Here is a 49648-nt window from a genome sequence, read left to right as displayed (position 1 = left end):
AGGCCCGCGACTGCAACGACGTTCGGCGTCACCAGGACGATGCCGATCCCGAACAGGAGCATCGCACCGTAGATGGGATTGCGGATCCGGCCGAACGTGCCGGTGTGCACCAGCGTGGTGGTCTCCGTGGTGTCAACCCCGATCCGCCAGGAATCACCCATCTACGGTGCGATGCTCCTGTTCGGGATCGGCATCGTCCTGGTGACGCCGAACGTCGTTGCAGTCGCGGGCCTCATCCTGCTCGTCGCCACGATCGAGCTGCAGGTCCGCCGCGTCGAGGAACCATACCTGCTGCGGACCCACGGCGACACCTACCGCGCCTACGCCGCCAGTGTCGGGCGATTCGTCCCCGGGGTCGGCCTCATTCGTTAGCGTAGCGCGGGCCCGCACCGCATCTGATTGTCGGTGTGAGGCGGACAAGTCGGCATCTCTCATCTGCTTCTGACCTGCGGTTGGCAGTGGTTGGCAGCGTGTGGCGTCGATCTGGCAGCGGTTTCCGAGCAGCCTCGGTGACGACTGTTGTCAGCATCGAGGAGGAACACGATGTCCACCACCGCCACCACCATTGACCGCACAGGAACTCGCGACGGGTTGCTCCGTTTTGCCATGCGTGCCGACGCCGTCATCAGCGGATTGGTCGGCCTGGCCGGTATCCCGCTGGCCGGCCGGCTCGCCGACCTATCGGGCACGACGAAGGCATTCGAGTACGGCATGGCCGCGTTCTTGATCGCCTACGGCGTGGCCGTGCTGGGGCTGGCCGCCTTGCCGTCGGTACGCCGCGCCGGCATGGGCGTCATCGTTGCCAACCTGCTTTACACCGCGGCCGCCATAGTCCTCGTGCTCGCGCATGTCTTTCCATTGACCGCGGCCGGCGTCGTGTTGAACCTGGCGGCCGGCGCCTACACGCTGATCTTTGCGGAGCTGCAGTACCAGGGCTGGCGTCGCGCAAGGGCGTGAGCCGGGCCTAGTCTTCGGGCACCTCGCGCTCGATCTCGTCGAGCCAGATGCGCGCCGACATGTCCGACGGGGCGCGCCAATCGCCGCGCGGCGAGAGCGCGCCCCCGTGCGACACCTTGGGGCCGTTGGGCAGGGCCGAGCGTTTGAACTGGCTGAAGGAGTAGAACCGCTGCACGAACACTCCCAGCCAGTGCCGGATCTCCTTGAGCGAGTACGACGGTCGCTTGTCTTCGGGGAAACCCGGTGGCCAGTTGCCCTGCTCGGGGTCGCTCCACGCGTGCCACGCCAGGAAGGCGATCTTCGACGGCCGGAACCCGAAGCGCAGCACATGGAAGAGTGAAAAGTCCTGCAGGGCAAAAGGTCCGACCTTGGCCTCGCTGCTCTGCAGCTCTTCCTCCTCACCGCTCGGGACGAGCTCCGGCGTGATCTCGGTGTCCAGCACCGACTGCAGCACGTCGCACACATCCGATTCGAACTGGCCCGACGAAATGACCCAGCGGATCAGGTGCTGGATCAGCGTCTTGGGGACACCGCCGTTGACGTTGTAGTGCGACATCTGGTCGCCGACGCCGTATGTCGACCAGCCGAGGCCCAGCTCGGAGAGGTCACCGGTGCCCAGCACGATCCCGCCGCGCTGATTGGCAAGCCGGAACAGGTAATCGGTGCGCAGGCCGGCCTGGACGTTCTCGAACGTGACGTCGTAGACCTTCTCGCCCCGCGCGAACGGGTGGTCCATCTCCTTGAGCATGAGCCGTGCGGTCTCGGTGATGTCGATCTCCGAAAAGGTGACGCCCAGCGCGCGGCACAGCTCGATCGCGTTGCGCTTGGTACGATCTCCCGTCGCGAAGCCCGGCAGCGTGAACGCCAGGATGTCGCTGCGCGGCCGTTCCTCGCGGTCCATCGCGCGGGCGGCGACGATCAGCGCGTGCGTCGAATCCAGCCCGCCGGAAATCCCGATGACCACCTTGGGGTAGTCCAGCGCCCGCAGCCGCTGCTCGAGACCGGAGACCTGAATGTTGTAGGCCTCGTAGCAATCCTGTTCCAGCCGTTGCGGATCGGCCGGCACGAACGGGAAGCGCTCGATCTCGCGGCGCAGCCCGATGTCGCCGGCGGGCGGGTCGAGCCGGAACTCGATGCGCCGGAACGACTCTGCCGTCGTCCGGTGGTGGCGCCGGTTGTCGTCGAAGGTGCCCATCCGCAGCCGTTCCGCGCGAAGCAGCTCGAGGTCGACGTCGGCGACGCTGCGCCGCTCTCCCTTCGGGAAGCGCTCGGACGTGGCGAGCAGCACGCCGTTCTCCCAGACCATGGTCTGGCCGTCCCAAGCCAAGTCGGTCGTCGACTCGCCCTCCCCGGCGGCGGCGTAGACGTAGGCGGCCAGGCACCGCGACGACGCCGAGCGCGCCAGCAGGCAACGGTCCTCGGCGCGCCCGATCGTGATCGGGCTGCCGGACAGGTTGGCCAGCACCGTCGCCCCCGCCAGTGCCGCCTCCGCGCTGGGCGGGATCGGCACGAACATGTCCTCACAGATCTCGACGTGCAGCACGAAGCCCGGCAGGTCGGACGCGGCGAACAGCAGATCCGCACCGAAGGGGGCCTCGATATCGCCGATGCGGATGGTGCCGCGCTCGTCATCGCCGGGCGCGAGCTGGCGGCGCTCGTAGAACTCCCGGTACGTGGGCAGGTAGGACTTAGGCACGACGCCCAGCACCACGCCCCGGTGGATCACCACCGCGGTGTTGTAGATGCGATGCCGGTAGCGCAGCGGGGCGCCCACGACCAACACCGGCAACAGGTCGGCCGACGCCGCGACGACGTCGGCGACGGCGCCTTCGACGTCGTCGAGCAGCAGGTCTTGCAGGACGATGTCCTCGATGGAGTACCCGGACAGCGTCAGCTCCGGGAAGACCGCCACCGCGACGCCGTCGTCGTGGCATTGGCCCGCCAACCGCAGCACCGACTCGGCGTTGGCCGCCGGATCGCCGATCGCGGTGTGGTGTGTGCAGGCGGCGACGCGGACAAAACCCTGGTGGTAGGCGTTGTAAAAGTCCATGACCCTCCCATTGTCGCCCGACGGGCGTCAACTCGTCCCCGCCGGGTATCCCCAACGGCATGAGCGATACCGCTGTCGTAGTCGTCGACATGATGAACACGTATCAGCATCCCGATGCTGAGGATCTGATACCCAATGTCGAGAAAATCATGGACCCGCTCGCCGACCTGATCCACCGCGCGCGGAACGCCGACGGCGTCGACTTGGTCTACGTCAACGACAACTACGGCGACTTCGCCGCCCAGTTCTCCGACATCGTCGGCTCCGCGCTCGATGGCGCCCGGCCCGATCTGGTCAAGCCGATCGTGCCGGGCGAGGACTGCCGGGTGATGACGAAGGTCCGTCACAGCGCCTTCTATGCGACGGCGCTCGCCTATCTGCTCGGGCGCCTGGAGACCAAGCGGTTGATCCTCACCGGTCAGGTCACCGAGCAATGCATCCTGTACACCGCGCTCGACGCCTACGTGCGCCACTTCCCCGTCGTGATCCCGACCGACGCCGTTGCCCACATCGACGCCGATCTGGGCAAGGCGGCGCTGAAGATGATGCAGCAGAACATGTCCGCCGAGCTCACCACGGCCGCCGACTGCCTCGAGACGTCCTGAATTGCCCGTACCCTCGAACGGGTGACCTCCAGCCGCGCGGAATCGCCCGAACTCGTCGCGCTGCTCGCCGGCCGGCGGGTCGCGGTCCTGACCGGCGCCGGCATCTCCACCGACTCCGGCATTCCCGACTATCGCGGCCCCGATTCGCCGCCGAGCAACCCGATGACCATCCGCCAGTTCACCTCGGATCCGGTGTTCCGGCAGCGGTACTGGGCGCGCAACCACGTCGGGTGGCGGCACATGGACGACACCGCGCCCAACGCCGGGCACCGGGCGCTGGCCGCGCTGGAGCGCGCCTCGGTGGTGACCGGAGTGATCACCCAGAACGTCGACCTTTTGCACACCAAGGCCGGCAGCCGAAACGTCGTCAACCTGCACGGCACCTACGCGCGGGTGGTCTGCCTGAGCTGCCGGTACGGCATGAGCCGGGCCGCGCTCGCCGAAGAGCTCGAGGCGCTCAACCCGGGATTTATCGAGCGCGCGGAGGCCGTCGGCGGGCTGGCGGTGGCCCCCGACGCCGACGCCGTCGTCGCCGACACCGCATCGTTCCGCTACCTCGACTGCCCGCGCTGCGGCGGCATGCTCAAGCCCGACATCGTCTACTTCGGCGAGAGCGTCCCCAAAGACGTTGTGGCAAAGGCGTATTCGCTGATCGCCGAGGCGGACGCGCTGCTGGTCGCCGGCTCGTCGCTGACGGTGTTCTCCGGCTACCGGTTCGTGCGGCACGCCGCGGCGCTCGGCCTCCCGATCGCGATCGTCAATCGGGGACGCACCCGCGGCGACGACCTGGCCACCGTGAAGGTCGACGGCGGCTGCTCGGAGCTGCTGACGTTGCTAGTGGACGAGTTGTCGCCGACGGCAGCGCGTTAGAACGTGCACGGCATGCTGCGGATGCCGTGGATGAAATTGCCCGGCACGTAGGTCGGCTCGCCCGCCTGAATGTGCGGCAACTGGCGCAGCAACTCGCCGAAGATGGCGCGCAGTTGCGCGCGAGCCACGTTGGCGCCCAGGCAGAAGTGCAACCCGCCCCCGCCGAAGCCCACGTGCGGGTTGGGGTTGCGGCTCAAGTCGAAACGGTCCGGATCGTCGAACGCATCGGCGTCCCAGTTACCCGACGGATAAAACATCACCACCTTCTCGCCCGTCCGGATGCTCTGGCCGCCCAGCTCGACATCCGTTGCCGCCGTGCGGCGGAAGGTCATGACGGGCGTGGCCCACCGGACGAATTCCTCGACCGCCGTGCCGATCCTGTTGTCGAAGTCCTCGCGCAGCCAGGCCCGCTGCTCGGGGAAGTCGGTGAGCGCCTTCATCGCGTGGCTGGTGGTCTGCCGGGTGGTGTCGTTGCCGGCCACGGCGAGCAACACGAAGAACGCGGACACGTCGGCGTCGGAGAGCCGGTCGCCGTCCACCTCGGCATTCACCAGGCCGCTGAACAGGTCCTCGCCCGGGCGCTCGCGCCGCTCGGCTGCCAGGGCGCCGGCGACCTGGTGGAGGTACATCTGGTTTTCGACCAGCACCTCGAGCGGGTTGCGGCCGGCGAGGTAGACCGGGTCGGCCCAGGACACCAGCGCGTCGGCCGCATGCGCCACGCGCTCGCGCTCGGATTCCGGGATCCCCACCATGTCCGATAGCGTTCGGATGGGCAGTTGCTTGGCGCAGTGTTCCACGAAATCGGCGCCACTGCCGGCGGCGCGTAGCTCTTCGACGATGGCCTTGGCGTTCGACTTGATCGAGTCCTCGATGCGGCGGACCTGCCTCGGGGTGAAGGCGGCGCTGACGAGCTTGCGCAGCTTGGTGTGTCGCGGTGGGTCCATCGCCAGGAAGGATTGCGATGCCTCGAGCAGCTCCACGGGGACGTTCTCGAAGATCACCCCGCGCCCGGACAGGAACACCTCGTTGTTGCGGCTGATCGCGACGATGTCCGCCCGCCTTGTGACCGCCCAATAGCCGGGGTCATCGGGGTCGGACATCAGGGAACCCTCGACCGGAGCGTGCCAGCTCACCGGGCGCTCGGCCCGCAGAACGGCGAACGAGCGCTCCCGCTCCGCCGCGGTCGTGGACCAGAACGCGCGCGACGACAGATCGATCGGGTCGTACGCTCGCCTGCTGGAAATCCCGGTCGCCACCGTCATCGTCGTCCTCCCTCGGTTATGACCCCAGTCACACACTCGGACCGACAATATGCCTAGACTTAGTGTCTAGTCAATGCGTCGAACGCTGGGCTATGCTGGGCGAATGCCGTCGGTCACCCGAAGGGCGCAGGCCAATCGCGAACAGGGTCGTCAGCAGCGACGCGAGCAGATGGAACGCCGGTTGCTGGACGCCACCGAGCGGCTGATGCGCGACGGCGCCAGTTTCACCGAGCTCAGCGTGGACCGGCTGTCGAGCGAGGCCGGCATCTCGCGCGCCAGCTTCTACATCTACTTCGAGGACAAGGGCCATTTGTTGCGCCGGCTGGCCGGCCAGGTTTTCGCCGACCTCGCCAACAGCGCGGACCGCTGGTGGAGCATGGCGTGGCGGCACGACCCCGACGACGTCCGCGCCGCCATGGCCGGAATCATCGGAAATTACCGGCGCCACCAACCGGTGCTCGTCGCGCTGAACGAAATGGCCGGCTACGACGCGGTGGTCGGGGCGACCTACCGAAACCTGCTGACCGCCATCACCGGGCGCGTGACCCGCGTCATCGAGGACGGGCAGGCCGACGGCTCCATCCGCCCCGAGCTGTCCCCGACCGCGACGGCCAGCGCGCTGACCTGGATGGTCGAGCGCGCCTGCCAGCAGAACCTGCCGACCGCCCCGGGAACCTACGATGCCGAACTGGCCGAGTCCCTGGCTCAAATCATCTGGGGCGCACTGTATCTCGAGCCCATACCGCCGAGCTGATCGGTCAGCGGCTCCCCACCGGCTTCAAGACCGGGCGCAGGGCGTGCAGCACGTCCGGATCCTCGATGGTGGCGGGCATCTCGTCGTCGTGACCGTGCGCAATCCGGTGCATCGCCTTGCGCAGGATTTTGCCGGAACGCGTCTTCGGCAACGCCGAGACGATGTCGACCCGCTTCAGGCACGCCACCGCGCCGATCTCGTCACGGACCAACGCAACCAACTCGTCTTCGAGTCCGTCCCGCGCCGACCCGGCCTGCAGGACGACGAATCCGCGCGGGACCTGACCCTTGATGTCGTCGGCGACGCCGATGACCGCGGCTTCGGCCACGGCGGGATGGGACGCCAGCACGGCTTCCAAGGCGCCGGTGGACAGCCGGTGGCCGGCCACGTTGATGACGTCGTCGATGCGGCCCATGACGAACAGGTAGCCGTCCTCGTCGACGTATCCGCCGTCGCCGGTCAGGTAGTAGCCGGGATGCTCGCACAGGTATGACGATTCGTAGCGCGCGTCGTCCTCCCAGAGCGTCGGGAACGTTCCGGGCGGCAGGGGCAGGCTCAGGCAGATCGCGCCCTCCTCTCCGGGTGCGCAGCCGCTGCCGTCCGGCTGCAGGATCGCGACCCGGTAGCCCGGCATCGGCACGCCCGGCGAACCAATCTTGATCGGAAGTTCCTCCACGCCAACCGGATTGGCCGCGATGGCCCAACCCGTCTCGGTCTGCCACCAGTGGTCGATGACGCGAACGCCGAGTTTCCGCGACGCCCACAGGTACGTGTCGGGGTCGAGCCGCTCGCCGGCCAGGAACAGCGACTGCAAGCCGGCACGGTCGTATTCGCGCAGCCAGGCGCCATCGGGGTCGTCCCGGCGGATCGCGCGAATGGCGGTCGGCGCGGTGAAGAGGGCCTTCACGTTGTGCTCGGTTATCACCCGCCAGAAGGCGCCGGGGTCCGGGGTTCCCACCGGTTTGCCCTCGTAGAGCACGGTGGTGGCCCCGGCGAGGAGTGGGCCGTAGACGATGTAGGAGTGCCCGACCACCCAGCCGATGTCCGAGGCGGCCCAGAAGACGTCGCCGGGGCCGATGTCGTAGATGTGCCGCATGCTCCACAGCAGCGCCACCGCATGGCCGCCGTTGTCGCGCATCACGCCCTTGGGTCGTCCCGTGGTGCCCGAGGTGTGCAGGACGTATAGCGGGTCCGTCGCGGCGACGGCGACGGCCGGCGCCGGTTCGGCCCGGCCGATCAAGGTCTCCCAGTCCTGGTCACGCCCGGCGACCAGGCCGCACCGCAATTGCTCGCGCTGCACGATGACGCAGTGCCGCGGCGGATGCGCGCTGGCGTCGATCGCCGCGTCGAGCATCGGTTTGTATTCGACCAGCCGGGTCGGTTCGATGCCGCACGACGCCGAAACGATCACGCTGGGACGGGCGTTGTCGATCCGGGCGGCCAGTTCGTGTGCGGAAAACCCGCCGAAGACGACGGCATGCACGGCGCCGATTCGGGCACACGCCAGCATGGCGACGACCGCTTCGGGAATCATCGGCATGTAGATGACCACGCGGTCGCCCTTACCCACCCCCAAGTCACGCAGGACGCCGGCGAAACGCGCTGTGCGATCCAGCAATTCGGAATACGAGAAGGTGCGTTTCGTCGACGTCACGGGTGAGTCGTAGATCAGCGCGGGCGCGCCGCCGCGGCCGGCATCGACGTGCCGGTCGAGCGCGTTGGCGCAGGTGTTGAGTTCGGCGTCGGGAAACCAGCGGTAGAACGGCGGGCGGTCGTCGTCCAGGATTCGCCGCGGCGACCGGATCCATGTCACGGCCGACGCGGCACCGGCCCAGAATGCCGTCGGGTCATCGAGGCTGGACTGGTGGAGTTCGCGATAACCGTTCATTTGTTTCCTCTGCGGACGAAGGTGACCGATGCCAGATGATAGGGCCGGATCCCGCGGGGCGATAGGGCCATCGGGCACCCTCGCCGAGGCTCCTGTGACCAGACCAACATAGTTAGCGTCCTAACTATTAGCGTACGATGTGAACATGGCCGCGCCGACCGCTCCGGAGATCGACCCCCTCGCCCTCGAGCAGCAGGTCTGTTTCGCGCTGAGCATCACCAACCGCGCCGTCCTGGCGGTCTACCGGCCGCTGTTGGAGCCGTTGGGGCTGACGCATCCGCAGTATCTGGTGATGCTGACGCTCTGGGATCGCCAGAGGGCCGGGCAACAGAAACCGCTGTCGGTCAAGGAGATTGCCGCCACGTTGCAGTTGGATTCGGCGACGCTGTCGCCGATGCTCAAGCGCTTGGAGGCGCTCGGCCTGATCACCCGCACCCGAAACGCCGTCGACGAGCGCACCACCGACGTCAAACTCACCGACAGCGGCACCGCTTTGCGCCGGCGGGCATGCAAGATCCCGCCCGCCGTCGTCGCGCGGCTGGGCGTCGACATGGACGAACTTCGGCATCTGCATCAGGTGCTGACGCGCATCAACTCGGCCGCCTTGGCGGCCGGCGCACTACAGACCTAAACAACGCAGGAGCAACCATGACTACCACCAAGCCCAACCTTTGGCAGTACATCGGCTATTCGTACGGGCGATGCCTACCGGATTCGATGCGCAGCTGGGTCGCGAACGATCTGGCGGGCAAGGGAGCCGTGCGCCGGCACATGATCCGGTGGGCGATACCGCCGCTGTTCGTGCTCGCACCGTTCTGGCTGCTGCCCGCTTCGCTGTACGTACACACGGAGATGACGGTGCCGCTCTACATCTGGGCGGTGCTGATATCGCTTGCGCTGAACAAGGTTTGGCGGCGCCACCGGCTGGCGCAGCATGGCCTCGACCCGAACCTGGTCGACGTGATCAAGCGCGAGAAAGAGTCGAAGATGCACGAGGACTACGCCCGGCGTTATGGGCCGCGTCCCGAATCGGCCGCGTGGCAGGACAACAGCAGCCCGTTCAGTTAGCCGGCTACACCGCGACCAGGTCGTCGGCGTGCACCGCCGGCCGGCGCAGCTCCGCGGGCAGGTCGGTGGTCGACCGGCCAATCATGGTGGCCAGCTCGGTCGCGTCGTAGGCGACCACTCCCCGTGCCACCATGGTCGCGTCCGGCCCGCGCAGTTCGACGACGTCGCCGGCATAGAACCGGCCGGAGATGGTCGTGATGCCGGCGGCCAGCAGCGAGCGGCGTTGCCGCACCACCGCGCGCACCGCGCCCTCGTCCAGCGTCAGCGAACCGGCGGCCTCGGCGGCGTAACGCACCCAGAACCGGCGGGCCGACATCCGGACCGGGCGCGGCGCGAACACCGTTCCACTCGAGGCGTCGCTGAGCGCCGTCGCGGCGTCGGTCGCCGCGGCCAGCAGCACCGGGACGCCGGCGTCGGCGGCCAGCAGCGCCGACGACATCTTCGACGCCATGCCGCCGGTGCCCAGGTCGCTGCCCGGGCCGGCGACCACGCCGTCCAGGTCCGCGGCGCCGGACACTTCGGGGATAAACCTGGCGCCCTTGGTTTTCCGCGGATCGGAGTCGTAGAGGCCGTCGATGTCGGAGAGCAGCACCAGCGCCTCGGCGCCCACCAGGTGGGCCACCAGCGCCGAGAGCCGGTCGTTGTCGCCGAACCGGATCTCGTTGGTGGCCACCGTGTCGTTTTCGTTGACGATCGCCACCGCGTGCAGGGCGCGCAGCCGGTCCAGGGTGCGCTGGGCGTTGGTGTGTGAGGCCCGCACCGAAATGTCGTGCGCCGTCAGCAGCACCTGCCCGACCGTGCGGCCGTAGCGGGCGAACGCCGCGCTCCACGAGTTGACCAACGCCACCTGGCCGACGCTGGCGGCGGCCTGCTTGGTCGCCAAATCCTTTGGGCGACGCGATAATCCGAGCGGTTCGATGCCGGCGGCGATGGCACCGGACGACACGATGACGACGTCGGTGCCGGCCTTCATGCGCGCCTCGATGGCGTCGGCCAGTCCGGCCAGCCGGCCGGCGTCGAACACCCCGGACGGTGTGGTCAGCGCGTTGGTGCCGACCTTGACCACCAGGCTGCGCGCGGTTCGGATGGTTTCGCGGTGCCTACTCAATTGCGCCGCTCCTCCTCATCGCTTCGCTCTGCATCGTCGCTGCGCGCTATTCTTCGTCACCGTGTTGGCGGCGCTGACGACGGGCGGCCTTGCGCTCGGCGGCCCCGATTCGTTCGCTGCGATCCAGCCGCGCGTCGGTGCCGCGGCCGGACAGCGCAACGTGTTCTCCCGCAGGGGTTTGCGGCTCCCAGTCGAACGTCATCTCGCCGATGGTCACGGCGCAGCCGGGTTTCGCGCCGAGCTTCAGCAGTTCCTCCTCGACACCGAGGCGCGCCAGGCGATCCGCGAGGTAACCCACCGCTTCGTCGTTGTCGAAGTTGGTCTGGCCGACCCACCGCTCGGGCCGGGCGCCGGTGACGACGAACCCGCCCTCGCCGTCCGACTCGACGGTGAAACCGCTGTCGTCGACGGGCAGCGGTCGGATCACCGGGCGGCGTGGCACGATCTGGGGCCGCGCGGCGTTGTACTCCGAGATCATCTGCCAGAGCCCGAAGACCAAGGGCTGCAGTCCATCACGGGTGATCGTGGAAACCAGATACACCGGCCAGCCGCGCGCGGCGATCTCGTCGCGGACGAATTCGGCAAGTTCACGGGCCTCGGGCACGTCGATCTTGTTGAGCACCACCGCCCGCGGCCGTTCGGCCAGATCGCCCAGCACCGCGTCTCCCTGCAGGGTCGGGGTGTAGGCGGCGAGTTCGGTCTCCAGCGCGTCGATGTCGGAGATCGGGTCGCGGCCGGGGTCCGCGGTGGCGCAGTCGACGACATGCACCAGCACGGCGCATCGCTCGATGTGGCGCAGGAATTCCAGGCCCAGGCCGCGCCCCTCCGACGCCCCCGGGATCAGCCCCGGCACGTCGGCGACCGTGAAGGTGTGCTCACCCGCCGACACGACGCCGAGGTTGGGAACCAGCGTGGTGAACGGGTAGTCGGCGATCTTCGGCTTGGCCGCCGAAATCGCGGACACCAGCGAGGATTTCCCGGCCGAGGGAAACCCGATCAGGCCGACGTCGGCGACGGTCTTGAGCTCCAGCGTCAGGTCGCGGGCCTGGCCCGGCTCGCCGAGCAGCGCGAAGCCCGGGGCCTTGCGGGCGCGCGATGCGAGCGCGGCGTTGCCAAGGCCGCCGCGGCCACCGGCGGCCGCCTCGAAGCGGGTGCCGGCCCCCACCAAATCGGCGAGCAGGCGGCCGTTTTCGTCCAGGACGACGGTGCCGTCGGGGACTTTTACCTCCAGGTCCGCGCCGGCGGCACCGTCGCGGTTGTTGCCCATCCCCTGCTTGCCCGAGGGCGCGGTGACGTGCGGGTGAAAGTGGAAGTCCAGCAGGGTGTGCACCTGCGGGTCGACGACCAACACGATGCTGCCGCCGCGGCCGCCGTTACCGCCGTCGGGGCCGCCGAGCGGCTTGAATTTCTCGCGGTGGACCGACGCGCAGCCGTTACCGCCGGAACCCGCGCGCGCGTGGATGACGACGCGATCGACAAACCGGGGCATCGAGGGTCCTCTCAACTACCGCGGGCGCCGATGCGGGCCGGTGCCCGCGGCCGGACGCAGCGCCCGGGCCGGGCCCGGGCAAAACGCTAGTCGGTGGTTTGCCCGGCCGCGACGATGCTGACGGTCTTGCGGCCGCGCTTGGTCCCGAACTCGACCGCACCGGATTCCTTGGCGAACAGGGTGTCGTCGCCGCCCCGCCCGACGTTGACGCCGGGGTGGAACTTGGTGCCGCGCTGGCGGACGATGATCTCGCCGGCCTTCACGACCTGGCCGCCGAACCGCTTCACGCCCAGCCGCTGCGCGGCGGAGTCGCGGCCGTTGCGCGAGCTGGAAGCGCCCTTCTTGTGTGCCATGTGGTCCTCGCTACTTGATCCCGGTGACCTTCAGGACCGTCAGCTGCTGACGGTGACCCTGACGCTTGTGGTAGCCGGTCTTGTTCTTGAACTTGTGGATGCGGATCTTGGGGCCCTTGGTGTGCTCGAGCACCTCGCCGGTCACCGCGACCTTGGCCAGCGCGGCGGCGTCGCTGGTGACCTTGGCGCCGTCGACGACCAGGGCGACCGGCAGCGTCACGTTGGCGCCCGGTTCGGAGTCCAGCTTCTCGACCTTGACGACGTCTCCGACGGCGACTTTGTACTGCTTGCCGCCGGTCTTGACGATTGCGTACGTCGCCATCGTTGCTCCTGCCTCTTTCCTTCGCGCGCGTGCCACCGCTCGTTCGTGGTGGGTCTGGGGTGCGGGTCCGCGCCGGTCACCCGGGAGTACCGCCCGTCGCCGACCAAAGTCTTAGCGGTCTGGCCTGACGACAACTGTCCAAGGGTACGTGACCAGCGGCTACAGGGTCAAACCGGCTCGCTTGACCGCTCGGGTCACGCAGGTCAGTCCACGTGGATCGGCGGTCCGGCCGGCCGGCCCGCCGCGCGACGACGGCGCGGGCGGCCGAAGCCCGCTCCCGCGTCACCGGCCGCGCTGGTGTCCTCGTCGTCGTCGAGGTCGTCGTCGTCCTCGTCCTCGTCGTCTTCGTCGTCATCGTCGTCCACGTCGAGGTCCTCGTCATCGAGGTCGTCATCATCGTCGTCGAGGTCGTCCTCGTCCTCGTCCTCGTCGCTGTCGCTCTCGCCAAAGTCCTGGCCGTTGTCCTCGAAGTCGTCCCGGTCGGCGTCCGCCGCGGCGGCGTCGGGCGGCACTTCGGCCTCGCCGTCGACCTGGGCGATGGCTTCCTCGGCCGTCTCCTCGGGCTCCCCGTCAGCCTGGGACACCGCCTCCGACGTCCCGGACGTGCCGGCCGCCATCGCCTTGAACATCGGGTGTTCCCCGGGCGTGTGGGCCGGCAGCACCTTGGCCACGGTGGGCTCCTCGGCGCCCTTCTTCTTCGACCGCCTGCCCCGGCGGCCACCGGATTCGGATTTCCGGCCGTTGGACGGGGCCGAATCCACCGGATCGCTGTGCAGCAGCAGGCCGCGGCCGCCGCAGTTCGGGCACGTCGACGAGAACGCCTCGATCAACCCGGTGCCCAGCCGCTTGCGGGTCAGTTGGACCAGGCCCAGCGATGTCACCTCGGAGACCTGATGGCGGGTGCGGTCACGGGCCAGCGACTCGGTCAGCCGGCGCAACACCAGGTCGCGGTTGGACTCGAGCACCATGTCGATGAAGTCGATGACCACGATGCCGCCGATGTCGCGCAGCCGCAGCTGGCGCACGATCTCCTCGGCCGCCTCCAGGTTGTTCTTGGTGACCGTCTGCTCGAGGTTGCCGCCGGATCCGGTGAACTTGCCGGTGTTGACGTCGATCACCGTCATCGCCTCGGTGCGATCGATCACCAGCGTGCCGCCCGACGGCAGCCACACCTTGCGGTCCATCGCCTTGGCGAGCTGTTCGTCGATGCGGTGCACCGCGAACACGTCCGGCCCGGTCGAGTCGTCCGGTCCGGTGGCGGGTTCGTACTTGGTGAGTTTCGAAACTAGTTCTGGCGCAACGGCGTTCACGTACTCGTTGATCGTGTTCCAGGCCTCGTCGCCGGAGACGATCAGGCCGGCGAAGTCCTCGTTGAACAGGTCGCGGATGACCTTGACCAACACGTCGGGCTCTTCGTAGAGCGACACCGCGGCGCCGGCGGCCTTTTGTTTGGTTTCGGCGGCCTTCGCCTCGATCTGCTCCCAGCGTTCCTGCAGGCGGGTGACGTCCTTGCGGATGTCCTCCTCTTTGACTCCCTCGGACGCGGTGCGGATGATCACCCCGGCGTCGGACGGCACCACCTCGCGCAGGATCTCCTTGAGCCGCTGGCGTTCGGTGTCGGGCAGCTTGCGGCTGATCCCGGTCGACGATGCGCCCGGCACGTAAACCAGGTAGCGGCCGGCCAGCGAGACCTGCGTGGTCAACCGGGCGCCCTTGTGGCCGACCGGGTCCTTGCTGACCTGCACGACGACGTAGTCGCCGGGTTTGAGGGCCTGTTCGATCTTGCGGTCCGACCCGCCCAGTCCCGCGGCCTCCCAGTTGACCTCCCCGGCGTAGAGCACGCCGTTGCGGCCGCGGCCGATGTCGACGAAGGCCGCCTCCATCGAGGGCAGCACGTTCTGCACGATCCCGAGGTAGATGTTGCCCACCAGCGAGGCGGAGGCGGCGGAGGTCACGAAGTGCTCGACGACGATGCCGTCTTCCAGCACCGCGATCTGCGTGTAGCGCGCGCCGGGGTGCGGTGGCTCGGTGCGGACCCGGTCGCGCACGACCATCATCCGCTCGACGGCCTCGCGGCGCGCCAGGAACTCGGCCTCGGTCAGCACCGGCGGGCGGCGCCGCCCGGCGTCGCGCCCGTCGCGGCGGCGTTGCCGCTTGGCCTCCAGCCGGGTGGAGCCGTCGATGCCCTTGATTTCGGCGTTTGAGCTGCCGCTCTCGTCGCCGTTCTTGCCGCTGCGCGGCGGGCGCTCGTGCACCACGGTGTTGGGCGGATCGTCCGGCGACGGGCCCTCGTCGCCGTCGTCTCCGGCGCCCGACTTGCGCCGTCGCCGCCGGCGGCGGCGCCGGCTGGCGGCCTCGGAGGATCCGTTCTCGTCGTCGGCGGCGTCGGAGTCGTCCTCGTCGGTGTCGTCGGAGTCAGCGTCCTCATCGATGTCTTGGCCGTCGGCGACACCCTGTTCGCCGCGGCCGCGGCCCCGGCCCCGGCGGCCACGCCGCCGCCGCCGGTTGGCGGGCCGGTCGGCCTGTTCGTCGTCGTCGCCGTCGGAATCGTCCGAGTCGGCCGAATCGTCGTCGGTGTCGCGCTCGCCGCCGATCTCGACCGGCTGCGGCGCGACGAACAACGGCATGTAATCCCTTCCCGCACTTGAGGCGTCGAGCAGCAAGGGTTGTTGTGCGGCGGCCGCGCTGCTGAAGCCCGGGATGTTCGGCAGGGGTTGGGCGAAGAGCAATTCGCGCACCTTGATCGCGTCCTCGCGGTCCACGCCGGAGTGCACGTTGCGGTCCCGACCGTCGATCGCGGTGAGCGCCGCCAGCACCTCTTTGTTGGTGCTTCCCAGCGCCCGTGCCAGCTGGTGGACCCTCAGGCGGTCGGGCAGGTCCTCATCGTGGGCCGGCTCTCGTGACGAGTCTGTGGGTGGTGCACTGTCTACCACGTATTCTCCTTTAGCCCCCGGGCGCGTCGTTCGACGCGGCCACGCGAGGGCTTCGCTATAGGCCCGGGTCGCTTCTCCCAGGCTTGTGATGGTCTCGCCCCGAGCGGCTCAGGTAGAACTCACTCGGCGCCGTACTGAATGTAGGCCTGACATGCGGCGCAACATCGCGGGGACGCGATGGTCGCGCTTGTCTAAGTCTTCATTCGGGTGTCCGAAGCCGGTCCGGCGACGTTCACCCGCTGTCAGTATCCCACATCACTTCCAGTGCCCACCCGCGCCCGATCCGCGCGCGTCAGCAAACGCCGGCGGGGTCTCGGTGTGGCCCGGATCGCCCTGGCGCTAAATTCCGGGAAACCAGAGCGCGATCTCGCGCTTGGCGGAATCCTCCGAATCGGACCCGTGCACCAGGTTGAACTGCGTCTCCAGCCCGAGATCACCCCGGATGGTGCCGGGCGTGGCCTTGTCCACCGGGTCGGTACCACCCGCGACCTGCCGAAACGCTGCGATCGCGCGCGGCCCCTCCACGATCGCCGCCACCACCGGCCCCGAGGTGATGAATTCCAGCAACGATCCGAAGAAGGCCTTGCCCTCGTGTTCCGCGTAGTGCTGGCCGGCGAGCTCTTCGCTGACGTGCCGGAGCTCCAGCGCCGCGATGGTGAGGCCTTTCCGCTCGATGCGGCCGATGATCTCGCCGATCAGATGCCGCTCGACGGCGTCCGGCTTGATCAGTACCAGGGTCCGTTCGGTCACGGCGGACAGCGTACAGAACCGATCCGCAACTAGCTTGGCGGCGACTGACGCCGCCGCACCTCGGCCCGGAAGTACGCGATCAGGGCCCACAACCCGGTGAACAGCACGCCGATGAATCCGACCCCCGGATAGATGGCGAAACCGGCGAGCAGCACCACCTGCACGGCCAGGTTCACCCAGATCGCCCACGGCCTGCGCTGCAGCCCGGCCAGCAGGATCAACACGACGGCCAGGCCGATCAGATAGACCAGCGACGCGGCGTTCAGGCCGCCGCCGACGGCGCCCACCACCGGAATGGCCAGCAGCACCACGATCGCCTCCAGGACCAGCGTTGCGGCCATCACGCCGCCGAAGCTCTTCCAGGGGTCGGGCCTCTGGTCTGTCATTGCGGGTCTCTACCGAACAGGGTCCGCGCGGCCCCAGCGGTGACCACCGAGCCGGTGACGACGATCCCGGTGCCCGAAAACGATTCCGCCTCATCGATTTCCGTGGCCGCCTCGTCGACCAGGGCGGTCGCGACCTCGACGGCGTCGCGCAGGTTTTCCGCGGTCGCCACGCGATCGGGCCCGAACCGCTCACGGGCGGCCAGCGCCAGCGACTCGACGTCCAGCGCGCGCGGCGAGCCGTTCTGGGTCACGACGACCGAATCGAACGCGGGCTCGAGTGCGGCGAGGATGCCGTCCACGTCCTTGTCGGCCATGATGCTCAGCACGCCGACCAGGAACCGGAAGTCGAACTCGCCGGCCAGCGTCTGCGCCAGCGCCGTCGCCCCGGCCGGGTTGTGGGCGGCGTCGATGAACACCGTCGGCGCGCTGCGCAGGCGTTCCAGCCGGCCGGGGCTGGTGACGGCGGCGAAACCGGCCCGGACCGCCTCGACGTCGAGCTGCCGCTGCGCGCCCGCCCCGAAGAAGGCCTCGACCGCCGCGAGCGCCACCACCGCGTTGTGGGCCTGGTGTTCGCCGTGCAGCGGCAGGTAGACGTCCGAGTAAACCCCGCCCAGGCCCTGCAGCTGCAGCACCTGCCCGCCGATCGCGACCTGGCGGCCCAACACCGCGAACTCCGAGTCCTCCCGGGCGACCGCGGCGTCGGCGCGCACGGCCTGGGCCAGCAGCACCTCCATGGCCTCCGGCGCCTGTCGCGCGATGACGGCGACGGTGTCCGGGGCGCCCTCGGGCGCCTGGTGGATGATGCCGGCCTTCTCACCGGCGATCCCGGCGAGGTCGCCGCCGAGGTATTCCACGTGGTCGATGCCGACGGGGGTGATGACCGCGACCGGCGCGTTGATCACGTTGGTGGCGTCCCAGCGGCCGCCCATGCCCACCTCGACCACCGCCACGTCGACGGGCGCGTCGGCGAACGCGGCGAACGCCATCGCGGTGAGGACCTCGAACTTGCTCATCGCCGGGCCACCGTCAGCTTGTGACTGCGCGTCGACCATCTGCACGAACGGCTCGATCTCGCGGTAGGTCGCCACGTATTGGGCCGGGCTGATCGGCTGCCCGTCGATCGCGATGCGCTCGACCGCCGATTGCAGGTGGGGGCTGGTGGTCCGGCCGGTGCGCCGGCCCAGGGCGGTCACCAGGGCGTCGACCATGCGCGCCACCGAGGTCTTGCCGTTGGTACCCGCGACGTGGATGGACGGATACCCGAGCTGCGGCGACCCCAGCAGGTCCATCAGGGCGCTGATCCGGGTCAGGCTGGGCTCGATGCGGGTCTCCGGCCAGCGTTGGTCCAGCAGGTGCTCGACCTGCAACAGGGACGCGATCTCATCCGGTGTGGGAGCCGCGCTGGTGGCCCGCTCGGGCGGCTCCAAAGTCATTGCAGCGCGGCCAGCCTGGCGTTGATCCGGTCGGTTTCCTCCTGGGCGACGCGCTGGCGGTCGCGGATCTTGGCGACGACCTGGTCGGGCGCCTTGGCCAGGAAGTCGGCGTTGCCCAGTTTGGCGGCCGTGGACGCCAGCTCCTTTTGCGCCGCGGCCAGATCCTTTTCCAGGCGCCGGCGCTCGGCGGCGACGTCGATGGTGCCCGACGTGTCGAGTTCGACGACGACGGTGCCGCCGGACAGGCGCACCTCCACCGACGCGGACGGCTGAAAGTTCCGCTCCGGCGCGGTGAGCCACGCCAGCGATGTCACCGCCGCCACCTGGCCGCTCAGGTCGGAGGCTTCCACGCCGGCCAGCCGGGCGGGCACCTTCTGCCGATCGGCCAGCCCCTGGTCGCTGCGGAACCGCCGGACCTCGGTGACGAGCCGCTGCATGTCGGCGATCCGTTGCGCGGCAACGGGATCCAGGGCAATGCCCGACGTCTTGGGCCACTCGGCGATCACCAGCGACTCCTGGTCGGTGAGGGCCTGCCAGAGTGCCTCGGTGAGGAACGGGATGACCGGATGCAGTAACCGCAGCAACGTGTCGAGCACCGCGGCCAGCACGGCGGTGGTGTGGGCGCGGCCCTCGGCGAGCTGCGTCTTGGCCAGTTCGACGTACCAGTCGCAGAATTCGTCCCACGCGAAGTGGTACAGCGATTCGCAGGCGCGGCTGAACTCGTAGCCGTCGAAGGCCGAATCCACTTCTGCGCGAACCTCTTCCAGGCGCCCGAGGATCCATCGATCGGCATCGGTCAGGTCGTCATGGGCCGGTAGCTCCGCGAGCGCGGCGCCGTTCAGCAGCGCGTAGCGGGTGGCGTTGAACAGCTTCGTGCCGAAGTTGCGCGAGGCGCGGACGGCATCCTCGCTGACGGACAGGTCGCCGCCGGGGTTGGCGCCGCGGGCCAGCGTGAACCGCAGGGCGTCCGCCCCGAACGCCTCCATCCAGTCCAGTGGGTCGATGACGTTGCCCTTGGACTTGCTCATCTTGCGGCCGAACTCGTCGCGGATCAGCCCGTGCAGGAAAATATCGGTGAACGGCACCTGCGGGCCGCGGCGGCCGCCGAGCGTGATGGCGTCGTCACCGCCGACGAAGGTGCCGAACATCATCATCCGCGCGACCCAGAAGAACAGGATGTCGTAGCCGGTCACCAAAACGCTTGTCGGATAGAACTTTTCCAGCTCGGGAGTCTCCGCCGGCCAACCCAGCGTGGAGAACGGCCACAACGCGGAGGAGAACCAGGTATCCAGCACGTCGGGGTCCTGTTCCCAGCCCTCCGGCGGCGCCTCGTCGGGACCGACGCACACCTGCTCGCCGTCGGGCCCGTACCAGATCGGGATGCGGTGGCCCCACCACAGCTGCCGCGAGATGCACCAGTCGTGCATGTCGTCGACCCAGGCGAACCAGCGTGGCTCCAGGCTGGCGGGGTGAATCACGGTGTCCCCGTTGCGAACCGCGTCACCGGCGGCCTTGGCCAGCGATTCCACCCGGACCCACCACTGCAGCGACAGCCGCGGTTCGATCGGCTCGCCGCTGCGCTCCGAATGCCCCACGCTGTGCAGGTAGGGCCGCTTCTCCTCGACGATCCTGCCCTGCGCCGCCAGCGCTTCGCGCACGGCGACCCGCGCCACGAAGCGATCCATCCCGTCGAATTGCGTTCCGGTGTCGGCGATCCGGCCCTTGGTGTCCATGATCGAGATCATCGGCAGCTCGTGCCGGAGCCCGATCTCGAAGTCGTTGGGGTCGTGCGCAGGCGTGACTTTGACCGCGCCCGTGCCGAATTCGGGGTCGACGTGCTCGTCCGCCACGATGAGCAGCGGACGGTCCACGAAGGGGTGCGGCAGGCTGGTGCCGACCAGGTGGCGGTACCGCTCGTCGTCGGGATGCACCGCGATCGCGGTGTCGCCGAGCATCGTCTCCACCCGGGTGGTGGCGACGACGATGTGCGGCTCGGCGTCGTCGAGCGAGCCGTACCGGAACGACACGAGCTCGCCCTCGACGTCGAGGTAGTTCACCTCGAGGTCCGAGATCGCCGTCTCGAGCACGGGTGACCAGTTCACCAGCCGCTCGGCCCGATAGATCAGCCCCGCGTCGTAGAGCCGCTTGAAGATGGTGCGCACCGCGCGCGAGAGGCCCTCGTCCATGGTGAAGCGGTCGCGGCTCCAGTCCACGCCGTCGCCGAGGCGGCGCATCTGGCCGCCGATGGCGCCGCCGGACTCCCGTTTCCAGTCCCACACCTTGTCGACGAACAGCTCCCGGCCGAAGTCTTCCTTGGTCTTGCCGTCGACCGCCAGCTGCTTTTCCACCACGCTCTGGGTCGCGATGCCCGCGTGGTCCATGCCGGGCTGCCACAGCACCTCATAGCCCTGCATGCGCTTTCGCCGGGTCAGCGCGTCCATCATGGTGTGCTCCAGCGCGTGGCCCATGTGCAGGCTGCCGGTCACGTTGGGCGGCGGCAGCACGATCGAATAGGCGGGCTTGGAGCTGCTGGCATCGGCCTTGAAGTAGCCCGCGTCCAGCCACTTCTGGTAGATCGCGTCCTCCATCGCGGCCGGATCCCACGACTTGGGGAGCTGGTCGGCAGCGGGGTGGGGGGTGGCGGTCACCGGTCAATTCTAGGGAGACCCGGCTGCCCGCGCGTAAGCGGTCGAATCCGCTGGTCACACGGATCCGACCGCTACCGCCTCCCCAGCGATCAGGGAATAGTGAGCACCTGGCCGGGCTGAATCAGGTCGGGGTTGGGGATGCCGCTGGCATCGGCGATCGCCTGATACTTGCTGCCGTCACCGTAGAAGCGCTCCGCGATGGCCCACAGGGTGTCGCCGGATTCGACGGTGTACGTCCGCGCGGCGGGTTCCGGCTCTGGTTCGGCAGCAGCCTCGGGTGCCGCCTCGGCAGTGGGCTCTTCGACCGCGGTTTCGGCGACCGGCTCGTCGACGCCGGGCGCTTCCTCGGTGGCCGCGGCCTCGGGTGCCGGAGGCGGCGGCGCGTCGGTCTCGGTCTTGGTCGACCAGGCCGCGCCGTCGGCGGCGTAGAGCACCAGGTTGCGATCGTCCTGCAGCACGAGCCTGACGTCCTTCTTGCCCTGCGTGGCGGTGTGCCACACCGGCTTGTCGGCCGTGTACACAACGAAATTGCCGTCGGGCTGCACCTCGGCCCGCACCACGTCCTGGCCGTCGGTCCCGGTGGCCCAGAGCGCCTGGCCTCGCGCGGCCAACACCAGGTTGCCGTCGTTTTGCAAGGTCAGGGTGTAGGCGCCGTTGTGTGAGGTGAGCGCTTCGCCCCGCACCAGCTTCTGTCCCGCGGTGAGTGTGTCCGACACTTCGTTCCCCTCTCGTTGTCGCCGTCCGGCCGATTGGGGTCGGACGTCATTTCCCTTGTCCGATAAGGACAAACCTACTCATCCTGGTTCGCCTTGGGCAGCCGTGAATTCGACGCAATCGAAACCGTCCGGGAACTGCCCGTGAACAGCCGGGACTACTTCTTGCCGCCGAGCAGGCCGCCGAGGAGATCGCCAAGCGCGCCACCCTTACCGCTCAACACACTGCCGAGGATGCCGCCGAGGGATTTGTCGCCGGAGCCACCACCGAGGATGCTGCCCAGGACTTCACCCAGGCCGCCGCCGGAAGATGCTTCTTTCTTCGGCGGGCCGCTCTCCCCGCCCGAGCCGAGCCGTTTTCCGATGTATGCCAACACAATCGGCAGCACCACCGGCAGCAACTGCTTAAGCAGCTCACCGTCGCCGGCACCCCGATCGGCCAGCGCCGACGCGACCTGGTCGGCATCGTTGCCACCGAAAAGCGTCGCGACCGCTTGGTGCCCGTCGCCCTCGCCGCCGCCCGCGTCGAGCAGGCCACGCGCGGCTTGACTGGTTGCCATGGACTCGATCCGGCTGGCGTGCTCGGGATCGTCAGAGTTCTGTTGCAGGCCGCCGAGTAGGGCCGGCACCAGGGTGTGAACAGCGTTGTCGACGTCGCCTTCGTTGGCGCCGAGCCTGTTCGCGATTTCAGCAGTGGGAATCTGGGAGTACAGATCGTCGAGACCGGCCATCGGTGTGTCCACCTTCGTCGAGTAGACCCAAGTCGATTACGACACTAGACCCAGCGGACCCCGATCGAAAGCCGTTGCGGCAACACGGATCAGCCCAGCCGTTCGGTCTGCAGCGACACGCCGGCGACCGGCAGTCGCGCCAGCAGCGCGTCCCCCATCGCGGCCGCGGGCGTCAGCACGCCGGACAGATCGGAAAGCGTGTCGCGGTCCAGCGCGAGGGCCAGGCCGCACTCCCCCAGCAGCACCGCGGTGGCTTTATAGCCCGGGTCTCCTCTCTGCTCCATGCGCGCCACGTAGCGGGCGCCGGTGGTCGTGGTGGTGTAGGTCTCGATCCGGTAGTAACCGCGCTCGCGGACGGCCTCGCTCGGACCGGTGCCGGGCTTGGGGACGACCCTCTCGACCAGGCCTCGCGGCAGGAACCGGAAGTAGCGGCTGCCCAGCCCGAACGTCGCATTACCCACACCGGTGACGACGGCCGATGCCACCGGCGCGAGGGGCGACGACCCGACGCTCATGTTCTCGTCGTAGCGGAACCGCCGGCCGTACGCCCAGTCCAGCAACGCGTTGCTGCGCCGCACGATTCGGGTGTTGTAGGGCGCCATCATGAATCCCGCGGTCCACAGGCCGGACAGTTCCGGCGCCAGGTCACGACCGCGGTGCGACGGCAGGTCGGGCTGGCGGCCCAGTTCGGGTTCGGCGCCGCGGTCGGAGCTCAACGTGTACGGGTCGTTGAGCAGGTTACGGGCCTCGCGGTCGTTCGAGGCGGTGTCCAGCACCTCGAGCAGCGACGCGACGGTGCCGCCGGACAGGCCGCCGCGCAGCGAGCGCACCACGAGATGGGTGTCGGCCAGCTCGCCGGCACTGTCGTCCCGCGCCGCCCGGTACAGCGCATACACGGTCAGATCCGACGGGACGGAGTCGAAACCGCAGGCATGCACGATGCGGGCACCGGTGTCGGCGGCCTGCTTGTGGTGCAGATCGATGCTCTCGCGCACGAACATCGCCTCACCCGTCAGGTCGGCGTAATCGGTGCCCGCCGCCGCGCACGCTGCCACCAGCGGCAGCCCGTAGCGGGTGTAAGGCCCGACCGTTGTTACGACGACCCGGGTTCGGGCGGCCATCTCGTCCAGGGTCGAGGGCGACGCAGCATCGGCGGTCAGGACGGCCCAGTCCCGCGCCGATTCGCTCAAGCTGTCGCGGACCGCGCTTAGTCGGTCCGGCGACCTGCCCGCCAGGGCGATCCGCGCGCCGGCTCCGGCGCGCGCCAGGTACTCGGCGGTCAGCTGACCGACAAAGCCGGTCGCCCCGTACAGGACGATGTCGAATTCGCGCGGCGTTGCGGTCACCGGCCCGACGCTACCCCCGCGGTCGAAACCCCCAAAACAAGTAATGCCGGGCGCGATGGCCCGGCACTACTTGTACCTCTATTGACGACGCAGGTCAGCCGCGGCGACCGCAGACCGGCCAGGCGCCGATGCCCTGCGAGTGCAGCACGTTCTCGGCCACCCGGATCTGCTCCTCGCGGGAGGCGCTGGCCGGGGACCCCGAGCCACCGTTGGCGTGCCAGGTGCTCGAGGTGAACTGCAGACCACCGGAGAAGCCGTTACCGGTGCTGATGCCCCAGTTGCCACCCGACTCGCACTGCGCGATGGCGTCCCAGTTCACGCTGTACGCCTTGTGAACCGGCGGCGGGGGCGGAGCGTCCGGCGCCGGCGGCGGCGGAACGTTCGGGTCGAAGCCCACGGGCGCGGGCGGCGGGGCGTCCGGCGCGGCAGGCGGCGGGGCGTCCGGCGCGGGAGGCGGCGGCGCGTCGGGCGCTGGCGCGGGAGGCACGTCAACCGGCGCCAGGGCGTCCGGAAGGGCCGCCGGCGGCGGAACGTTGGGGTCGAAGGCCGCCGGAGCTGCCGGCGGGGCGTCCGGAGCCGGCGCCGGGGGCGCGTCGGGGGCCCCGACGGGGGGAACGTTCGGGTCAAAGCCCATCGGTTCCGCGTTGGCGGAGGGTACCGCCACCAAACTGCCGGTGATCGCGGCGAGGATGAGCGTCTTGCGGACGTTCTTCAAATTTCTTCCTTTCGCGGTGCGCGCGCCAAAGCAGACCCACCGGAGTGGGTCGAAGGTTTGGTTGGTGCCGAAAAGGTGCTCTGGGACGTGCCGTCTCGTTCGGGCACGACAGCGGCGGGCTCTCGATCTGCCCGGCGGGGTCCTACCCCGGGCCGCGGCGCTTCCGTGCCGTCCGCAGCCCCGCTCGCACGCGGGTCCGTGTTTTCAATTTTCGATTACTTATCCGTCAACCCGTTTCGGGCTACCAGGGACCGTACGAAACCCACGGGCGTTCGTCATCTTCAGGAAACGGATATCTCGGTTCGATAACGAGCCGATCACGCCGCGATGGCGGAAACATCTCTGCAGGTCAATCGCGCGTTTTGGCGCGGTGCCCATCAGGCGAAATCGCAACCGGATCGTGAGCCGAATCACGCCCTTTTTGTGAGCTGGCACACGTGTTTGCCGGTTCGGCGAACCCTCCGGAACGCGGATTTTGCATCCGGGGCGCGACGGTGAACCGGCGCAGGATACAACACAATACGCGAGATCACTTCCGACACGCCGCAACAGACGTACAGGAGCATCATCGAGTGAAAGTTGCTGCACAACAATGGATTTAGCAATTCAAATCTAATTGGCAACTGCGCCAATCACTTTCGAGACCCGTAGTGTAATTTGCCGAGGTCGCAATGGATTGCCGAATCGGCGGAGCTGAGGCGTCATTGGCCAGATCCTGAAAACCGCTCTGCAGCAGGCGATTCGATGAAGCAGAGAGCCCCGCCGCGGGCGCCATTGCGCAGATAACGACGGACTACGGACTTATGCACGAAACAAAGGCGCGAATTGGCCGAAGCGATTATCGGATAGCGCTTCAACGGCCAATTAATGGCGCAACCGCTTGGGTCAGACGCGCGCCTGCGTCGCCGCGCGCAGCTCGGCGTCGGTGTTGACGTTCGTCAGGGCGCGCGAATCCGGCAGCACGATCTGCTGCGCATCCGAGGCGTCGATCAAGGCGCTCATTCGGCGCTCGCCGGCGGCGACCAGCGCGTCGACTCGATCGGCGAGATCGGTGCGGTACACCGCGGCCAGGTAGTGGCTGCGACCGTCCCACGGCAACACCGCCTCGGCGTTGGTCTCGGTGGCGAGGTGGACCAGGTCATCGATGAGTTCGGCGGTCAGCAGCGGCATGTCGACGGCGCAGACGAATGCGAACCGGGCGCCGGCCTCCGCGGCCGCGCGCAATCCCCGCCCGGTCGCCGACAGCGGCCCCAGCCCCCGCACCTCGTCGCGAATCACACGGGCCTGCAGCGACGGCAGCGGCTGCCCCGGGGCGGCCATCACGAAGACCGGCTCGCAGCGTTGCGCGACGATGCCGACTACGTACTCGGCGAGCGTGCCGGATCCGCCCGGACCGGGCAGCGTGGCCTTGTCGCGGCCCATGCGGCGCGACTCGCCCCCAGCGACTATCACCCCGGCCAGTGGCACTGTGTCGGGTCCCTGGTCGGCCATGTCAGTCGACGGTCCAGGTGTCGCGCCCGCGCAGCAGCGATTGCAGCGCGGCGGAGTCGAACGGCTTCGACGCCTGGGCGGCGTGGACCTGAGCGCGCGCCGCGTCGTCGTAGGTGGGCCGGCTGATGTTGCGGAAGATGCCCAGCACGGTGTGGTCGAGGTTCTGGTCCGAAAGCCGGGACAGCGCAAACGCGTAGGCCGAGTCGTCGGCGTGCGCATCGTGCACCACGATCTCGTCGGTGCGCACGTCGGCCGTCTTGGCCACTTCCAGGCTGAAGCCAGACTTCACCACGCAGTATTCACCGTTGGCGCCGAACACGATCGGCTCGCCGTGGCGGACGTTGATCACCCGCTCCTCGGCGCCCTCCTTGCGCAGCGCGTCGAAGGAGCCGTCGTTGAAAATCGGGCAGTCCTGCAGGATTTCGACGACGGCGGCGCCCCGGTGCTCAGCGGCGGCGCGCAGCACTTCGGTGAGGCCGGCGCGGTCGGAGTCCAGCGCGCGGCCTACGAAGGTCGCCTCGGCGCCCAGCGCCAACGACACCGGGTTGAACGGCTGATCGAGCGAGCCCATCGGCGTCGACTTCGTGACCTTGCCGACCTCGGACGTCGGCGAGTACTGGCCCTTGGTCAGCCCGTAGATCCGGTTGTTGAACAGCAGGATGGTGATGTTGACGTTGCGGCGCAGCGCGTGGATCAGGTGGTTGCCGCCGATCGACAACGCATCGCCGTCGCCGGTGACCACCCACACCGAGAGATCCTCGCGGGCCAGCGCCAGGCCGGTCGCGATGGCCGGCGCCCGGCCGTGGATCGAGTGGAACCCGTAGGTCTCGAGGTAGTACGGGAACCGGCTGGAGCAGCCGATGCCGCTGATGAAGACGATGTTCTCGCGGCGCAGGCCGAGGTCGGGCAGGAAGTTGCGGATCGTGTTGAGGATGACGTAGTCACCACAACCGGGGCACCAGCGCACCTCCTGATCGCTGGTGAAGTCCTTGGCCTTCTGCGGCTGGTCCTCGGCAGACAACGCGGGGACCCCGTCGTTCTTGGTAAGCCTCGGGGACAAGCCGAGGTCTGTGCCCGCCAGATTGCCCATCAGGTCGGTCATTCGCTAGCTCCCGCTCCCACCGTCGCTGCCGCCATTCTGGCGACCATCTTCTTGTCTTGCTCGATTTCGGCCAGCGTGCCGCCCAGCGCGGCGCGGATCAGACGCCCGATCTCGTCCGCCAGGAAGGCCACACCCTGGACCTTGGTGACCGACTGCACGTCCACCAGGTACTTGCCGCGCAGGATCAGTGCCAGCTGACCCAGGTTCATCTCCGGGCACACCACCATCGGGTAGCGCCGCAACACGTCGCCGAGGTTCGCCGGGAACGGGCTGAGGTTGCGCAGGTGCGCGTGCGCGACCTTGATGCCCTTGCGCCGCGCGCGCCGGCAGGCCTCGCCGATCGGCCCGTACGAGCTGCCCCACCCGATCAGCAGCAGCTCGGCATCTCCCGTCGGATCGTCGACTTCCAGGTCCGGCACCGCGATGCCGTCGATCTTGGCCTGCCGAATCCGGACCATGAGGTCGTGGTTCACCGGCTCATAGGAGATATTGCCGGAGCCGTTCGCCGCTTCCAGGCCACCGATGCGGTGCTCGAGCCCGGGGGTGCCGGGCACGGCGAACTGCCGGGCGAGGGTCTCCGGATCGCGGTTGTACGGCTGGAACGGCTCGCCGGGCTTGGCGAAGGCGTGCGTGATCGGCTGCAGCGAGCCGACGTCCGGGATGCGCCACGGCTCCGAGCCGTTGGCGATCGCGCCGTCGGACAACACGATCACCGGGGTGTGGTAGGACACCGCGATGCGCACCGCCTCGATGGCGGTCTCGAAGCAGTCGGACGGCGAACGCGGCGCGACCACCGCCACCGGGGACTCCCCGTTGCGGCCGTACAGCGCCTGCAGCAGGTCGGCCTGCTCGGTCTTGGTGGGCAGGCCGGTCGACGGGCCGCCCCGCTGAACGTCGATGACCAGCAGCGGCAGCTCGGTCATCACGGCCAGGCCCAGCGCTTCGGACTTCAAGGAAATGCCCGGGCCAGACGTGCTGGTGACGCCGAGGGCGCCGCCGTACGACGCGCCGATCGCCGCGCAGATGCCGCCGATCTCGTCCTCGGCCTGGAAGGTGATCACGTTGAAGTTCTTGTGCTTGGACAGCTCGTGCAGGATGTCCGAGGCCGGCGTGATCGGGTAACTGCCGAGCACGACCTGGATTCCGGCCAGCTGACCGGCCGTGACGATGCCGTAGGACAGCGCGGTGTTGCCCGAGATCTGGCGGTATTCGCCCGACGGCAGGACCGCCCGCGAGACCTCGTACGTCGTCCCGAACGCCTCGGTCGTTTCGCCGTAGTTCCAGCCCGCCTTGAGCGCGAGCACGTTGGCCTCGGCGACGTCGGGCTTGCGGGCGAACTTCTCCCGGATGAACCGCTCGCTGGTCTCGATCGGCCGCCCGTACATCCACGACAGCAGGCCGAGCGCGAACATGTTTTTGGCGCGCTGGCCGTCCTTCTTCGACGCGCCGATCGACTCGACGGCCCCGAGTGTCAGCGTCGTCATCGCGACGGAGTGCACGACGTACTCCTCGAGCTCGTCGGTCTCCAGCGGGTTCGTCACGTAGCCCACCTTGGTCAGGTTGCGCTTGGTGAACTCGTCGGAATTCGCGATGACCATTCCGCCGCGCGGCAGGTCCCCGATGTTGGCCTTGAGCGCCGCCGGATTCATCGCGACCAGGACGTCGGGGCGGTCGCCGGCGGTCAGGATGTCGTAGTCGGCGATCTGAATCTGGAACGACGAAACCCCGGGCAATGTGCCTGCGGGGGCGCGGATCTCGGCGGGATAGTTCGGCTGGGTCGCCAGGTCGTTGCCGAAAAGGGCTGCCTCGGAGGTGAACCGGTCGCCGGTCAGCTGCATGCCGTCGCCGGAGTCCCCGGCGAATCGAATGACAACTTGCTCTAGACGCTGGCGGTCCGACCCATTGCGAGAGGAGCCATTGGGAGAATCAGACCCGGCCCCACTGCCGTTCGGATCCACTTATCCGCCTTCCATTCGTTAACCGGATAGGCACTTCGCGCTGGAGCATTAGGGTACGCGCCGCTGGGACGCCGCCCTGGCCCACAAGCTTGTGTGTCACTAGTAGTACCAATTATGGCACTTCTTTAAGAGAAGCATGGGCGTCTCGAAAGCATTGCATGCAGCGGATTTACGGTTAAATGCCGAAGTCAGCGCGGGCTACTGGTGCGTAGGCAGCGAAAGTGTGGTATTGGTCACGTTGATCGCCTGCCCGGCATGCGCTGGGGCGCCGTCTCGGGCATCGCGACGAGATACAACACGAGGCCCGCGGCGGCCAGGGCACCAAGGAAGGCGAAGGCGGCGTCGTAGCCGGCCGCCACCACGATCGAGCCGGCAACCAGGTTCGAGACCGCAGCGCCGATGCCCGTCGCCGCCGTCACCGCACCCAGGCTGATGTTGAACCGACCGGTTCCGTGCGTCACGTCCTGCACGACGAGCGGAAACAACGCGCCGAACACACCGGCCCCCACGCCGTCGAGCAGTTGCACGCCCACCAGCCAGTACGAGTTGTCGGACAGGGTGTAGAGAAATCCGCGTGCGGCCAAGACCGCGAAGCCGACCAAGAAAATGGGTTTGCGCCCCCAGGAATCGGCCTTGGCCCCGGCCAGGTAGGCCACCGGCACCATGACGACCTGCGCGGCCACGATGCACCCCGCCATCAGCGCGGTCCCGACGTCTTTGTTGTGCAACGCCAACAGCTGGCCGACCAGGGGAAGCATCGCCGCGTTGGCGAAGTGAAAGGCGATGACCGTGACGGCGAAAATCATCAGCCGGCGATTGTGCAGCAGCACCGCCAGCCGCGACGGCTGCTGGCGCGGCTCGCCCGGGGAGTGGTCCATGCCCCGCGCCACATCGTTGTCGATCGCGTCGGCCGGAATCCGCAGGGTCGCAACGACACTGCCGGCCGCCATCGCGGCGAGCACCCAGAACACCACCGCGGGCCCAAGGAAGTAAGCCAAGACACCGGTGACGGCCGCGGCCGACGCGTTTCCCGCATGATTGAACGACTCGTTGCGCCCCACCCGCCGTGAGAAGAGACGAGGGCCGACCGCACCGAGGGTGATCGCGGCCAACGCCGGCGCGAAGACGGAACCCGCGACTCCGGTGAGAGCCTGCAGCACCGAGATCGAGTAGAAGTCCGGAAACAACGGCATCGCCAACGATCCAGCGGTGACGGTCAGCGCTCCCGCGATGATCACCGCCCGCTTGGCCGTCGTTCGGTCGACCAGCGCGCCGGCCGGCGCCTGAGCGACGATCGCCCCGATGCCGCCGACCGCCATGACGAACCCGATCGACCCCTGGTCCCAGTGATGGGTCACCAGCAGGTAGACCGACAGGTACGGGCCCAACCCGTCGCGGACATCGGCCAGCAGGAAGTTGAGCAGGTCCAGCCCACGCGCCAGGCGCCGCGGAACCTCGGCCGGGCTGTTCAAAGCTTCAGGCGGCCGGAATCAGGGAATTGCTTAGGCGCTCTTGTCGCGGCGTTCGCTGCGCGACGGCTTGCGCGGCACGATCGTCGGCAGGACGTTGTCCTGCACCGTCTCCTTGGTCACCACGACCTTGGCGACGTCGTCGCGGCTCGGGATGTCGTACATCACCGGCAGCAGGACCTCTTCCATGATCGCGCGCAGGCCTCGGGCGCCGGTGCCGCGGTGGATCGCCTGGTCGGCGATCGCCTCCAGCGCGTCGTCGGTGAACTCCAGCTCCACGCCGTCCATTTCGAACAGGCGCGTGTACTGCTTGACCAACGCGTTCTTCGGCTCGGACAGGATCTTGACCAACGACTCCATGTCCAGGTTGGTGACCGACGCGACCACCGGGAGCCGCCCGATGAACTCCGGGATCAAACCGAACTTGATCAGGTCCTCGGGCATGACGTCGGCGAAGTGATCGGTGGTGTCGATCTCGGCCTTGGAGCGCACCTCGGCGCCGAAGCCCAGTCCGCGCTTGCCGACCCGCTCGTAGATGATCTTCTCCAGCCCGGCGAACGCACCGGCGACGATGAACAACACGTTGGTGGTGTCGATCTGGATGAATTCCTGGTGCGGGTGCTTGCGGCCACCCTGCGGGGGAACCGACGCCTGGGTGCCCTCCAGGATCTTCAGCAGGGCCTGCTGGACGCCCTCGCCGGACACGTCGCGGGTGATGGACGGGTTCTCGCTCTTGCGGGCGATCTTGTCGACCTCGTCGATGTAGATGATGCCGGTCTCGGCGCGCTTGACGTCATAGTCGGCCGCCTGGATCAGCTTGAGCAAGATGTTCTCGACGTCCTCGCCGACGTAACCGGCCTCGGTGAGCGCGGTGGCGTCGGCGATGGCGAACGGCACGTTGAGCATCTTGGCCAGGGTCTGGGCGAGGTAGGTCTTGCCGCAGCCGGTGGGGCCGAGCATCAAGATGTTGGACTTGGTCAGCTCGACGGGCTCGGACCGCGAGTCGCGGCCCTTCTCCCCGGCCTGAATCCGCTTGTAGTGGTTGTAGACGGCGACGGCCAGGGTGCGCTTGGCGGTGTCCTGCCCGATGACGTATCCCTCCAGGAACTCCCGGATCTCGGCGGGCTTGGGCAGTTCGTCGAGCTTGACGTCGTCGGCGTCGGCGAGTTCCTCTTCGATGATCTCGTTGCAGAGGTCTATGCACTCATCGCAGATGTACACACCGGGGCCAGCAATGAGTTTCTTGACTTGCTTTTGGCTCTTCCCGCAGAACGAGCACTTAAGCAGGTCACCGCCGTCTCCGATGCGCGCCATGGTGCTGAGGGCCTACTTCCTGTTCGCCGTTCGTCGTGCTATGCCGCATGTATTCCCCGACGCTACCCGCTTGCTTGGGCCCCCCGCGACCATTACCGCCGAATCGCGTCGTTGGTATTCATGTCCGTTGTCTGCATGAAACATATAGGCAGACGGCGCCCCTCACTCGCCGAGACGCGCAATCCGTGTTTTTGGCGTGTCGCGCTCGTTACCCGATCGAGTCCGGTGGGCTGCCACAACCCTACAGTTATCGAGTGGGATTGGCTTTCGGTTTTGGAGGGCCAACCGAGCCCGTGCTGATCGGCGACGGCGGCCTGGCCACCGAGCTGGAGGCGCGCGGGCACGATCTTTCGGACCCGCTGTGGTCGGCCAGGCTGCTGGCGGACGCGCCGCAGGAGATCGTCGCCGTGCACACCGCGTTTTTCCGGGCCGGCGCCGCGATCGCGACGACGGCCAGCTATCAGGCGTCGTTCGCGGGTTTCGCGGCTCGCGGAATCGACCGGAACGAATCCGCCGGCCTGCTGCGCCGCAGCGTCGAGCTGGCGAAGGTGGCGCGCGCCGAAGCCGGCGCGGGCGGGCTGATCGTCGCCGCCTCCGTCGGCCCGTACGGCGCGGCGCTGGCCGACGGCTCCGAATATCGCGGACGCTACGGCCTGTCCGTCGCCGCCCTGCGGCGGTGGCACCGGCCCCGACTGGAGACCCTGGCCGCAGCCGGGGCCGACGTGCTGGCGTGCGAGACGGTGCCCGACGTCGACGAGGCCGAGGCGCTCGTCGATCTGGTCCGCTCCGCCGGCGTGCCGGCGTGGCTCAGCTACACGATCGACGGAACGACGACCCGCGCCGGACAACCGCTGGCCGAGGCGTTCGCGGTGGCCGCCGGCGTCCCGGAGATCGTGGCGATCGGCGTCAACTGCTGCGCGCCCGACGACGTGCTGCCCGCGATCCCACTGGCCCGCGCGGTCGGCAAGCCGGTGATCGTCTACCCGAACAGCGGCGAGCGCTGGGACGGACGCGCGTGGGTCGGGCGATCGCATTTCTCGGCGCGCTTGGCCGAGCAGTGGGCGGCCGCCGGGGCTCGCATCATCGGCGGCTGCTGCCGGGTCGGACCCGCCGACATCGCGGCGCTTCGCCGAGGGTGCAGTCAGCGCGAAAAATCAGCCGAAAACTCGCAGTGAGTGCACATTCGGCGAACGGCCGTTAGGCCGTCTGCGCGGAGAGCTTGCGGTATTCCAGGACGGTGTCGATGATCCCGTAGTCCTTGGCCTCCTCGGCCGTCAGGATCTTGTCCCGGTCGGTGTCCTTGCGGATGACCGACGCGTCCTTGCCGGTGTGGCGGGCCAGCGTGGTCTCCATCAGCGTGCGCATCCGCTCGATCTCGGCGGCCTGGATCTCCAGGTCGGAGAACTGGCCCTGGATCACGCCGGACAGCGACGGCTGGTGGATCAGAACGCGGGCGTTGGGCAGCGCCATCCGCTTGCCCGGCGTGCCGGCGGCCAGCAGCACCGCCGCCGCCGACGCGGCCTGGCCCAGGCACACGGTCTGGATGTCGGCGCGCACGTACTGCATGGTGTCGTAGATCGCCATCAGCGAGGTGAACCCGCCGCCGGGTGAGTTGATGTACATGGTGATGTCGCGGTCCGGGTCCAGCGACTCCAGCACCAGCAGCTGCGCCATGATGTCGTTCGCCGACGCGTCGTCGACCTGCACGCCGAGGAAGATGATGCGCTCCTCGAACAGCTTGTTGTACGGGTTGGACTCCTTGACACCGAAGCTGGAGTGCTCGATGAACGACGGCAGGATGTACCGCGCCTGGGGTTGCATTTCGGGATTCACTGGGCTTCTCCGTTGGTGATGTGAGCGGCGCGGGTGATGATGTGGTCGACGAAACCGTATTCGAGGGCTTCCTGGGCGGTGAACCAGCGGTCGCGGTCGGAGTCGGCCTCGATGCGTTCGATGGACTGGCCGGTGAATTCGGCGTTGAGCCGGAACATCTCCTTCTTGATGACCGTGAACTGCTCGGCCTGGATGGCGATGTCGGCCGCGCTGCCGGTCACCCCGCCCAGCGGCTGGTGCATCAGGATCCGGGCGTGCGGCAGCGCGTAGCGCTTGCCCTTGGTGCCGGCCGCGAGCAGAAACTCGCCCATCGAGGCGGCCATGCCCATCGCGTACGTGGCGATGTCGCAGGGCGCCAGCACCATGGTGTCGTAGATCGCCATCCCGGCGCTGATCGATCCGCCCGGGGAGTTGATGTAGAGCGAGATGTCCTTATCGGCGTCCTCCGCGGCGAGCAGCAGGATCTGCGCGCACAGCCGGTTGGCGACCTCGTCGTTCACCTCCGAACCCAGGAAGATGATGCGCTCGGAGAGCAAGCGCTCATAGACCGAGTCCGTGAGGTTGAGCCCCTGCGAGGGCGAACGCATGTCAGTCACGACTGGGTTACCTGCTTTCTCGAGTTCTTCTCTGTTCCGACCCTAACCAACCAAGCCCGCCGTGTGCCGGTCACGCGCCCCCCGAAATGGGCCCGTTCGCTCACAGCGTCATCGCGGGTCACTTCGCCGCGTCGTCGGCCTGAGCGGCTTCGTCGGCGTCCTCTGAATCCTCAGCCTCGTCGGCCGCCTCGACCTCGTCGGCGTCGTCCGAAGCCTCCGCGGCCTCGTCCGGAGCTTCGCCCCGCTTGCCGAAGAACTCGCTCGTGTCGATGGTGTTGCCGTCGGTGTCGGTGACGGTCGCCGCCTCCACCGCCGCCGCGACGGCCAGCCCGCGGCGCACGTCGGCGAACATGGCCCCCAGCTGGTTGTTCTCTTGCAGGTAGCTGAACAGCTGCTGCGGCTCGATGCCGTACTGCCGGGACGTCATCACCAGTCGCTCGGTCAGGTCCTCCTGGCCGACCTGGATTCCCAGTTCGTCGGCCAGCGCGTCCAACAACAGCTGCTTCTTGACGTCCGACTCGGCGGCGTTGTGCGCGTCGACCTCGAACTGCTGGCGCGACTTACCCTGCTCGCGCAGCGCCTCCGCGAACTTGGCCTCGTCGTGCTCGAAGCTGTGCAGCGCGTTGTGCACGGCGCTGTCGGCCTGAGCCTTCACGATCGCCTCCGGCAGCGGCACGTCGACCTGCTCGAGAATCGCATCGATCGTGGCGTCGCGGATCTGCTCCGCCTGCTGGGCGCGCTTGACCCGGCCCACCTGCTCGCGGAGGTTGGACCGCAGCTCGTCGATGGTGTCGAACTCGCTGGCCAATTGGGCGAACTCGTCGTCGGGCTCGGGCAGTTCGCGTTCCTTGATCGACCTGACGGTGACGGTGACCTGTGCGTCCTTGCCGGCGTGCTCCCCCGTCGCCAACTTCGCGGTGAACTCCTTGGACTCGTCGACGGACAGGCCGACCAGCGCGTCATCCAGGCCCGCGATGAGCCGGCCGGAGCCCACCTCGTGCGACAGGCCCTCCGCGGCCGCGTTGGGCACCTCCTCGCCGTCGACGGTGGCCGAGAGGTCGATCGAGACGAAGTCGCCGAGCGCAACCGGGCGCTCGACTCCCTTCAGGGTGCCGAACCGCGCGCGCAACGACTCCAGTTCGGCGTCGACGTCGTCGTCGCTGACCTCGATCGGGTCGACCGAGACCTTCAGCGAGCCGAGGTCGGGGAGGGTGATCTTCGGACGCACGTCGACCTCGGCGGTGAACGCCAGCTCCTCGCCGTACTCCTTCTTGGTGACCTCGATCTCGGGCTGGCCGATCGGCTCGACTTCGGCCTCGGCGACCGCCTGTCCGTACCGGGCCGGCAGCGCGTCGTTGACGACCTGGTCGAGCATCGCCTCGCGGCCGAAACGGGCCTCGAGCAGCCGGGCCGGCGCCTTACCGGGCCGGAATCCGGGCAGCCGGACCTGCTTGGCCAGCTCCTTGTAGGCGCGTTGGAAATCGGGCTCGAGTTCGGTGAACGGCACCTCAACGCTGATGCGCACCCGGGTGGGGCTCAACTGCTCGACGCTGCTCTTCACGGGTGTGCTCCTCGGTATTCGGTGGATCGGCGCAGTATTGGTCGGGGTGACAGGATTTGAACCTGCGGCCTTCCGCTCCCAAAGCGGATGCGCTACCAAGCTGCGCTACACCCCGCGCTGACCTCGCAGATCCTACGGCCCTCCCACGCAAAGGTGGCCGTCGGCTCCGCAGCGACCGTCAAGACGTGCGGGACCTCACGGGGCGATCACAAAACCGCTTCGATTAGATTTGATGTTCGCCGCCAGATACAGTCTCGCTCGACTAAAACTTGCGGGCGTAGCTCAATGGTAGAGCCCTAGTCTTCCAAACTAGCTACGCGGGTTCGATTCCCGTCGCCCGCTCGGGCTGATGCTTGCTCGACAGAAAGGCGCCATGAGCGACGTCGAACTGAAGGGCTCATGTGCTTCCGACTTCGTCGGTGTGCGCGACGCGTTCGAGCGCAACTTCGTGCTGCAGGGTGAGGTTGGGGCGGCCGTCGCGGTATGGGTCGACGGGGAGCTCGTCGTCAACCTCTGGGGCGGTTGGGCCGACGCCGCCCGCACCCGGCCCTGGCAACAGAACACCCTGACGACGGTCCTGTCGGGCACCAAGGGGATGACGGCCACCTGCATCCACCAGCTGGCCGACCGCGGCGAGCTGGACCTGTACGCGCCGGTGGCGCGCTATTGGCCCGAGTTCGCACAGGCGGGCAAGGAAGCCATCACGCTGGCCATGGTGATGAGCCACCGCTCCGGCGTCATCGGGCCGCGCACCCGGATGCGCTGGGAGGACGTTGCCGACTGGGACTTCGTCTGCGGGCAGCTCGCCGCCGCCGAACCGTGGTGGGAGCCCGGCACCGCGCAGGGCTACCACATGACCACCTTCGGCTTCATCCTCGGTGAGGTGTTCCGCCGCGTCACGGGCCGCACCGTCGGGGAGTACCTGCGCACCGAGATCGCCGAACCGCTCGGCGCCGACGTCCACATCGGCCTGTCGCCCGCCGAGCAACGGCGCTGCGCCGAGCGGGTCAACAAGCCGCACGCCCGGGACCTGCTGGCCGAGGCGCAGGCGCCCGGCTACCCGACCAGCCTGACCGAACACCCCAAGGCGGCGCTGTCGATATCGATGGGCTTCGCCCCCGACGACGAACTCGGCTCGCACGACCTGGAGCTGTGGCGCCAGCTCGAGTTCCCCGGCACCAACGGCCAGGTGTCGGCGCTGGGACTGGCGACGTTCTACAACGCGCTGGCGCAGGAACGGCTGCTGACCCGCGAGCACATGGAACGGGTCCGGGTGTCGCAGGGCGGCTTTGAAACCGATCTGGTGCTGGGCCCGCGCGTCGCCGACCACGGCTGGGGCCTGGGCTACATGCTCAACCAGCGGTGCGTCAACGGCCCCAATCCCCGCATCTTCGGGCACGGCGGCCTGGGTGGCTCATTCGGGTTTGTCGACCTCGAGCACCGAATCGGCTACGCGTACGTGATGAATCGCTTCGACGCCACCAAGGCCAACGCCGACCCGCGGAGCGTCGCGCTCAGCGACGAGGTCTACGCCGCGCTGGGCGTCATCGAGCGCGCCCAAACGTAAGACCGCACCCCGCCGACCCGTTGCCGACGGGGCGCGGTCATTCGGTCAACGGATCAGCGATGGTCCCAACCAGGGCCGCCGGGCCCGCCGGGGCCGCGCCACGGTTCGGGGTGCGGGTTGGGGCCCGGCCCGCGCCAGTTGTCATGGCAGTGCCCGCGGTCCCAGTTGTCTCCCCAGCCCGGGTCCCAGAAGTCCCCGGGGCACCATTGCGGGAACGGCCCGGGCTGCGCTTGCGCCTCGGTGGCGGCGCCCAGCCCCGCCAGGCCCAGACCGACGAGTATCGCGAAAACGGTTGCAACTAAACGTGGAAAGAGTTTCACGGTCGCAACCAATACCCGACGGAAGCCGCGCCCAAACAGTAGACGCCGGCGTTTCTTGCTTGGGGTTTCCTGTCAGCGGCAGAATTCCGTCACTTCTGGCAGTTGGGGCACCAGAACACGTTTCGGCCCTCCAACACCTGGGTGCGGATCGGTCCGCCGCACACGCGGCACGCCTCCCCCGCGCGCCGGTACACGTAGGTGCGTGGCCGCCCTTGCCGGTACGACGGCGGGCCGTGGTCGTGTTCGGGCAGCACCACGACGATCTGGCCGCGCCGCAAACCGACCTTCATCAGCGCCACCAGATCGGTCCACGCCGCGTCGAACTCCGCCTGGCCGATCGCGCGGCCGGGCCGGAACGGATCGATGCGGTGGCGGAACAGCAACTCGTTCCGGTAGACGTTACCCACGCCGGCGATCACGGTCTGGTCCATCAACAGCGCGCCAATGGGCTTGCGCGACTTGCTGATTCGAGCCCACGGCCACGCCGGGTCGGCATCGCTGCGCAGCGGGTCGGGACCGAGCTTGGCCACCACGTCGCTGACCTGAGCTTCGTCGATGACCTCGCACACCGTCGGGCCACGCAGGTCGGTGCCGTAGTCGGCGCCGACCATCCGCATCCGCACCTGTCCGACCGGTTCGGGCAGCGGGGCATCGTGGGGCCGCTCCCACTCGGTGAAGGCGCCGTACAACCCGAGGTGCACGTGCACGATGGGGCCGCCGTCATAGTGGTGAAACAGGTGCTTTCCCCACGCGCTGGTGCGCCGCAGCACCCGGCCGTCGACGACGGCCGCCGCGTCCGCGAACCGGCCCTGCGGGCTGGACACAGCGACCGCCGCCCCGCGGTATCGGCGCTGATGCAGCCGGGCCAGCCGGTGCAGGGTGTGCCCTTCGGGCATCTCTTAAGCCCGGGCGCCGGGCACCGGCGGCGCCTGGTGGGTGCGTTCGTACTCGGCGAGGATGTCGATACGCCGTTGGTGGCGTTCGGCTTTCGACCACTGCGCGCTCAGGAAGGCATCCACGATCGTCAACGCCTCCTCGACCGTGTGCATGCGGCCGCCGATGCCGATCAACTGCGCGTTGTTGTGTTCGCGCGCCAGGGTCGCGGTCTCGACGCTCCACGCCAGCGCGCAGCGCGCTCCCGGCACCTTGTTGGCGGCGATCTGCTCACCGTTGCCCGACCCGCCGAGCACGATGCCCAGGCTCTCCGGGTCGGCCACCGTGCGCGTCGCGGCCGCGATGCAAAACGCCGGGTAGTCGTCCTCGGCGTCGTAGCTGAACGCGCCGCAATCGATCGGCTCGTGCCCGGATCCCTTGAGGTGGGAGATGATCTGCTGCTTGAGCTCGTATCCGGCGTGGTCGGAACCCAGGTAGACGCGCATGCCCGCCATCTTTACAGCCGCGCGCCCGCCGGGGCCAGTCGAGGGTCTAGTCGAACTGGGGCGGCTCGGTGCGGGTCCGCTTGAGCTCGAAGAAGTGCGGATACGAGGCGAAGGTCACCGAGGCGTCCCAGAGCTTGCCCGCTTCTTCGCCGCGCGGGATCTTCGAGATCACCGGCCCGAAGAACGCCACACCGTTGACATGGATGGTCGGCGTGCCGACGTCGTCGCCGACCGCGTCCATCCCCTCGTGATGGCTCTTGCGCAGCGCCTCGTCGTAGTCCTCGCTCTGCGCGGCCTCGGCGAGCTCGGCCGGCAGGCCGGCGTCGGCCAGCGACAGCTTGATGACCTCCTCGAGGTTCTTGTTGTCCTCGTTGTGGATCCGGGTGCCCATCGCGGTGTACAGCGGGTCCAGCACTTTGGCGCCGTGGGCCTGCTCGGCGGCGATCGCCACCCGGACCGGCCCCCAGGCGTGCTTCATCATCTCGCGGTACTTGTCGGGCAGGCCTTCGCGGTTTTCGTTGAGGATGGCCAGGCTCATGACGTGGAAGTGCACCTCGATGTCGCGAACCTTCTCCACCTCGAGGATCCAGCGCGACGTGATCCAGCACCACGGACACAGCGGATCGAACCAGAAATCGGCTCGGTTTTTGTCGTTGGCCTTCTCGGGCATAGCGCGGTCCTCTCCTCGAGAGCAGATACGGTCAGAACACCGTTCAGCACAACCGTAGTCGCGCGGCGCGTGTTCCCGCCCCGTCGCTCCGGTTACCAGGCGTTCACCAACACGTTTAAGTTGGACGCGTGGCCCTTCCAAACCTCACCCGTGACCAGGCCGTCGAGCGCGCGGCCCTGATCACCGTTGACAGCTACCGGATCAGCCTCGACGTCACCGACGGCTCGGGCGGCCCGGGCGACCGGACCTTCCGGTCCACCACCACGGTGGTGTTCGAGGCGCTGGCCGGCGCCGACACCGTCATCGACATAGCCGCCGACGCCATCCGCAGCGCGACCCTCAACGGCCGCGAACTCGACGTGTCCGGATACGACGAATCGACCGGCATCGCGCTGCGCGGGCTCGAGAAGCAAAACGTCCTCGTCGTCGACGCCGACTGCCGCTTCTCCAACACCGGCGAGGGGCTGCATCGCTTCGTCGACCCGGTGGACGACGAGGTCTATTTGTATTCGCAATTCGAAACGGCCGACGCCAAGCGCATGTTCGCGTGCTTCGACCAACCCGACCTCAAGGCGACGTTCGACCTGCAGGTGGCCGCGCCCAAACACTGGAAGGTGATCTCCAACGGCGCGACGGTATCGGTGGAGGACGGCATACACACCTTCGCCATCACCCCGCGGATGAGCACCTACCTGGTGGCGCTGATCGCCGGCCCGTACGCCGAGTGGAGGGACTCCTACACCGACGAACACGGCGAGATCCCGCTGGGCATCTACTGCCGGGCCTCGCTGGCCGAATTCATGGACGCCGAGCGGTTATTCACCCAGACGAAACAGGGATTCGGCTTCTACCACAAGAACTTTGGCCTGCCGTACGCGTTCGGCAAGTACGACCAGCTGTTCGTGCCCGAGTTCAACGCCGGCGCCATGGAAAACGCGGGGGCGGTGACCTTCCTCGAGGACTACGTCTTCCGCAGCAAGGTCACCCGGGCCTCCTACGAGCGGCGCGCCGAGACGGTGCTGCACGAGATGGCGCACATGTGGTTCGGCGACCTGGTCACCATGACGTGGTGGGACGACCTGTGGCTCAACGAGTCGTTCGCGACCTTCGCGTCGGTGTTGTGCCAGAGCGAGGCAACCGAATTCACCGAGGCGTGGACGACGTTCGCCACCGTCGAGAAGTCGTGGGCGTACCGCCAGGACCAGCTGCCGTCGACGCACCCGATCGCGGCCGAGATCCCCGACCTGGCCGCGGTCGAGGTGAACTTCGACGGGATCACCTACGCCAAGGGCGCGTCGGTACTCAAGCAGCTGGTCGCCTACGTCGGGCTGGAGCACTTCCTGGCCGGGCTGCGCGACTACTTCCGCACGCACGCCTACGGCAACGCCACGTTCAGCGACCTGATCGCTGCGCTGGAAAAGGCGTCCGGTCGCGACCTGTCCGACTGGGGGCAGCAGTGGCTGAAAACCACCGGCCTGAACACGCTGCGGCCCGACTTCGACGTCGACGGCCCGGGCGCTGACGGCAAGTTCACCCGGTTCGTGGTGCGCCAAAGCGGCGCCGCGCCCGGGGCGGGCGAGACGCGGGTGCACCGGCTGGCGATCGGCATCTACGACGAAGATGGCGCCGGCAAGCTGGTGCGGGTCCACCGCGAGGAACTCGACGTCGAGGGCCCGGACACCGAAGTGCCTGCGCTGGTTGGGGTTTCGCGCGGCAAGCTGATCCTGGTCAACGACGACGACCTGACCTACTGTTCGCTGCGGCTGGACGGCCAGTCGCTGCAGACCGCGCTGGAACGGATCGCCGACATCGCCGAGCCGCTGCCGCGCTCGCTGGTGTGGTCGGCCGCGTGGGAGATGACCCGCGAGGCCGAGCTGCGCGCCCGCGATTTCGTGGCGCTCGTCTCCGGCGGCGTGCAGGCCGAAACCGAGGTCGGGGTGGCGCAGCGGCTGCTGATGCAGGCCCAGACGGCGCTGGCGTCCTACGCCGAGCCGGGGTGGGCGCGCGAGCACGGCTGGCCGCAGTTCGCCGACCGGCTGCTGGAGTTGGCCCGCGCCGCGGCGCCCGGATCGGATCACCAGCTCGCGTTCGTCAACACGCTGTGCACGTCCGTCCTGTCGACGCGGCACGTGGTGACGCTGGCCGACCTGCTGGATCACGACCCGGCCGAGCGGGGTCTGGCCGGGCTGGAGATCGACACCGACCTGCGCTGGCGCATCGTGACCGCGCTGGCCGCCGCCGGCGAGATCGACGCCGACGGGTCCGCGACCCCGTTCATCGACGCCGAGGTGCGGCGTGACCCGACCGCCGCCGGCAAGCGCCACGGCGCCCAGGCGGCGGCCGCACGGCCCCAACTCGAGGTCAAGGAGCGGGCCTGGACGACGGTGATGGAGGACGACACACTGGCCAACATCACGGCCCGATCGATCATCGCCGGCATCGCCCCACCGGGACAGCACGAGCTGCTCAAGCCGTTCACCGCGCGCTACTTCGACGCGATCGCCGGGGTCTGGGCGCGGCGCTCCAGCGAGGTCGCCCAAACCGTGGTGATCGGCCTCTACCCGCACTGGGACATCAGCGAGGCCGGCGTCGCGGCCGCCGACGAGTTCCTGAGCGACCCGGAGATTCCGCCGGCCCTGCGGCGCCTGGTGCTGGAAGGTCAGGCGGGGGTCAAGCGGTCGCTGCGCGCCCGCACGTTCGACGCGTCCTGATCCTGCTCTCCGCCGAGCGCGCGTGTTTGTACGCCGACACGCCGCATTCGGCGTACATTTACGCGCCCTCGCGTGGAGAGGTTAGGCCGGCGAGATCCCGGCGCTGAGCACGCGGATCGCGCTGACCAGCCCGTCCACCAGGTGTCCCTGCTCGAACGCCGACGAGGCGGCGGCCACCCCGAGCGGCGCGGCCGACTCGGCACCACGACCGCGTACCGCCGAGCCGTAGACCACCTCGATGACCGACTGGTCGGGCGACACGGCGAGCAGCACCGCGTTGTCGGGCGTCGGCACGTTGGCCAAGATCTCGCGGGCCCGCGCGGCGGTGTCGCTACCCAGGTCGCCGAGGTAGATGGCGAATCGCGCCCGAGACGCCCGCGAGCCGTACTTCAGCGCATCGTCGATGGCGACCAGGTCCTTGGTCGGAAACGGGTAGTGCACCGACAGCTCGCCCGGCTCGGTGACGCCCGAAATCCGGCCGCTGGTGGTGATCACCGAACCCTTGGGCAGCTCGCTGCGCTCGATCGTCGCAACCTCACCATGTGCCACTGGCGCCACCTCCCACCGAGAACTCCGACGTGCCGTGTCCGTGATGCGCGCCGCCGACGTCTTCGTCGGTCGCGGCCCACAGGATCGGCGGGTGCGTCCACTTCTCCGACATCTTGTAGGTCGCGGGGTGGGGCCCCTTGTGCCGCCAGATCAGCAAGGACAGCACCACAACCAGCGCCAGCGGGATTCCGATGAAGTACAGGTGAATCTCTCCAGGGCTCACGACGCAAACCGTATCCCACCGGGTGATGTACCCGCACACCTGGACACGGGATTGGTCAGGCTGCGCCCTCGCCAAGGTACCGGGCCCAGGACGGGTCCAGCTCCTTGACCGTCGACAGCAGCCGCCAGTGCTGCCCGGTGGGCGGCAACGGCGCGCGGCGCAGCGCCCAGCCCAATTCGGCGAGCAGCTTGTCACCCTTGCGGTGATTGCAGGTCGAACAGCACGCCACGCAGTTCTCCCAGGAATGGTCACCGCCGCGGCTGCGCGGCACCACGTGGTCGACGGTGTCGGCCTTGGCCCCGCAGTAGGCGCAGCAGAAACGGTCGCGGTGCATCAGGGCGGCGCGGGTCATCGGCACGCGCGCCCGGTAGGGAACCCGCACGTAGGACCGCAGCTGGATCACCGAGGGCACCACGATCGACCTGGTCGCCGAGTGGATGACCGGCCCGGCCGGGTCGTCGTGCACCACGTCCGCCTTGCCGCAGATCACCATGACGATGGCCCGCCGCATCGGCAGCGCGGTCAGCGGCTCGTAGGTGGAATTGAGCAGGAGCACCCGCCGCCGGCTCCAGATCGACGCGGTTTCGTGGCGGGTAGGCGGGTGGGTATCGACGCTATGCAGGGGTGACGCGGTTGGGGGCCCGGTTAACCCTGCCGCGGCACCGGAACTGCGGTGGCTGCGGCGTCTCTTGCCATGCGCCATAGATCCTCCGCCGATAGTCCACCATGATTCGCCGCCAAACGCACCCTTATTGCTGGTGCGCGCCGTGACAAACCGGTGAACAGAAGGCGCGACGCGGGGCCGTACGGCCGTGCCAACCCGGCGATGCACCACAATGGAGGGGATGGATCAGGTGAGCTTCTACGACGCCGTCGGCGGTGCCGAAACCTTCAATGCGATCGTGTCGCGGTTTTACGCGCAGGTCCCCGAGGACGAGATTCTTTCTCAGCTGTACCCCGCGGACGACCTGGCGGGCGCCGAGGAGCGGCTGCGGATGTTCCTCGAGCAGTACTGGGGCGGCCCGCGCACCTACTCCGACCGGCGCGGGCATCCGCGGCTGCGGATGCGGCACGCGCCGTTCCGGATCACCCCCATCGAGCGCGATGCGTGGCTGCGCTGCATGCACACCGCCGTCGCCTCCATCGACTCGCAGACTTTGGACGACGCACACCGCCGCGAGTTGCTTGAATACCTGGAAATGGCCGCGCACTCCCTGGTCAATTCCTCGTTCTGATCCCAGTAACCGAACGGAGCAGCATGAGCCCCGAGCCGTGGTGGTTGAGCGCGGTCTTCTACCAGGTCTATCCGCGGTCGTTCGCGGACAGCGACGGCGACGGCGTCGGCGACCTGGACGGGTTGACCGCCCGCCTGGACTACCTCACGCAGCTCGGCATCGACGCGATCTGGCTCAACCCGGTCACCGTTTCGCCGATGGCCGACCACGGCTATGACGTCGCCGACCCGCGGGACGTCGACCCGCTGTTCGGCGGGATGGCCGCGATCGAGCGGCTGATCGCGGCGGCCCACGAGCGGGGCATCAAAATCACCATGGACGTGGTGCCAAACCACACCAGTTCGGCGCACCCATGGTTTCAGGCGGCGCTGGCCGCCGGTCCGGGCACCGACGCGCGCGAGCGCTACTACTTTCGCGACGGGCGCGGTCCCGACGGCGAATTGCCGCCGAACAACTGGACATCGGTGTTCGGCGGGTCGGCCTGGACCCGGGTGATCGAACCCGACGGCAACCCCGGCCAGTACTACCTGCACCTCTTCGACGCCGAGCAGCCCGACCTGAACTGGGAGCACCCCGAAGTCTTCGACGACTTCGAGAAGACGCTGCGCTTCTGGCTGGAGCGCGGCGTGGACGGCTTCCGCATCGACGTGGCCCACGGGATGGCCAAGCCGCCGGGCCTGCCCGATGCCAAGGACGACGTCAAGGTGTTGAGCCACAGCGACGACGACCCGCGCTTCAACCACCCGAGCGTGCACGAGATCCACCGCGGAATCCGCAAGATCGTCGACGACTACTCGCCGGCGGTGACGATCGGCGAGGTGTGGGTGATGGACAACCTGCTCTGGGCCGAGTACCTGCGGCCCGACGAACTGCATCTCGGCTTCAATTTCCGGCTGACGAAGATCGACTTCGACGCGCGCGAAATCCACGACGCGATCCAGAACTCGTTGGAAGCCACCGCGATTGAGAACGCCACCCCGACCTGGACGCTTTCCAACCACGACGTGGGCCGGGAGGTCACCCGCTACGGCGGCGGCGAGGTCGGGCTGCGCCGCGCGCGGGCGATGGCGATGGTGATGCTGGCCCTGCCCGGCGCGGTATTCATCTATAACGGTGAGGAATTGGGCCTGCCCGATGTCCTCGACCTGCCCGAGGAGGTGCTCCAGGACCCGACGTGGGAACGCTCCGGGCACACCGAACGCGGGCGCGACAAGTGCCGGGTCCCGCTGCCCTGGTCGGGCGACGCTCCCCCGTTCGGCTTTTCCACCACCGCCGACACCTGGCTGCCGATGCCGGCCGACTGGGCGGCGCTGACCGTCGAAAAGCAGCTCGACGATCCCGACTCGACGCTGTCCTTCTACCGGCGCGCCATCCAACTACGCAGGGAACGAAGCGAATTCGGCGGCGACGAGCTCGAATGGCTGGCCGCCGACGACGACCTGCTGATCTTCGAGCGGCACGGCGGCGCGCTGGTGTGCGCGCTGAACGCCGGTCGGCTGCCGATGGCTTTGCCGCCGGGCGAGGTGATCCTGGCCAGCGCGCCGTTGGTCGACGGCAAGCTGCCGCCGGACTCGGCGGCCTGGCTGGTCTGAGCGCCTCGGGCCCGTCAGTGCAGCACCAGCGCCGCGTGCGTGCGGCGCCGGTACACCGAGCCGAACTTGGCGTCGATCCGCAGCCAGTTCGGCAGGATCCGGACCCGGACCATCTCGTCGGCGCCGATCGCATCGGGTGATTGGGGCAGGAAACCCATTGCGGTCAAGGCGAACACGCAGCGCATCGGAAGGCCGACGCTGAGGTCGGCAGAGCTGACCCGGATGACCTCCTGGTCGAGCAGCGACACCGGGGGGCCATGAGAGCTGCCGTGCTCCTTGGCAAGTTGCGCGCCGCGCTGCGCGAGGTCCAGCATCACCCGGGCGGGTACGTCGTCGAGGTGGGTGAAACCGGATTCGGGGGGCAGGGCCCCCCGCCACGCGGAGTCCATCGCGTAGCCGGGATCGACGTAGCCCTCGGCGTCCATCGCCGAAAGGCCGCGTGCCAGCCCGTGTGCCGCGACGGACAAATCGTCGGGCCGCACCCGGCCGACCACCACCCGGCTCGCGAGCACGTCGAATCCGGTTGCCACCCAGGCGGTCAGCAGCCCGGCGGATCGGGCCCGCAGCCGGATGACCGCGGCGTCGTCGAGGCGCATCGCGTGATCGACGAACGTGGCGAGATCCCCGCGGTGGGTGGCGTCACGCAACCACACACCTCGCTCGGCTACCCCGCTTACTCCCTGAGCCACCGTTGCAGATACTCCCGATGCTGGGGCGAAAGCCGAAACAGCCGCTGCTCCTCGATGTGGACGGCGGCCAGTTGCGTCTCGGCGATGACGGCGGGCTTGGAGGCCGGGTCGGCGTTGACCGAGCGCACCTCGTAGCCGAGCGTGAAGTCGACCGTCCGGTGCTGTTTGGTCCAAATCGTCACCTGCAGAGGCGAATCGGCCAGGCGCAGCTGACTCTTGTAGGTGACGCGCACGTCGGCGATCAGCAGCCCGATGGTCGTCACGTCGGCGGCGAAGGGTTCCTTGAGGAACAGCACCCGCGCCTCTTCGAGGATGGTGACCATGGTGGCATGGTTGACGTGCTGGTACATGTCGATGTCCGACCAGCGCACGGGCACCGGTGCGACGAAGCCAACGCTCAACTCGACGATCCCCTGCCGCTGGTGCGGGTCATCCGGCGGATCTGCCGGGCGGCCACCGACAGTGTCGCGAGATCCTTTGCCCCGCTTTCCTGGATCTCGCTCAGCGTGCGACGGGCCCGCTCCACCCGGGACGCGCTGATGTGTTCCCACTCGCCGATCTTCTCTTCACCGCTTTCGTCGGGCTCGCCGACGGCCAGCACGTCGAAGCACAGCGATCGCAGCGACGCGTAGATGTCGTCGCGAATCGCCAAGCGCGCCAACGATTGCCAGCGATCGTGGCGGGGTAACTCCGAAACCGCCGTCAGCAGGCCGTCGGTGCCCAGGTGGTCCATCAGCGCGAAATAGGTGTCGGCGACTTCGGCGCTGTCCATTTCGGTGATGTCCGCGACGTCGATGATGTCGAGCAGGCTGTAGCGGTACAGGCCGGCGGCCACCATGTAGGACAAGTCCTCCGGTGCGCCCTGCGAGGCGAATTCGGCGGCTTCCTTTTCGACGATGGCCTTGTCGTCGCCACGCAGCCACTCCGACATCCGCGGCGTCAGCTCCTTGACCTTCGCGGCGAACCGGTTGATCTCGGCGCCGACGGCCAACGGCTGCGGGCGGTAGTTGAGCAGCCAGCGTCCGGCGCGGTCGATCAGCCGTCGGGTGTCCAGCGTGAGCCGGTCGGACAGCGCGACGGGCACGCTCGCCGCGCGGATCTGCCGCCAGATCTCGCTCACGCCGAAGATGGCGTCGGTGGCGACGTAGGTGCGCACCGCGTCGATCGGCCCGACGCCGACGTCCTCGGTGATCCGGAACGCGTAGCTGATGCCCGCGGCGTCCACCAGGTCGTTGATCAGCATGGTGGTGACGATCTCCCGGCGCAGCTGGTGGCCGCGGATCTCCGGGGTGAACCGCTCGCGCAGCTGCGTCGGAAAGTATTGCGGCAGCCGGGATGCGAAGACGTCCTGCTCGGGCAGTTCGGTGGTGAGCATCTCCTCCTTGAGCGCCAGCTTGACGTGGGCCATCAGCGTGCACAGCTCGGGAGAGGTGAGCCCGATGCCGACATCGATGCGCCGGTGGATCTCCTTCTCCGACGGCAGCGCCTCCAGCTCGCGGTTTATGCCGCGGTCTTCGAGGTATTTGATCTGCATCGCGTGCACGGGCAGCAGGCTGGCCGCGTTGGCGCGGCTGGTGCCGATCAGGTCGTTCTGGTCCTCGTTGTCGAGCAGCACCAGCCGCCCGACCTCGTCGGTCATCGACTCCAGCAGCTCCTTGCGCTCCTCGGCCTTGACCTTGCCCGCGGTGACCAGCGAGTCGATCAGGATCTTGATGTTGACCTCGTGGTCCGAACAGTCCACGCCGGCGGAGTTGTCCATCGCGTCGGTGTTGATCCGCCCGCCCGACAGATCGAATTCGACGCGGCCCAGCGCGGTCACCCCCAGGTTGCCGCCTTCGCCAATGACCTTGGCGCGCACCTGATTTGCGTTCACGCGCACCGGATCGTTGGCGCGGTCGCCGACGTCGGCGTCGGACTCGGATTCGGCCTTGATGTAGGTGCCGATGCCGCCGTTGAACAACAGGTCGACGGGCGCCTGCAGGATCGCCCTGATCAGGTTGGGCGGGGACATCTCGGTGACGTCGTCGCTGTCGATGCCCAGCGCCTCGCGGACCTGCGGGCTGATGGGGATGGCCTTCTGGTCGCGGTTGTATACCCCGCCGCCCTCACTGATCAGCGACTTGTCGTAGTCGTCCCAGCTGGACCGCGGCAGGTCGAACATCCGCCGCCGTTCCTGCCACGACGCCGCCGGGTCGGGGTCCGGGTCCAAGAAGACGTGCCGGTGATCGAAGGCGGCGAGCAGCTTGATGTGCTTGCTCAGCAGCATGCCGTTGCCGAACACGTCGCCGCTCATGTCGCCGACGCCGACGACGGTGAAGTCCTCGGTCTGGGTGTCGACGCCCATCTCACGGAAATGGCGTTTGACGGCCTCCCAGGCGCCCTTGGCGGTGATGCCCATGGCCTTGTGGTCGTAGCCCACCGACCCGCCGGACGCGAACGCGTCGCCCAGCCAGAACCCGTAGGACTTGGCGACGTCGTTGGCGATGTCGGAGAACGTCGCGGTGCCCTTGTCGGCGGCCACCACTAGGTAGGCGTCGTCCCCGTCCCGGCGGATCACCTCGGGGGGCGGGCTGACCTTTTTCGTTGCGTGGTCGACGTTGTCGGTGACGTCGAGCAGGCCGGAGATGAACAGCTGATAGCAGGTGACGCCCTCGGCGCGGGTGGCGTCGCGGTCGGCGGCGGCCTCGCCCGACGGCAGTGGCGGCCGCTTGACGACGAATCCGCCCTTGGCCCCGACCGGCACGATGACGGCGTTTTTCACCGCCTGCGCCTTGACCAAACCCAGGATCTCGGTGCGGAAGTCGTCGCGGCGGTCGGACCAGCGCAGGCCCCCGCGCGCCACCGGGCCGAACCGCAGGTGCACGCCCTCCACCCGCGGCGAGTACACGAAGATCTCGAATTTCGGTCGCGGCAGCGGAAGTTCGTCGATCAGCTGGGCATCCAGCTTGAGCGCCAACACATTACGGGCGCGGGCGGATCCCTCGCGGGTGACGAAGTAGTTGGTCCGC

The 49648-nt window shown here is 68.3% G+C and carries 45 protein-coding genes, 2 tRNA genes and 1 pseudogene (1 of these 48 running past the window's edge); 13 read left to right on the top strand and 35 right to left on the bottom strand.

The window, feature by feature from the left end; genetic code table 11:
• Positions 1 to 156: 156 nt before the first annotated feature.
• Together A5712_RS10220 and A5712_RS10215 are read left to right on the top strand one after the other, a co-directional pair.
• Positions 157 to 372, top strand: a pseudogene (locus A5712_RS10220) (isoprenylcysteine carboxylmethyltransferase family protein); the annotation flags it as partial.
• 171 nt (positions 373 to 543) lie between these two features.
• Positions 544 to 957, top strand: coding sequence for a hypothetical protein (locus A5712_RS10215; RefSeq protein ID WP_068104086.1), 414 nt, complete (start codon positions 544 to 546; stop codon positions 955 to 957).
• Between the two features lie 7 nt (positions 958 to 964).
• On the opposite strand, the gene A5712_RS10210 is transcribed toward A5712_RS10215, so the two are convergent.
• On the bottom strand, positions 965 to 3007 hold the full coding sequence (locus A5712_RS10210; RefSeq protein ID WP_068104084.1) for an NAD(+) synthase: 2043 nt from the start codon (positions 3005 to 3007) through the stop codon (positions 965 to 967).
• A 59-nt stretch (positions 3008 to 3066) separates the two neighbouring features.
• Here A5712_RS10210 and A5712_RS10205 point away from each other — a divergent pair, with 59 nt between their 5' ends.
• Both A5712_RS10205 and A5712_RS10200 read left to right on the top strand, forming a co-directional pair.
• Positions 3067 to 3612 (top strand): cysteine hydrolase family protein, encoded by a 546-nt coding sequence (locus tag A5712_RS10205; RefSeq protein WP_068104082.1) that lies wholly within the window; start codon positions 3067 to 3069, stop codon positions 3610 to 3612.
• Between the two features lie 21 nt (positions 3613 to 3633).
• Positions 3634 to 4482: an NAD-dependent protein deacetylase gene (locus A5712_RS10200; protein ID WP_068104080.1), complete on the top strand. Its 849-nt coding sequence runs from the start codon at positions 3634 to 3636 to the stop codon at positions 4480 to 4482.
• On the opposite strand, the gene A5712_RS10195 is transcribed toward A5712_RS10200, so the two are convergent.
• Positions 4479 to 5744 (bottom strand): cytochrome P450, encoded by a 1266-nt coding sequence (locus tag A5712_RS10195; RefSeq protein ID WP_068104078.1) that lies wholly within the window; start codon positions 5742 to 5744, stop codon positions 4479 to 4481. The two genes, A5712_RS10200 and A5712_RS10195, sit on opposite strands and share 4 nt — an antisense overlap.
• Positions 5745 to 5847: 103 nt before the next feature.
• Between A5712_RS10195 and A5712_RS10190 the strand changes: the two genes are divergently transcribed.
• Positions 5848 to 6498, top strand: a complete 651-nt coding sequence (locus A5712_RS10190; protein WP_068104076.1) for a TetR/AcrR family transcriptional regulator — start codon at positions 5848 to 5850, stop codon at positions 6496 to 6498.
• 4 nt (positions 6499 to 6502) lie between these two features.
• Here the strand turns inward: A5712_RS10190 and A5712_RS10185 are convergent, their stop codons facing one another.
• A complete protein-coding gene (locus tag A5712_RS10185) occupies positions 6503 to 8386 on the bottom strand; it encodes an AMP-binding protein (protein ID WP_068104074.1) in 1884 nt (627 codons plus the stop codon).
• 145 nt (positions 8387 to 8531) lie between these two features.
• On the opposite strand from A5712_RS10185, the gene A5712_RS10180 reads away from it, so the two are divergent.
• Both A5712_RS10180 and A5712_RS10175 read left to right on the top strand, forming a co-directional pair.
• Entirely contained in the window at positions 8532 to 9017 is a 486-nt protein-coding gene (locus A5712_RS10180; protein ID WP_068104103.1) for a MarR family winged helix-turn-helix transcriptional regulator, read from the top strand.
• A gap of 17 nt (positions 9018 to 9034) precedes the next feature.
• Positions 9035 to 9454 (top strand): DUF5313 domain-containing protein, encoded by a 420-nt coding sequence (locus tag A5712_RS10175; RefSeq protein ID WP_068104072.1) that lies wholly within the window; start codon positions 9035 to 9037, stop codon positions 9452 to 9454.
• A 4-nt stretch (positions 9455 to 9458) separates the two neighbouring features.
• Here the strand turns inward: A5712_RS10175 and proB are convergent, their stop codons facing one another.
• The 18 genes from proB to clpX form a co-directional block, all read right to left on the bottom strand.
• A complete protein-coding gene (gene proB, locus A5712_RS10170; RefSeq protein ID WP_068104070.1) occupies positions 9459 to 10562 on the bottom strand; it encodes a glutamate 5-kinase in 1104 nt (367 codons plus the stop codon).
• 46 nt (positions 10563 to 10608) lie between these two features.
• Complete coding sequence (gene obgE, locus A5712_RS10165; RefSeq protein ID WP_068104068.1) at positions 10609 to 12051, bottom strand: GTPase ObgE; 1443 nt, start codon at positions 12049 to 12051, stop codon at positions 10609 to 10611.
• 86 nt (positions 12052 to 12137) lie between these two features.
• Positions 12138 to 12404 carry a 50S ribosomal protein L27 gene (rpmA, locus tag A5712_RS10160; protein WP_068104066.1) on the bottom strand — a complete coding sequence of 89 codons (267 nt, stop codon included), beginning with the start codon at positions 12402 to 12404 and terminating at the stop codon, positions 12138 to 12140.
• A gap of 10 nt (positions 12405 to 12414) precedes the next feature.
• Positions 12415 to 12726, bottom strand: coding sequence for a 50S ribosomal protein L21 (gene rplU / locus A5712_RS10155; RefSeq protein ID WP_067158787.1), 312 nt, complete (start codon positions 12724 to 12726; stop codon positions 12415 to 12417).
• Between the two features lie 203 nt (positions 12727 to 12929).
• Positions 12930 to 15659 carry an Rne/Rng family ribonuclease gene (locus A5712_RS10150; RefSeq protein ID WP_068104061.1) on the bottom strand — a complete coding sequence of 910 codons (2730 nt, stop codon included), beginning with the start codon at positions 15657 to 15659 and terminating at the stop codon, positions 12930 to 12932.
• A 339-nt stretch (positions 15660 to 15998) separates the two neighbouring features.
• The gene (gene ndk / locus A5712_RS10145) at positions 15999 to 16409 is read right to left on the bottom strand and encodes a nucleoside-diphosphate kinase (RefSeq protein ID WP_068104059.1); all 411 of its coding nucleotides are present in this window, start codon (positions 16407 to 16409) and stop codon (positions 15999 to 16001) included.
• A 29-nt stretch (positions 16410 to 16438) separates the two neighbouring features.
• Complete coding sequence (locus A5712_RS10140; protein WP_068104057.1) at positions 16439 to 16795, bottom strand: DUF4233 domain-containing protein; 357 nt, start codon at positions 16793 to 16795, stop codon at positions 16439 to 16441.
• Positions 16792 to 18228, bottom strand: coding sequence for a folylpolyglutamate synthase/dihydrofolate synthase family protein (locus A5712_RS10135; RefSeq protein WP_068104055.1), 1437 nt, complete (start codon positions 18226 to 18228; stop codon positions 16792 to 16794). Before A5712_RS10135 ends, A5712_RS10140 begins: the two co-directional genes overlap by 4 nt.
• The gene (locus A5712_RS10130; protein ID WP_068104053.1) at positions 18225 to 20876 is read right to left on the bottom strand and encodes a valine--tRNA ligase; all 2652 of its coding nucleotides are present in this window, start codon (positions 20874 to 20876) and stop codon (positions 18225 to 18227) included. The genes A5712_RS10135 and A5712_RS10130 overlap by 4 nt, the downstream gene beginning before the upstream one ends.
• 89 nt (positions 20877 to 20965) lie before the next feature.
• Positions 20966 to 21592, bottom strand: a complete 627-nt coding sequence (locus A5712_RS10125) for a LysM peptidoglycan-binding domain-containing protein (protein ID WP_068104051.1) — start codon at positions 21590 to 21592, stop codon at positions 20966 to 20968.
• A 155-nt stretch (positions 21593 to 21747) separates the two neighbouring features.
• The gene (locus A5712_RS10120) at positions 21748 to 22320 is read right to left on the bottom strand and encodes a DUF937 domain-containing protein (RefSeq protein WP_068104049.1); all 573 of its coding nucleotides are present in this window, start codon (positions 22318 to 22320) and stop codon (positions 21748 to 21750) included.
• Between the two features lie 89 nt (positions 22321 to 22409).
• The gene (locus A5712_RS10115) at positions 22410 to 23666 is read right to left on the bottom strand and encodes a trans-acting enoyl reductase family protein (protein ID WP_068104048.1); all 1257 of its coding nucleotides are present in this window, start codon (positions 23664 to 23666) and stop codon (positions 22410 to 22412) included.
• 94 nt (positions 23667 to 23760) lie between these two features.
• The gene (locus A5712_RS10110) at positions 23761 to 24381 is read right to left on the bottom strand and encodes a transglycosylase family protein (protein ID WP_068104046.1); all 621 of its coding nucleotides are present in this window, start codon (positions 24379 to 24381) and stop codon (positions 23761 to 23763) included.
• Positions 24382 to 25266: 885 nt separating this feature from the next.
• The gene (gene mobA / locus A5712_RS10105) at positions 25267 to 25872 is read right to left on the bottom strand and encodes a molybdenum cofactor guanylyltransferase (protein WP_068104044.1); all 606 of its coding nucleotides are present in this window, start codon (positions 25870 to 25872) and stop codon (positions 25267 to 25269) included.
• A 1-nt stretch (position 25873) separates the two neighbouring features.
• Entirely contained in the window at positions 25874 to 26974 is a 1101-nt protein-coding gene (locus A5712_RS10100) for a 2-oxoacid:ferredoxin oxidoreductase subunit beta (RefSeq protein ID WP_068104042.1), read from the bottom strand.
• Positions 26971 to 28932 carry a 2-oxoacid:acceptor oxidoreductase subunit alpha gene (locus tag A5712_RS10095; RefSeq protein WP_082973378.1) on the bottom strand — a complete coding sequence of 654 codons (1962 nt, stop codon included), beginning with the start codon at positions 28930 to 28932 and terminating at the stop codon, positions 26971 to 26973. The genes A5712_RS10100 and A5712_RS10095 overlap by 4 nt, the downstream gene beginning before the upstream one ends.
• 233 nt (positions 28933 to 29165) lie before the next feature.
• Positions 29166 to 30404, bottom strand: a complete 1239-nt coding sequence (locus A5712_RS10090; protein ID WP_068104038.1) for an MFS transporter — start codon at positions 30402 to 30404, stop codon at positions 29166 to 29168.
• A gap of 30 nt (positions 30405 to 30434) precedes the next feature.
• On the bottom strand, positions 30435 to 31715 hold the full coding sequence (gene clpX, locus A5712_RS10085) for an ATP-dependent Clp protease ATP-binding subunit ClpX (protein ID WP_067159263.1): 1281 nt from the start codon (positions 31713 to 31715) through the stop codon (positions 30435 to 30437).
• 254 nt (positions 31716 to 31969) lie between these two features.
• Here clpX and mmuM point away from each other — a divergent pair, with 254 nt between their 5' ends.
• Positions 31970 to 32890 carry a homocysteine S-methyltransferase gene (gene mmuM, locus A5712_RS10080; protein ID WP_082973377.1) on the top strand — a complete coding sequence of 307 codons (921 nt, stop codon included), beginning with the start codon at positions 31970 to 31972 and terminating at the stop codon, positions 32888 to 32890.
• 22 nt (positions 32891 to 32912) lie between these two features.
• Here mmuM and clpP2 read toward each other — a convergent pair whose 3' ends face one another.
• The 4 genes from clpP2 to A5712_RS10060 all read right to left on the bottom strand — a co-directional run bounded on the left by clpP2 (position 32913) and on the right by A5712_RS10060 (position 35820).
• The gene (gene clpP2, locus A5712_RS10075) at positions 32913 to 33536 is read right to left on the bottom strand and encodes an ATP-dependent CLP protease proteolytic subunit ClpP2 (RefSeq protein ID WP_142281919.1); all 624 of its coding nucleotides are present in this window, start codon (positions 33534 to 33536) and stop codon (positions 32913 to 32915) included.
• Positions 33537 to 33544: 8 nt separating this feature from the next.
• Positions 33545 to 34135: an ATP-dependent CLP protease proteolytic subunit ClpP1 gene (gene clpP1 / locus A5712_RS10070; RefSeq protein ID WP_067159269.1), complete on the bottom strand. Its 591-nt coding sequence runs from the start codon at positions 34133 to 34135 to the stop codon at positions 33545 to 33547.
• Between the two features lie 127 nt (positions 34136 to 34262).
• On the bottom strand, positions 34263 to 35705 hold the full coding sequence (gene tig / locus A5712_RS10065) for a trigger factor (RefSeq protein ID WP_068104034.1): 1443 nt from the start codon (positions 35703 to 35705) through the stop codon (positions 34263 to 34265).
• Positions 35706 to 35743: 38 nt separating this feature from the next.
• Positions 35744 to 35820, bottom strand: a tRNA-Pro gene (locus tag A5712_RS10060).
• Positions 35821 to 35976: 156 nt separating this feature from the next.
• Here A5712_RS10060 and A5712_RS10055 point away from each other — a divergent pair.
• Positions 35977 to 36047: transfer RNA gene (locus A5712_RS10055), tRNA-Gly, on the top strand.
• A 31-nt stretch (positions 36048 to 36078) separates the two neighbouring features.
• Positions 36079 to 37272, top strand: coding sequence for a serine hydrolase domain-containing protein (locus tag A5712_RS10050; RefSeq protein ID WP_068104032.1), 1194 nt, complete (start codon positions 36079 to 36081; stop codon positions 37270 to 37272).
• Between the two features lie 53 nt (positions 37273 to 37325).
• Here A5712_RS10050 and A5712_RS30170 read toward each other — a convergent pair whose 3' ends face one another.
• The 4 genes from A5712_RS30170 to A5712_RS10035 all read right to left on the bottom strand — a co-directional run bounded on the left by A5712_RS30170 (position 37326) and on the right by A5712_RS10035 (position 39641).
• Positions 37326 to 37592 carry a hypothetical protein gene (locus tag A5712_RS30170; protein WP_082973376.1) on the bottom strand — a complete coding sequence of 89 codons (267 nt, stop codon included), beginning with the start codon at positions 37590 to 37592 and terminating at the stop codon, positions 37326 to 37328.
• An 89-nt stretch (positions 37593 to 37681) separates the two neighbouring features.
• On the bottom strand, positions 37682 to 38488 hold the full coding sequence (locus A5712_RS10045; RefSeq protein ID WP_068104030.1) for an Fpg/Nei family DNA glycosylase: 807 nt from the start codon (positions 38486 to 38488) through the stop codon (positions 37682 to 37684).
• 3 nt (positions 38489 to 38491) lie between these two features.
• The gene (locus A5712_RS10040; protein WP_068104099.1) at positions 38492 to 38971 is read right to left on the bottom strand and encodes a ribose-5-phosphate isomerase; all 480 of its coding nucleotides are present in this window, start codon (positions 38969 to 38971) and stop codon (positions 38492 to 38494) included.
• Between the two features lie 46 nt (positions 38972 to 39017).
• On the bottom strand, positions 39018 to 39641 hold the full coding sequence (locus tag A5712_RS10035; RefSeq protein ID WP_068104028.1) for an Rv2466c family mycothiol-dependent reductase: 624 nt from the start codon (positions 39639 to 39641) through the stop codon (positions 39018 to 39020).
• A gap of 128 nt (positions 39642 to 39769) precedes the next feature.
• On the opposite strand from A5712_RS10035, the gene pepN reads away from it, so the two are divergent.
• Positions 39770 to 42352: an aminopeptidase N gene (pepN, locus tag A5712_RS10030; protein ID WP_068104026.1), complete on the top strand. Its 2583-nt coding sequence runs from the start codon at positions 39770 to 39772 to the stop codon at positions 42350 to 42352.
• 81 nt (positions 42353 to 42433) lie between these two features.
• Here pepN and A5712_RS10025 read toward each other — a convergent pair whose 3' ends face one another.
• Genes A5712_RS10025 through A5712_RS10015 form a run of 3 tightly spaced genes read right to left on the bottom strand, consistent with a single transcriptional unit; the run spans position 42434 to position 43827 of the window.
• On the bottom strand, positions 42434 to 42901 hold the full coding sequence (locus A5712_RS10025) for a DUF5130 domain-containing protein (protein ID WP_068104024.1): 468 nt from the start codon (positions 42899 to 42901) through the stop codon (positions 42434 to 42436).
• Positions 42888 to 43124, bottom strand: a complete 237-nt coding sequence (locus tag A5712_RS10020) for a hypothetical protein (protein WP_068104022.1) — start codon at positions 43122 to 43124, stop codon at positions 42888 to 42890. Before A5712_RS10020 ends, A5712_RS10025 begins: the two co-directional genes overlap by 14 nt.
• Before the next feature lie 55 nt (positions 43125 to 43179).
• A complete protein-coding gene (locus A5712_RS10015; protein WP_068104020.1) occupies positions 43180 to 43827 on the bottom strand; it encodes an HNH endonuclease in 648 nt (215 codons plus the stop codon).
• A 142-nt stretch (positions 43828 to 43969) separates the two neighbouring features.
• Between A5712_RS10015 and A5712_RS10010 the strand changes: the two genes are divergently transcribed.
• Entirely contained in the window at positions 43970 to 44359 is a 390-nt protein-coding gene (locus A5712_RS10010; RefSeq protein WP_067159296.1) for a globin, read from the top strand.
• A 23-nt stretch (positions 44360 to 44382) separates the two neighbouring features.
• Complete coding sequence (locus A5712_RS10005) at positions 44383 to 45951, top strand: glycoside hydrolase family 13 protein (RefSeq protein ID WP_068104018.1); 1569 nt, start codon at positions 44383 to 44385, stop codon at positions 45949 to 45951.
• A gap of 14 nt (positions 45952 to 45965) precedes the next feature.
• On the opposite strand, the gene A5712_RS10000 is transcribed toward A5712_RS10005, so the two are convergent.
• The 3 genes in view from A5712_RS10000 to A5712_RS09990 are tightly spaced (each overlapping or abutting the next) and all read right to left on the bottom strand, a layout consistent with a single transcriptional unit that may run on beyond the window.
• Entirely contained in the window at positions 45966 to 46640 is a 675-nt protein-coding gene (locus tag A5712_RS10000; RefSeq protein WP_068104016.1) for a hypothetical protein, read from the bottom strand.
• Positions 46625 to 47041 (bottom strand): thioesterase family protein, encoded by a 417-nt coding sequence (locus A5712_RS09995; RefSeq protein WP_068104014.1) that lies wholly within the window; start codon positions 47039 to 47041, stop codon positions 46625 to 46627. The genes A5712_RS10000 and A5712_RS09995 overlap by 16 nt, the downstream gene beginning before the upstream one ends.
• A protein-coding gene (locus A5712_RS09990; RefSeq protein ID WP_068104012.1) for an NAD-glutamate dehydrogenase crosses the window boundary here: on the bottom strand, positions 47038 to 49648 show its 3' portion. Its footprint extends 2261 nt past the window's final position; the window shows 2611 of its 4872 coding nt (coding positions 2262-4872); its start codon lies beyond the right edge, outside the window; the stop codon is at positions 47038 to 47040. The genes A5712_RS09995 and A5712_RS09990 overlap by 4 nt, the downstream gene beginning before the upstream one ends.

The sequence above is a fragment of the Mycobacterium sp. E2327 genome (assembly GCF_001672675.1).
Lineage (GTDB): Bacteria > Actinomycetota > Actinomycetes > Mycobacteriales > Mycobacteriaceae > Mycobacterium.
This window is presented reverse-complemented; position numbering and strand designations above follow the sequence as displayed.

What these genes read in the sequence shown, in the direction of transcription:
- A5712_RS10185 (WP_068104074.1), bottom strand. Translation starts at nt 8,386, where the DNA reads ATGAACGGTTATCGCGAACTCCACCAGTCCAGCCTCGATGACCCGACG.
- A5712_RS10100 (WP_068104042.1), bottom strand. Translation starts at nt 26,974, where the DNA reads ATGACCGACCTGATGGGCAATCTGGCGGGCACAGACCTCGGCTTGTCC.
- A5712_RS10120 (WP_068104049.1), bottom strand. Translation starts at nt 22,320, where the DNA reads ATGGCCGGTCTCGACGATCTGTACTCCCAGATTCCCACTGCTGAAATC.
- A5712_RS10190 (WP_068104076.1), top strand. Translation starts at nt 5,848, where the DNA reads ATGCCGTCGGTCACCCGAAGGGCGCAGGCCAATCGCGAACAGGGTCGT.
- A5712_RS10035 (WP_068104028.1), bottom strand. Translation starts at nt 39,641, where the DNA reads ATGCCCGAGAAGGCCAACGACAAAAACCGAGCCGATTTCTGGTTCGAT.
- clpX (WP_067159263.1), bottom strand. Translation starts at nt 31,715, where the DNA reads ATGGCGCGCATCGGAGACGGCGGTGACCTGCTTAAGTGCTCGTTCTGC.
- A5712_RS10005 (WP_068104018.1), top strand. Translation starts at nt 44,383, where the DNA reads ATGAGCCCCGAGCCGTGGTGGTTGAGCGCGGTCTTCTACCAGGTCTAT.
- A5712_RS10050 (WP_068104032.1), top strand. Translation starts at nt 36,079, where the DNA reads ATGAGCGACGTCGAACTGAAGGGCTCATGTGCTTCCGACTTCGTCGGT.
- mobA (WP_068104044.1), bottom strand. Translation starts at nt 25,872, where the DNA reads ATGGCCGACCAGGGACCCGACACAGTGCCACTGGCCGGGGTGATAGTC.
- A5712_RS10180 (WP_068104103.1), top strand. Translation starts at nt 8,532, where the DNA reads ATGGCCGCGCCGACCGCTCCGGAGATCGACCCCCTCGCCCTCGAGCAG.
- A5712_RS10010 (WP_067159296.1), top strand. Translation starts at nt 43,970, where the DNA reads ATGGATCAGGTGAGCTTCTACGACGCCGTCGGCGGTGCCGAAACCTTC.
- A5712_RS10195 (WP_068104078.1), bottom strand. Translation starts at nt 5,744, where the DNA reads ATGACGGTGGCGACCGGGATTTCCAGCAGGCGAGCGTACGACCCGATC.
- A5712_RS10210 (WP_068104084.1), bottom strand. Translation starts at nt 3,007, where the DNA reads ATGGACTTTTACAACGCCTACCACCAGGGTTTTGTCCGCGTCGCCGCC.
- A5712_RS10135 (WP_068104055.1), bottom strand. Translation starts at nt 18,228, where the DNA reads ATGACTTTGGAGCCGCCCGAGCGGGCCACCAGCGCGGCTCCCACACCG.
- rpmA (WP_068104066.1), bottom strand. Translation starts at nt 12,404, where the DNA reads ATGGCACACAAGAAGGGCGCTTCCAGCTCGCGCAACGGCCGCGACTCC.
- A5712_RS10040 (WP_068104099.1), bottom strand. Translation starts at nt 38,971, where the DNA reads ATGCGCGTCTACCTGGGTTCCGACCACGCCGGATACGAGCTCAAGCAG.
- A5712_RS10015 (WP_068104020.1), bottom strand. Translation starts at nt 43,827, where the DNA reads ATGGCGCATGGCAAGAGACGCCGCAGCCACCGCAGTTCCGGTGCCGCG.
- obgE (WP_068104068.1), bottom strand. Translation starts at nt 12,051, where the DNA reads ATGCCCCGGTTTGTCGATCGCGTCGTCATCCACGCGCGCGCGGGTTCC.
- A5712_RS10205 (WP_068104082.1), top strand. Translation starts at nt 3,067, where the DNA reads ATGAGCGATACCGCTGTCGTAGTCGTCGACATGATGAACACGTATCAG.
- A5712_RS10045 (WP_068104030.1), bottom strand. Translation starts at nt 38,488, where the DNA reads ATGCCCGAAGGGCACACCCTGCACCGGCTGGCCCGGCTGCATCAGCGC.
- clpP1 (WP_067159269.1), bottom strand. Translation starts at nt 34,135, where the DNA reads ATGCGTTCGCCCTCGCAGGGGCTCAACCTCACGGACTCGGTCTATGAG.
- A5712_RS10215 (WP_068104086.1), top strand. Translation starts at nt 544, where the DNA reads ATGTCCACCACCGCCACCACCATTGACCGCACAGGAACTCGCGACGGG.
- clpP2 (WP_142281919.1), bottom strand. Translation starts at nt 33,536, where the DNA reads ATGCAACCCCAGGCGCGGTACATCCTGCCGTCGTTCATCGAGCACTCC.
- A5712_RS10175 (WP_068104072.1), top strand. Translation starts at nt 9,035, where the DNA reads ATGACTACCACCAAGCCCAACCTTTGGCAGTACATCGGCTATTCGTAC.
- rplU (WP_067158787.1), bottom strand. Translation starts at nt 12,726, where the DNA reads ATGGCGACGTACGCAATCGTCAAGACCGGCGGCAAGCAGTACAAAGTC.
- A5712_RS10140 (WP_068104057.1), bottom strand. Translation starts at nt 16,795, where the DNA reads ATGACAGACCAGAGGCCCGACCCCTGGAAGAGCTTCGGCGGCGTGATG.